At 67.4% G+C, this 51,426-nt stretch carries 54 protein-coding genes; 35 read left to right on the plus strand and 19 right to left on the minus strand.

Translation table 11 applies throughout. The annotated features are described in order from the left end of the window. Positions 1-229 precede the first annotated feature (229 nt). The 3 genes from AB0F41_RS23505 (at position 230) to AB0F41_RS23515 (ending at position 3,048) form a co-directional block, all read left to right on the plus strand. The gene (locus AB0F41_RS23505; RefSeq protein WP_357427192.1) at positions 230-1,462 is read left to right on the plus strand and encodes an acyl-CoA dehydrogenase family protein; all 1,233 of its coding nucleotides are present in this window, start codon (positions 230-232) and stop codon (positions 1,460-1,462) included. A 122-nt stretch (positions 1,463-1,584) separates the two neighbouring features. After that, a complete protein-coding gene (locus tag AB0F41_RS23510; RefSeq protein WP_357427194.1) occupies positions 1,585-2,367 on the plus strand; it encodes a hotdog domain-containing protein in 783 nt (260 codons plus the stop codon). A 3-nt stretch (positions 2,368-2,370) separates the two neighbouring features. Then, positions 2,371-3,048: a TetR/AcrR family transcriptional regulator gene (locus AB0F41_RS23515; RefSeq protein WP_357427196.1), complete on the plus strand. Its 678-nt coding sequence runs from the start codon at positions 2,371-2,373 to the stop codon at positions 3,046-3,048. A gap of 58 nt (positions 3,049-3,106) precedes the next feature. Here the strand turns inward: AB0F41_RS23515 and AB0F41_RS23520 are convergent, their stop codons facing one another. Next, on the minus strand, positions 3,107-3,991 hold the full coding sequence (locus AB0F41_RS23520) for an SDR family oxidoreductase (RefSeq protein ID WP_357427198.1): 885 nt from the start codon (positions 3,989-3,991) through the stop codon (positions 3,107-3,109). Between the two features lie 218 nt (positions 3,992-4,209). Then, positions 4,210-4,641: a hypothetical protein gene (locus AB0F41_RS23525; protein ID WP_357427200.1), complete on the minus strand. Its 432-nt coding sequence runs from the start codon at positions 4,639-4,641 to the stop codon at positions 4,210-4,212. Between the two features lie 434 nt (positions 4,642-5,075). On the opposite strand from AB0F41_RS23525, the gene AB0F41_RS23530 reads away from it, so the two are divergent. From AB0F41_RS23530 to AB0F41_RS23555, 6 genes are all read left to right on the plus strand, one after another. Next, positions 5,076-5,693, plus strand: coding sequence for a hypothetical protein (locus tag AB0F41_RS23530; protein ID WP_357427202.1), 618 nt, complete (start codon positions 5,076-5,078; stop codon positions 5,691-5,693). Further along, the gene (locus tag AB0F41_RS23535) at positions 5,690-6,415 is read left to right on the plus strand and encodes a hypothetical protein (RefSeq protein ID WP_357427204.1); all 726 of its coding nucleotides are present in this window, start codon (positions 5,690-5,692) and stop codon (positions 6,413-6,415) included. The genes AB0F41_RS23530 and AB0F41_RS23535 overlap by 4 nt, the downstream gene beginning before the upstream one ends. 100 nt (positions 6,416-6,515) lie before the next feature. Continuing rightward, on the plus strand, positions 6,516-8,168 hold the full coding sequence (locus AB0F41_RS23540; RefSeq protein WP_357427205.1) for an alkaline phosphatase D family protein: 1,653 nt from the start codon (positions 6,516-6,518) through the stop codon (positions 8,166-8,168). Positions 8,169-8,302: 134 nt separating this feature from the next. Beyond that, complete coding sequence (locus AB0F41_RS23545; RefSeq protein WP_357427207.1) at positions 8,303-10,111, plus strand: GMC family oxidoreductase; 1,809 nt, start codon at positions 8,303-8,305, stop codon at positions 10,109-10,111. A gap of 346 nt (positions 10,112-10,457) precedes the next feature. Beyond that, positions 10,458-11,735 carry an MFS transporter gene (locus tag AB0F41_RS23550; RefSeq protein WP_357427293.1) on the plus strand — a complete coding sequence of 426 codons (1,278 nt, stop codon included), beginning with the start codon at positions 10,458-10,460 and terminating at the stop codon, positions 11,733-11,735. Positions 11,736-11,759: 24 nt separating this feature from the next. Continuing rightward, positions 11,760-12,221, plus strand: a complete 462-nt coding sequence (locus AB0F41_RS23555) for a YiiD C-terminal domain-containing protein (protein ID WP_357427209.1) — start codon at positions 11,760-11,762, stop codon at positions 12,219-12,221. Between the two features lie 60 nt (positions 12,222-12,281). Here the strand turns inward: AB0F41_RS23555 and AB0F41_RS23560 are convergent, their stop codons facing one another. Next, positions 12,282-12,650: a hypothetical protein gene (locus AB0F41_RS23560; RefSeq protein ID WP_357427211.1), complete on the minus strand. Its 369-nt coding sequence runs from the start codon at positions 12,648-12,650 to the stop codon at positions 12,282-12,284. 277 nt (positions 12,651-12,927) lie between these two features. Here AB0F41_RS23560 and AB0F41_RS23565 point away from each other — a divergent pair, with 277 nt between their 5' ends. Then, positions 12,928-13,977 (plus strand): GTP-binding protein, encoded by a 1,050-nt coding sequence (locus AB0F41_RS23565; RefSeq protein ID WP_357427213.1) that lies wholly within the window; start codon positions 12,928-12,930, stop codon positions 13,975-13,977. A gap of 7 nt (positions 13,978-13,984) precedes the next feature. Here AB0F41_RS23565 and AB0F41_RS23570 read toward each other — a convergent pair whose 3' ends face one another. Genes AB0F41_RS23570 through glp form a run of 3 tightly spaced genes read right to left on the minus strand, consistent with a single transcriptional unit; the run spans position 13,985 to position 16,819 of the window. Continuing rightward, complete coding sequence (locus AB0F41_RS23570; protein ID WP_357427215.1) at positions 13,985-14,446, minus strand: molybdenum cofactor biosynthesis protein MoaE; 462 nt, start codon at positions 14,444-14,446, stop codon at positions 13,985-13,987. Then, complete coding sequence (moaCB, locus tag AB0F41_RS23575; protein ID WP_357427217.1) at positions 14,439-15,602, minus strand: bifunctional molybdenum cofactor biosynthesis protein MoaC/MoaB; 1,164 nt, start codon at positions 15,600-15,602, stop codon at positions 14,439-14,441. The genes AB0F41_RS23570 and moaCB overlap by 8 nt, the downstream gene beginning before the upstream one ends. Next, complete coding sequence (glp, locus tag AB0F41_RS23580; RefSeq protein WP_357427219.1) at positions 15,599-16,819, minus strand: gephyrin-like molybdotransferase Glp; 1,221 nt, start codon at positions 16,817-16,819, stop codon at positions 15,599-15,601. Before glp ends, moaCB begins: the two co-directional genes overlap by 4 nt. A gap of 159 nt (positions 16,820-16,978) precedes the next feature. On the opposite strand from glp, the gene moaA reads away from it, so the two are divergent. The 5 genes from moaA to AB0F41_RS23605 all read left to right on the plus strand — a co-directional run bounded on the left by moaA (position 16,979) and on the right by AB0F41_RS23605 (position 20,882). Continuing rightward, complete coding sequence (gene moaA / locus AB0F41_RS23585) at positions 16,979-18,037, plus strand: GTP 3',8-cyclase MoaA (protein WP_357427221.1); 1,059 nt, start codon at positions 16,979-16,981, stop codon at positions 18,035-18,037. Then, positions 18,030-18,272 (plus strand): MoaD/ThiS family protein, encoded by a 243-nt coding sequence (locus AB0F41_RS23590; RefSeq protein ID WP_357427223.1) that lies wholly within the window; start codon positions 18,030-18,032, stop codon positions 18,270-18,272. The genes moaA and AB0F41_RS23590 overlap by 8 nt, the downstream gene beginning before the upstream one ends. A gap of 136 nt (positions 18,273-18,408) precedes the next feature. Then, positions 18,409-19,122, plus strand: coding sequence for a YciI family protein (locus tag AB0F41_RS23595; RefSeq protein WP_357427225.1), 714 nt, complete (start codon positions 18,409-18,411; stop codon positions 19,120-19,122). After that, positions 19,119-20,396: a sigma-70 family RNA polymerase sigma factor gene (locus tag AB0F41_RS23600; RefSeq protein WP_357427227.1), complete on the plus strand. Its 1,278-nt coding sequence runs from the start codon at positions 19,119-19,121 to the stop codon at positions 20,394-20,396. The genes AB0F41_RS23595 and AB0F41_RS23600 overlap by 4 nt, the downstream gene beginning before the upstream one ends. Positions 20,397-20,513: 117 nt before the next feature. Beyond that, a complete protein-coding gene (locus tag AB0F41_RS23605) occupies positions 20,514-20,882 on the plus strand; it encodes a DUF1801 domain-containing protein (protein ID WP_357427229.1) in 369 nt (122 codons plus the stop codon). A 9-nt stretch (positions 20,883-20,891) separates the two neighbouring features. On the opposite strand, the gene nadE is transcribed toward AB0F41_RS23605, so the two are convergent. Both nadE and AB0F41_RS23615 read right to left on the minus strand, forming a co-directional pair. Beyond that, a complete protein-coding gene (gene nadE / locus AB0F41_RS23610; protein ID WP_357427231.1) occupies positions 20,892-21,716 on the minus strand; it encodes an ammonia-dependent NAD(+) synthetase in 825 nt (274 codons plus the stop codon). 11 nt (positions 21,717-21,727) lie between these two features. Next, positions 21,728-22,360 (minus strand): helix-turn-helix domain-containing protein, encoded by a 633-nt coding sequence (locus tag AB0F41_RS23615; RefSeq protein WP_357427295.1) that lies wholly within the window; start codon positions 22,358-22,360, stop codon positions 21,728-21,730. A 156-nt stretch (positions 22,361-22,516) separates the two neighbouring features. Here AB0F41_RS23615 and AB0F41_RS23620 point away from each other — a divergent pair, with 156 nt between their 5' ends. From AB0F41_RS23620 to AB0F41_RS23645, 6 genes are all read left to right on the plus strand, one after another. Continuing rightward, the gene (locus AB0F41_RS23620) at positions 22,517-23,086 is read left to right on the plus strand and encodes an NAD(P)H-dependent oxidoreductase (protein WP_357427233.1); all 570 of its coding nucleotides are present in this window, start codon (positions 22,517-22,519) and stop codon (positions 23,084-23,086) included. Between the two features lie 581 nt (positions 23,087-23,667). Beyond that, positions 23,668-23,898 (plus strand): glutaredoxin-like protein NrdH, encoded by a 231-nt coding sequence (nrdH, locus tag AB0F41_RS23625; RefSeq protein ID WP_357427235.1) that lies wholly within the window; start codon positions 23,668-23,670, stop codon positions 23,896-23,898. 118 nt (positions 23,899-24,016) lie between these two features. Further along, complete coding sequence (gene nrdI / locus AB0F41_RS23630) at positions 24,017-24,466, plus strand: class Ib ribonucleoside-diphosphate reductase assembly flavoprotein NrdI (RefSeq protein ID WP_357427237.1); 450 nt, start codon at positions 24,017-24,019, stop codon at positions 24,464-24,466. Continuing rightward, a complete protein-coding gene (gene nrdE, locus AB0F41_RS23635; RefSeq protein ID WP_357427239.1) occupies positions 24,463-26,622 on the plus strand; it encodes a class 1b ribonucleoside-diphosphate reductase subunit alpha in 2,160 nt (719 codons plus the stop codon). Before nrdI ends, nrdE begins: the two co-directional genes overlap by 4 nt. Positions 26,623-26,674: 52 nt before the next feature. Further along, positions 26,675-26,929 carry a type II toxin-antitoxin system prevent-host-death family antitoxin gene (locus tag AB0F41_RS23640; protein ID WP_357427241.1) on the plus strand — a complete coding sequence of 85 codons (255 nt, stop codon included), beginning with the start codon at positions 26,675-26,677 and terminating at the stop codon, positions 26,927-26,929. A gap of 58 nt (positions 26,930-26,987) precedes the next feature. Beyond that, positions 26,988-27,341 carry a type II toxin-antitoxin system VapC family toxin gene (locus AB0F41_RS23645; protein ID WP_357427243.1) on the plus strand — a complete coding sequence of 118 codons (354 nt, stop codon included), beginning with the start codon at positions 26,988-26,990 and terminating at the stop codon, positions 27,339-27,341. A 100-nt stretch (positions 27,342-27,441) separates the two neighbouring features. On the opposite strand, the gene AB0F41_RS23650 is transcribed toward AB0F41_RS23645, so the two are convergent. Beyond that, the gene (locus AB0F41_RS23650; RefSeq protein ID WP_357427245.1) at positions 27,442-28,437 is read right to left on the minus strand and encodes an LLM class F420-dependent oxidoreductase; all 996 of its coding nucleotides are present in this window, start codon (positions 28,435-28,437) and stop codon (positions 27,442-27,444) included. 127 nt (positions 28,438-28,564) lie between these two features. On the opposite strand from AB0F41_RS23650, the gene AB0F41_RS23655 reads away from it, so the two are divergent. The 4 genes from AB0F41_RS23655 (at position 28,565) to AB0F41_RS23670 (ending at position 33,975) form a co-directional block, all read left to right on the plus strand. Next, entirely contained in the window at positions 28,565-29,479 is a 915-nt protein-coding gene (locus AB0F41_RS23655; protein ID WP_357427247.1) for an NAD-dependent epimerase/dehydratase family protein, read from the plus strand. A gap of 363 nt (positions 29,480-29,842) precedes the next feature. Further along, positions 29,843-31,201, plus strand: coding sequence for a magnesium transporter (mgtE, locus tag AB0F41_RS23660; RefSeq protein WP_357427249.1), 1,359 nt, complete (start codon positions 29,843-29,845; stop codon positions 31,199-31,201). A gap of 58 nt (positions 31,202-31,259) precedes the next feature. After that, positions 31,260-32,378, plus strand: a complete 1,119-nt coding sequence (locus tag AB0F41_RS23665) for a Fic family protein (protein ID WP_357427251.1) — start codon at positions 31,260-31,262, stop codon at positions 32,376-32,378. Positions 32,379-32,769: 391 nt separating this feature from the next. Further along, a complete protein-coding gene (locus tag AB0F41_RS23670) occupies positions 32,770-33,975 on the plus strand; it encodes an alpha/beta fold hydrolase (protein ID WP_357427253.1) in 1,206 nt (401 codons plus the stop codon). A 132-nt stretch (positions 33,976-34,107) separates the two neighbouring features. On the opposite strand, the gene AB0F41_RS23675 is transcribed toward AB0F41_RS23670, so the two are convergent. After that, entirely contained in the window at positions 34,108-34,929 is an 822-nt protein-coding gene (locus AB0F41_RS23675; protein ID WP_357427255.1) for a mycofactocin-coupled SDR family oxidoreductase, read from the minus strand. Between the two features lie 319 nt (positions 34,930-35,248). On the opposite strand from AB0F41_RS23675, the gene AB0F41_RS23680 reads away from it, so the two are divergent. The 4 genes from AB0F41_RS23680 (at position 35,249) to AB0F41_RS23695 (ending at position 38,373) form a co-directional block, all read left to right on the plus strand. Continuing rightward, positions 35,249-35,797 (plus strand): DUF3558 domain-containing protein, encoded by a 549-nt coding sequence (locus AB0F41_RS23680; RefSeq protein WP_357427257.1) that lies wholly within the window; start codon positions 35,249-35,251, stop codon positions 35,795-35,797. Positions 35,798-35,836: 39 nt separating this feature from the next. Continuing rightward, positions 35,837-36,307, plus strand: a complete 471-nt coding sequence (locus AB0F41_RS23685; protein ID WP_357427259.1) for a hypothetical protein — start codon at positions 35,837-35,839, stop codon at positions 36,305-36,307. Beyond that, positions 36,304-37,476, plus strand: a complete 1,173-nt coding sequence (locus AB0F41_RS23690; protein WP_357427261.1) for a hypothetical protein — start codon at positions 36,304-36,306, stop codon at positions 37,474-37,476. Before AB0F41_RS23685 ends, AB0F41_RS23690 begins: the two co-directional genes overlap by 4 nt. A gap of 123 nt (positions 37,477-37,599) precedes the next feature. Then, complete coding sequence (locus AB0F41_RS23695) at positions 37,600-38,373, plus strand: ESX secretion-associated protein EspG (protein WP_357427263.1); 774 nt, start codon at positions 37,600-37,602, stop codon at positions 38,371-38,373. Positions 38,374-38,465: 92 nt separating this feature from the next. Here the strand turns inward: AB0F41_RS23695 and AB0F41_RS23700 are convergent, their stop codons facing one another. Together AB0F41_RS23700 and AB0F41_RS23705 are read right to left on the minus strand one after the other, a co-directional pair. Beyond that, entirely contained in the window at positions 38,466-39,056 is a 591-nt protein-coding gene (locus AB0F41_RS23700; RefSeq protein ID WP_357427265.1) for a hypothetical protein, read from the minus strand. Next, positions 39,053-39,208: a hypothetical protein gene (locus tag AB0F41_RS23705; protein WP_357427267.1), complete on the minus strand. Its 156-nt coding sequence runs from the start codon at positions 39,206-39,208 to the stop codon at positions 39,053-39,055. The genes AB0F41_RS23700 and AB0F41_RS23705 overlap by 4 nt, the downstream gene beginning before the upstream one ends. Positions 39,209-39,514: 306 nt before the next feature. On the opposite strand from AB0F41_RS23705, the gene AB0F41_RS23710 reads away from it, so the two are divergent. The 4 genes from AB0F41_RS23710 (at position 39,515) to AB0F41_RS23725 (ending at position 42,203) form a co-directional block, all read left to right on the plus strand. After that, positions 39,515-40,390, plus strand: a complete 876-nt coding sequence (locus AB0F41_RS23710) for a helix-turn-helix transcriptional regulator (protein ID WP_357427269.1) — start codon at positions 39,515-39,517, stop codon at positions 40,388-40,390. Beyond that, entirely contained in the window at positions 40,387-40,581 is a 195-nt protein-coding gene (locus AB0F41_RS23715) for a DUF397 domain-containing protein (RefSeq protein ID WP_357427271.1), read from the plus strand. The genes AB0F41_RS23710 and AB0F41_RS23715 overlap by 4 nt, the downstream gene beginning before the upstream one ends. A gap of 484 nt (positions 40,582-41,065) precedes the next feature. Next, positions 41,066-41,569, plus strand: coding sequence for a nuclear transport factor 2 family protein (locus AB0F41_RS23720; RefSeq protein ID WP_357427273.1), 504 nt, complete (start codon positions 41,066-41,068; stop codon positions 41,567-41,569). A 322-nt stretch (positions 41,570-41,891) separates the two neighbouring features. Continuing rightward, positions 41,892-42,203: a DUF3303 family protein gene (locus tag AB0F41_RS23725; protein WP_357427275.1), complete on the plus strand. Its 312-nt coding sequence runs from the start codon at positions 41,892-41,894 to the stop codon at positions 42,201-42,203. Between the two features lie 41 nt (positions 42,204-42,244). On the opposite strand, the gene AB0F41_RS23730 is transcribed toward AB0F41_RS23725, so the two are convergent. Genes AB0F41_RS23730 through AB0F41_RS23740 form a run of 3 tightly spaced genes read right to left on the minus strand, consistent with a single transcriptional unit; the run spans position 42,245 to position 44,216 of the window. Beyond that, the gene (locus tag AB0F41_RS23730; protein WP_357427277.1) at positions 42,245-42,622 is read right to left on the minus strand and encodes a thiocyanate hydrolase; all 378 of its coding nucleotides are present in this window, start codon (positions 42,620-42,622) and stop codon (positions 42,245-42,247) included. A gap of 19 nt (positions 42,623-42,641) precedes the next feature. After that, positions 42,642-43,364, minus strand: coding sequence for a thiocyanate hydrolase subunit gamma (gene scnC, locus AB0F41_RS23735; protein ID WP_357427279.1), 723 nt, complete (start codon positions 43,362-43,364; stop codon positions 42,642-42,644). A gap of 30 nt (positions 43,365-43,394) precedes the next feature. Beyond that, a complete protein-coding gene (locus tag AB0F41_RS23740) occupies positions 43,395-44,216 on the minus strand; it encodes an SH3-like domain-containing protein (protein ID WP_357427281.1) in 822 nt (273 codons plus the stop codon). A gap of 264 nt (positions 44,217-44,480) precedes the next feature. On the opposite strand from AB0F41_RS23740, the gene AB0F41_RS23745 reads away from it, so the two are divergent. Then, positions 44,481-45,413 (plus strand): hypothetical protein, encoded by a 933-nt coding sequence (locus AB0F41_RS23745; RefSeq protein ID WP_357427283.1) that lies wholly within the window; start codon positions 44,481-44,483, stop codon positions 45,411-45,413. An 84-nt stretch (positions 45,414-45,497) separates the two neighbouring features. Here AB0F41_RS23745 and nrdF read toward each other — a convergent pair whose 3' ends face one another. The 4 genes from nrdF to AB0F41_RS23765 all read right to left on the minus strand — a co-directional run bounded on the left by nrdF (position 45,498) and on the right by AB0F41_RS23765 (position 49,275). Beyond that, entirely contained in the window at positions 45,498-46,460 is a 963-nt protein-coding gene (nrdF, locus tag AB0F41_RS23750) for a class 1b ribonucleoside-diphosphate reductase subunit beta (RefSeq protein ID WP_357427285.1), read from the minus strand. Positions 46,461-46,617: 157 nt separating this feature from the next. Next, complete coding sequence (locus AB0F41_RS23755) at positions 46,618-46,872, minus strand: hypothetical protein (RefSeq protein WP_357427287.1); 255 nt, start codon at positions 46,870-46,872, stop codon at positions 46,618-46,620. Between the two features lie 115 nt (positions 46,873-46,987). Beyond that, the gene (locus AB0F41_RS23760) at positions 46,988-47,917 is read right to left on the minus strand and encodes a dioxygenase (protein WP_357427297.1); all 930 of its coding nucleotides are present in this window, start codon (positions 47,915-47,917) and stop codon (positions 46,988-46,990) included. Between the two features lie 266 nt (positions 47,918-48,183). Then, complete coding sequence (locus tag AB0F41_RS23765) at positions 48,184-49,275, minus strand: ABC transporter substrate-binding protein (protein WP_357427289.1); 1,092 nt, start codon at positions 49,273-49,275, stop codon at positions 48,184-48,186. A gap of 279 nt (positions 49,276-49,554) precedes the next feature. Between AB0F41_RS23765 and ctaD the strand changes: the two genes are divergently transcribed. Next, positions 49,555-51,294, plus strand: coding sequence for a cytochrome c oxidase subunit I (gene ctaD / locus AB0F41_RS23770; RefSeq protein WP_357427291.1), 1,740 nt, complete (start codon positions 49,555-49,557; stop codon positions 51,292-51,294). The last annotated feature ends 132 nt before the right edge of the window (positions 51,295-51,426 follow it).

The raw sequence follows: 51,426 nt of genomic DNA on the forward strand, positions 1-51,426 counted from the left end.
ATACCCCGCACCTCAAGGGGGGTGCCCCGACATGTGAGACCGCGAGCCCCGCGGGGCGCCGCAGGCGCGAGTCTCGAGAGCGGAACCACTGGACCAAGGGGGCCTCCCCCCGTGGCGCCGAAAGCGCCACCAAAATTATTGAATCCGGATTCAAGTTCGATTACGGTCGGGGAGCAGCGAACGGCCGCCCCCCGGCGCATCGAGCCGCGCCCCGAAGATCGGAGTTCTCGTGGAACTGTTCACCTCGACCGACCGTGCCCGCGAGTATCGGCAGCGCCTGCTCGCGTTCATGGACGAAAGCGTCTACCCGGCCGAGCCGGTGTACGCCGGGCAGATGGCCGAGGCCGGGGATCCGCACCACCATCCGCAGATCCTCGAAGATCTGAAGGCCGAGGCCAAGAGCCGTGGTCTGTGGAATCTGTTCCATCCGCATCCGGAGTGGGGGCCGGGGCTGAGCAATCTGGAGTACGCGCCGCTGGCCGAGATCATGGGCCGCAGCCCGGCGCTGGCACCGGAGGCCTGTAACTGTTCGGCCCCCGATACCGGGAACATGGAGGTCTTCACCCTCTTCGGTACCCAGGAGCACAAGGAACGCTGGCTCGAACCGTTGCTCGACGGGACCATCCGGTCGGCGTTCGCGATGACCGAGCCCGGGGTGGCCAGCTCGGATGCGACGAACGTCGAGATGCGGATGGAGCGCGACGGCGACCACTATGTCCTCAACGGCCGTAAATGGTTCGCCTCCAACGCCATGCACCGCAATTGCAAGGTGCTGATCGTGATGGGCAAAACCGATCCGGACGCGCCGAAGCACCGTCAGCAGTCGATGATGGTGGTGCCGATCGATGCCCCCGGTGTGCGGGTGGTGCGGAATCTGCCGGTGTTCGGTTATATCGACCGGGAGGGGCATGCCGAGATCGATTTCGCCGATGTCCGGGTGCCGGCGAGCGATGTGCTGAAGGGGGAGGGCGAGGGGTTCGCGATCAGCCAGGCGCGGCTCGGTCCGGGTCGTATCCATCACGCCATGCGGGCGATCGGGATGGCCGAGCGGGCGCTCGAACTCATGTGCGCGCGGGCGGAGTCCCGGACCACCTTCGGCCGTAAGGTCAGCGAACGGGCCAATATCCGGGACTGGATCGCGGAGGCCCGCATCGATATCGAACAGGCGCGGCTGCTCACCCTGAAAACGGCGTGGATGATGGACACCGTCGGCAACAAGGAGGCGCGGACGGAGATCGCGGCCATCAAGATCGCGGCGCCGGTGATGGCGTTGCGCATCGTGGACCGGGCCATTCAGGTCTACGGCGCGGCCGGGGTCACCGAGGATTTCCCGCTGGCGAGTATGTACGCGCATCTGCGGACGCTGCGTATCGCCGACGGCCCCGACGAGGTGCACAAACTCACCATCGCGCGGGCCGAACTGGGTAAGGCGCGGGCGGCCGCGGAGGCCGCCGCCGGCTGACCCGGGCGCGTATCGGCGGGAGGTGACCCGCACACCGGCGCCCACCGCCCGATACGTTGGATATGTCCGGTCGGCCCGGCGTGGGTCCGGTGCCGGTGCGGGCGGGCACGAGGAGGCTATCCATGACGGTCGAGACCGGAACCGAACCGAGCAGGCGGCGTCACATCCTGTTGGAGCTGGGCTTCGCGACCACGCTGCGCGGCGACGAACTGCACGGCGCGGCCACCATCACCCCGCAGATGCATGTGCCGGGCACCGGCCGGTTGCGGACCTCGGTACTCGCCACCTGGACCGATACCGTGACCGGGCTGCTGGCGGCCCTCACGCTGGGTCCGCGGGTGCCGGTCACCCTCGAACTCGACGTGCACCTGTACCGCCCGGCGCCCGGCTCCGGTGAGATCAGGGCGGTGGGACGCAAGATCAAGGCGGGCCGGTCGGTGTTCGTGGCCGAGGTCGAGTGGACCGTGGACGGGGAGCCGTTCGCGTTCGGCGGTGGTTCGTTCATGGTGTCGCCGAACGAGGAGTTGCGGCTGCCCGCGGAGCTCAGCCTCGATATGCCGATTTCGGAGCATCTGCTCGAGGTGCCGCTGGCCGAACGGGCGGGGTGTGAGCGCACGGCGCCCGGTACCGCGGTGCTGCCGCGCACCGATGACGGCCTGAACGCCTCGCGCACCGTCAACGGCGGGTTGATCGCTCTGGCCGCGGAGGAGGCGATACTGTCGCTGGCGCCCGGCGCCACCCTGAGCACCCTCGGATTGCGCTACCTGCAACCGGCCCGGGTGGGTCCGGTGGTCGCGGACGCGACCCTGCGGGCCGATGTCGGGCGGGCGACGCTGCGTGATTCCGGTAACGACGATCGCCTCACCACCTTGGCGACCGGCCGCCTCTTCCATGACAGCGAGTAACCGGTGAAAGCCCGGGAAGACAGTGGTTCTCCCGGGTCGGCGGCGGTCTCGGTGGCGATGTCGGGAAAGCCCGCGCGACCGGCCCCCAAGAGCCGCCGCGGGGTACGCACCCGCGGCGCCCTGGTGGACGCGGCCCGGCGGGTTTTCGAGGAGGACGGTTTCCTGGATGCCCGGATCAGCGATATCACCCGGACCGCCGGGGTGGCCGCCGGTTCCTTCTACACCTATTTCGACAGCAAGGAAGAGATCTTCGCCGAGGTCGTGGCCCAGGTCCGCGACGAGATGCTGCATCCGCATGTGCGGGTCCGCGGCGGCAGTGGCGATCCGCGGGACTGGATCTCCGCGGCCAACCGGGAATATCTGAAATCGTATCGGCGCAACGCTCGCATGATGGCGGTCCTCGAACAGGTTTCGCGGATCGACCCCCAGTTCGCGGCACTGCGCGCCGAACGCGCGTCGGCGTTCGTCGATCGCAATGCCGCCCTGATCCGGGATCTGCAGGAGCAGGGTGTGGCGGCCGCCCGGCTGGATCCGCGGGTCACCGCGCTGGCGCTGTCGAGCATGGTGAGCAAGATGGCGTATCTGGTGTTCGTGGAGGGCGAGAAGATCGACACCGCCACGTTGCTCGAAACGCTCGACTGGATCTGGTTCAACGCGTTGCAGTTGCCCGGGCCCGCGTGATCAGACCGGGCCCGGCGCCGTCGTGCGGCGGGGGACGAGGGTGCCGGGATGAGTACTGCTACTCGCCGCCGGCCGGGGTTTCCACGGGCTCACGGGTCGCGGCGAACCCCCGGAACCGCCGCAGATAGCCGACCACGCGGCGCAGCGGGACAGCGCGCGGCCAGTCCTCGGCGCGGAAGTAGGCATCCGTGCCACCGTCGACGAATATCACACTGCCGCAAAGGAATTCGGCCGACGGTGACAGCATCATGCAGACCCAGTCGGCGATGTGATCGGGTTTGCCGTAGCCGCCGGTGGGCACCGGGAACGCCTTGACGGCCTTGGCTTCCGCGGGGGAGGCGAGCTGGCGTTCCAGCAGCGGGGTCAGGATGGCGCCGGGGGCGATGACATTGAGCCGGATCCCGGTCCCCGCCCATTCCGGCCGCACCGCGTGGCGGCGGACCCAGTGGCTCACCGCGATCTTGGAGGCGGCGTAGACGAACGGCGCGGCCTGTTTTCCGAACAGGCGCACCGAGCGCACGGCCCGTTCGGTATCCCCAGCGAGGAAGGCCCGGACCGTCCGGCCCTGCACCACGGGCACCGTGGTCGAGGAATTGCTACCGAACGCGACCGCCCGCGCGGAACCGGTGGCGGCCAGCGCCGGGCGCCAGCCGTCGAGCAGCTCCACCACGCCGAGGTAGTTCACCGCCGCGATTACCGGCAGCCGGGTGGGATCGGGTACCGGACCCAGGCCGGCGGCGAGGACGGCGCCGTCGAGGCGGTTGTCGGCGGCGGCGAGCACACCGTCGATGGCGGCCCGGCGCCCTGCCGGGGTCGACAGATCGGCGACGATATCGGCTTCCTGGATATCCACACCGATCACCCGGTGGCCCTGCGCGATCAGTTTCTCGGCGACCGCCCTGCCCATCCCCGAGGCCGACCCCGTGACCGCGTAGACACCCATCCGCTATCCCTCCGTCCGGCCCGGGCGCAACCCGCGCGCGATTTTCGTCGGAGTCTGTCAGAACTGCGGAAGGTGTCAAGCGCACTGGAAGGGGCCCCGGCGCGGGGCGCGGCGCTCGCGCCGGTGGCAGAACGACACTCGCGCCGGTGGCAGAACGACACTCGCGCCGGTGGCAGAACGACACTCGCGCCGGTGCCGGACCCGCGCTCGCGCCGGTGTCAGAACGGCAGGTCCAATGTCTCGGGCAGCGTGAGGCAGACCAGCCCGAAATCGTGGCCGACCTCGACATTGACCACCGTGGACGCGCCTTCGCGGAACCGGTCCGGGCCCGCGGAGACCAGATGGCGGCCGATCACCGTGGGGCGCCAATCCGCGGTGTAGATCCCGGGTTCGTCCTCGGTGACGGGGCCGAAGGTTCCGCCGCCGGGGGTGTCGTTCACCCAGTCCTGCAGCGTGACCCCGGCGCCGGGATCACCGGCGACGACAACGGTGTAGGTGCACCCGACGCCGTACTGGATGAAGCCCAGGCCGAACCCGCCGGTGACCCGGACGGCGGTGACGTCCGCCGCGGCGGTGGGCGCGAAACCGGCTGCCGCTGCCGTGATCGCCAGTGTGGTCAGTCCGATACGGAAGCTCGCTGCGGTGGTCATGGCGCGTCTCCGGTCCTCGGCGGTGCCTGCGGGTGGAAACCTCCTGTGTGTAGTGCAGCACGGCCGGGACCGCGGGGCACAGTCCCGCCGGGTCACGAAGTGGGCGCGGAATTGCCGGTGGTTGTAACACGCAGGCGCCTACGCGTGAATAACGGTGCATAAACGTTATCGACCCCGGCGGATTGCCAGAGGAATGCTGACGGGCCGGTTTCCGGCCCCTCGCCGGATATCGCATCGGCCTATAACCATTGCACCGGGGGAGTTTCGGGGAATTACTGCCCGGCAGTCCGGTTATTGGACAGCAATTTAAAGGATTAATTCTCCTGTTAATTGTGGATATGCGCGGTAAGTCGGAATCTCGGTATGGTCCTGTGCGCGAAGTGAAATCGCAGCCGCCCGCTCCCGGACGGTCCACGTGAGAAGGATTGAACGTAATGAAGTTCGGCACTTTCGCCGCCACCACACTTCTGGCCGTCGCCGCTGTAGGAATTTCCGCCGCGACGGTGAATGCCGAACCGGCGGCACCGGCGGCACCGGCTCCCGAGATCAAGAGCGAGGGCGTCGACCAGGGCGTCGCCTACGAGACCAGCGTCGATCAGAAGACGCAGACGATCACCACCGCGGTGCGTGACGGGCTGTTCGAGCTGACGCCCGACGGCGCCAAGGCCGTCCTGAAAGCCGTCAGCGGCGCCGTTGTGGCCGAGGTGCCACTGAAATACGACGTCTCCGGCAGCGAGGTGGAGGTCGCCCACGAGATCAGCGCCGACGGCAGCACTCTCGAACTGACCCCGACCGTGACGGCCGAGAACATCGGCGAGATGCGGCCCGTCAGCTCCATGGCCCGGCTGACCGACGAACTGAACAAGAACGTCGCCGGTGTCGCCGTGGGCGCGGTGGTCGGCGGTCTGCTCGGCGCGCTCGTCGGACTGGGCTTCCTGAGCATCATCACCGGCCCGATCGGCCTGGTCGTCGGCGCTGTGGCCGGCGGCTACATCATGGGCGGGCAGCCGTTCGGTGACGCCGTGACGGCGGTACTGCGCGGGGAGCCGTGACCCAGCCGGACCAGGAGGACGGCGGTCGCCCGCCGCTCTCGCAGCAGGACAAACGAGCCCGCGTCGGGGCGACCGCGGCCGCGATTGCCATCGCGGCCGTGGTCACCTCGATCGTGCTGGGGATCGGCGTGGCCGCGCTGCTGGCCACCGCCGGCGGCGGCGAGGAGCCCACGGCGGACCTCGCGGCGCCGACTCCCGCGGTCACCACCGGTCCGGTTGCCTCCACCCAGGTGCCGGGCGTTCCCGCCGCGCCTTCGTCGGTGGCGTCGTCCGCCCCGGCCGCCCCCACCACCACGCCGCCGGCGTCGGGGATCGCGGGGGAGATGAACAAAGAGGCGAAGGAAGCGCCGCCGAAGGTCGAGGTGGCCGCCGGTGAATGTCTCAGCGGTTTCGGTGAGAAGGACGTCACCAAGGCGGCCTGCGGCAGTGCGGAATCCCGGTACAAGGTGACCAGCGCGGGCCCGCCGGGCACCACCTGCCCGGCCGACGCGGATGCCGGCCACACCGTCGCCGAGACGACCCTGTGCCTCGATATCGACTGGGTCGTCGGTAGTTGTGTCGATGTCTCGGGTGATCAGCCGCAGCGCGTCGAATGCGGACCCGGCGGGATGCAGGTCGTCAGCATTCTGCCGGAGACCAACAATGTGAACGCGTGCCCGTCGGCCGATAACGGATTCGTCTACGACGAACGTCGATTCGTGGTCTGCTTCACCGATCTCTAGGGCTGTGCCCGACCGGCCGGATCCGTCGGGTCCGCGGCCGGTCGGGCAGCCCGGCGGTGCGGCGCCAGGCGCTTTGTCCGGTTCGCGCGATAATGGGGCCATGGTCCTGACCCGTCGCCGGCTGTTACAGACCGGCACGGCCGCAACGGCCGCCGTACTGGCCGGGGCCGGTCTGGCGAGCAGTGCGCCGTTTCGCGCTCCGCGCCTGCTCGGTGATCCGTTCACGCTGGGCGTGGCCTCCGGTGACCCGCTACCCGATGGGGTGGTGCTGTGGACCCGGCTGGCGCCCGATCCTTTTGCCCCGGACGGTCTCGCGTCCACGGCCCGCGCACCGGTCACGGTCGACTACGAGGTCGCCGAGGACGAGCATTTCCGCCGCGTCGCGGCGCGCGGCAGTGCGGTGGCGACCCGGGAACTGGCGCACAGTGTGCATCCCGAGGTGCGGGGGCTGGCCCCGGATCGCTGGTACTTCTACCGCTTCCGGGCAGGTTCGGCGATCTCACCGGTGGGTCGCACCCGGACCGCGCCGGCGCCCGGTGCCCGGGTCGATCGGCTGCGGTTCGCCGTCGCCTCCTGTCAGCACTGGAGCTCGGGTCACTACACGGCCTATCGGCATCTGTGCGATGAGGACCTCGATCTGGTGGTCCATCTCGGGGACTACATCTACGAGATGGAGTGGGCGCGTGGCCGCGCAGGCGTCGAGATCCCCTCGGCCCTGCGGGAGGAATCCACCGACCTCACCGGGTACCGGTTGCGGTACGCGTACTACAAGGCCGAACCCGAACTGCGGGCCGCGCATGCCGCGTTCCCGTGGGTCTGTACCTTCGACGATCACGAGATCGACAACAACTGGGCGGGTTTCGATCCGGGGGCGGGTATCGATATCCATCTGCTGCCCGCGTTGTTCCGGCGCCGGAGAGCGGCGGCGTTCCAGGCGATGTACGAGCATCTGCCGCTGCGGATCGGCCAGTTGCCGTCGGGACCCCATACGCGGATGCATCGCCGCTACTCCTTCGGCTCGCTGGCCGATCTCACCATGCTCGACACCCGCCAGCACCGCTCGTCACTGGTCTGCGGGGACGGCGCGAATCTGGTGGTGGACTGCCCCGATCGTTTCGCCGCCGACCGTACGATTCTCGGTGCCGGCCAACGGGAGTGGCTGATCGACGGACTCACCCGGTCCACCGCGCGCTGGCAGATCCTGGGCAACCAGGTGGCGATGGCCCAATCCGATCACGACCCCGGACCCGCCGTGGTCGTCGGCACCGACGCCTGGGACGGCTATGTGGCCGACCGCGACGCCGTTCTCGCCGCGGCCGCGGCGCGGGGGCGCGGTGATCTGGTCGTGCTGACCGGTGACCGGCACGAGAACTATGTGGCCGATATCCGCGGCGATTACCGCGACCCGGGTTCGCCGGTGGTGGCGACCGAATTCACCGGCACCTCGATCACCACCGGCCGCGACGGCGCCGATTCCACCCCGCGCGGCCGGATGCTGCTGGCCGCCAATCCCGATATGAAATTCTTCAACAGCCAGCGGGGTTACCTGCGAGTGGAAGTGGACGAACGGCAGTGGCGCACCGATTTCCGGGTGGTGCCCTATATCCGGGAACCCGGCGCGCCGGTGAGCACCCGGGCGTCCTATGTGGTGGAGCACGGCACACCGGGGGCGCACGCGGCCTGGGATCCGAGTGCGCCGGCCGGTGCGGACGGCGGCGGGCCGCAGCAGCCGGTGGCCGGGGCGGGCGGATGAGTCGCGAGCCGGGGCCCGGACGTACGGGTCGGTCCCGGCCCGGGTATCGCGGACTGTCCGGTTTGGCCGGAAATGCCGATTTTGTGTCCGTGGGTGTGTTTCCTCCGGGGTGACCCAGGCCATAGTCTCGAACGATGTCCAGTTCCGCATCCAGCCCCGGCACCGGCGCCGGGCACGGCCAGGCCTTCGATACCGCCGGGCAGGCCTTCGACTACGACGTACTCGTCATCGGCTCCGGATTCGGCGGCAGTGTGAGCGCCCTGAGACTGACCGAGAAGGGTTACCGGGTCGGCGTCGTCGAAGCCGGGCGCCGGTTCGCCGACGACGAATTCGCGGCCACCTCGTGGCGCGCCAAGCAGTATCTGTGGGCGCCGTTTCTCGGGTGCTTCGGTATCCAGCGACTCACGCTGCTGAAGGACACCCTGATCATGGCCGGCGCCGGAGTGGGCGGTGGTTCGCTGGTCTACGCGAACACACTGTACGAACCGCCGGAGAAATTCTTCCGGGACCGCCAGTGGGCGCATATCACCGACTGGAAAGACGAGCTCGACCCGTACTACGACCAGGCCAAACGCATGCTGGGCGTGGCCACTAACCCGGCGACCACCGCCCCGGACCGGGTGCTCAGCGAAATCGCCGCCGAACTCGGCGTCGCCGATTCCTACCAGCGCACGCCGGTGGGGGTGTTCTTCGGCGGACCCGGCGCCCGGCCCGGTGAGGATGTCGCCGATCCGTATTTCGGTGGCGCCGGTCCGGCCCGGCGCACCTGCACGCACTGCGGCGAATGTATGACCGGATGCCGCCACAATGCCAAGAACACCCTGGTCAAGAACTATCTCTATCTGGCCGAACAGGCTGGTGCCACGGTGCATCCGCTGCGGACCGTCACCGATGTGAAACCCCTGCCGGGCGGCGGCTACGCGGTGAAAACCGCGACCACCGGGCGCTGGGTCCGTAAGAAGCGCACCACCTACACCGCCGAACAGGTGATCTTCTCCGCGGCCGCGCTGGGTACCCAGCGACTGCTGCACAAGTTGCGTGATTCCGGGTCGCTGCCGAATATCTCCGGACGCCTCGGGTTCCTGTCCCGGACCAACTCCGAGGAACTGCTCGCGATCCGCAGCCGGGACAAGAACAACGATTTCACCAAGGGGGTGGCCATCACCTCCTCGATCCACCCCGACGCCGACACCCATATCGAGCCCGTGCGCTACGGCAAGGGCAGCAATGTGATCTCGCTGATGGGCAGTGTGATGGTGGACGAGGAACCCGGGGTGTCCAAACGCCGTCTGTGGTTCCGTGAGATGTGGCGCCACCGCCGGGACCTGCCGCATCTTCACAACCCGCGGGGCTGGTCGGAGCAGATGATCGGCCTGCTGGTGATGCAGTCACTGGACAACTCGATCACCACCTACACCAAACGTGGGTTGTTCGGCCGGAAGATGACCACCCGGCAGGGTGAGGGCGCCCCCAACCCGACCTGGATCCCGGCGGGTCACGAGGTGGGCCGCCGGGTCGCGGACAAGATCGACGGCATTCCCGGCGGCGCCAGCAGCAGCGTGTTCAATATTCCGATGACCGGCCATTTCATCGGCGGCTGCGTGATCGGCGAGAGCCCCGAGACCGGGGTGGTGGATCCCTACCACCGCCTGTACGGGCATCCGGGAATCCATGTGATCGACGGTTCGACCATTTCGGCCAACCTGGGGGTGAACCCGTCGCTGACCATCACCGCGCAGTCCGAACGCGCCGTGGCCCTGTGGCCGAACAAGGGCGAGGCCGACCCGCGGCCACCGCTCGGGGAGCCCTACCGGCGGATCGCGCCGGTGGCCCCGGTGGCGCCGGCGGTGCCCGAAATGGCCCCGGCGGCGCTGCGGCTGCCGCTGATCGTGGTGAATCATCGCGAACATCCCGGGGTGGTCGCCGGCGAGCGGAACTCCTGATCGGACCCGACTTCCGAATCGGATATACCGGACATCGGGTCGTCGGCGGACGCGCGCCGGCGACCCGGGTCACGGCATCTGTGAGGCCCTTCACATAAGCTGGGAAATAGCTGATCGGAGCCGGTCGGCCATGCCTGTTCGGCAAGCGTTGCGTTTACCCGGGGCATATGCCGGGTAACGGTTTGGAGTCGATACTCGCCGGAACCCGGTCGCCGGCGAGCGCGACGTCATGGGTCGGCCGGGCCGACGCGGATGCGTACGCCGGAGAGGACTGACCGTGACGGACCAGCAGCCGGAAGCAGCACAGGAAGCACCACAGCTCAGAAAATCGGTAGCGGCCTCGGCCATGGGCAACGCCACCGAATGGTTCGACTACGGCGTCTACGCCGCCACGGCCACCTACCTGACCGACGCCTTCTTCCCGGGCGAACTCGGCACGCTGGGCACCATGCTCGGCTTCGCCATCTCGTTCCTGCTCCGCCCGCTCGGCGGCATGGTGTGGGGCCCCCTCGGCGACCGGGTCGGCCGCAAGGTGGTCCTGGCCACCACCATTCTGATGATGGCCGCGGCCACCGGTTTGATCGGCGTCCTGCCGACGCACGGCCAGGTCGGGGTGCTCGCGCCCATCCTGCTGATCCTGCTGCGAGTGGTCCAGGGCTTCTCCACCGGCGGTGAGTACGGTGGTGCGGCCACCTATCTGGCGGAATGCGCCTCGGACAAGAAACGTGGGTTCTTCGGCAGCTTCCTGGAATTCGGCACTCTCGGCGGCTTCGTCGGCGGCTCGGCGGTCGTCCTGCTCTGCCAGCTGATTCTCGGGTCGGACGCCATGCACGACTGGGGCTGGCGGATCCCGTTCCTGATCGCGATCCCGCTCGGTGCCATCGGCTGGTACCTGCGGACCAAGCTCGACGAGTCGCCGGTTTTCACCGAGGTCAACAAGAAAGAGCATCCCGAAGGCGGGCTCCGGGTGCTGCTCACCGACTACCGCCGCGAACTGCTGACCCTCGGCGGATTGGTCATCGCGCTGAACGTGGCCAACTACACGCTGCTCACCTACCAGCCGACCTATCTGCAGAACACCATCGGGCTGGGTGAGTCCACGACCACGGCCATGATGCTCATCGGGCAGCTGATCATGATGGCATGTGTGCCGTTCTTCGGCCGGCTGTCCGACCGGGTGGGACGTCGCCCGATGTGGCTGACCTCGCTGGTCGGTCTCGCGGTGCTGGCGGTGCCCATGTACTGGCTGATGGGCGTGGGTACCGGCTGGGCCATCGTCGGCTTCGTGGTGCTGGGCCTGCTGTACGTACCGCAGTTGTCGACCATCTCCGCGACCTTCCCCGCGATCTTCCCGACCCATGTCCGGTACGCGGGCTTCGCGCTGGCCTACAACGTGTCCACCGCCGCTTTCGGCGGCACGGCTCCGCTGGTGAACGAGGCGGTGATCGAGGGCACGGGCTGGAGCCTGTTCCCCGCCCTCTATATGGTCGCTGCCTCGTTGATCGGCCTGGTGGCATGGTTCTTCCTGCGGGAGACCGCGGGTACGTCACTGCGCGGCACCGAGGTACCCGATGCCGCGACCGATACCGAACCCCCGGCGCCGGAGAAGCAATCCGTCGTCTGAGCCCTCGAAAGGGTCGGCCCCGATATGAGCGATACCCGTAATCCTCCCATCGCCGAAGTGGTGAACTCGGCACTGGAACAGACAATTCCGGTGGCCCACCGGATGGGCGTGCATGCCGAGGAGGTCCGGCGCGGCTATGCCGCGGCGACGGTGCCGGCCGAGGGCAACGGCAACCATTTCGGCGTCATGTACGCCGGCGTGCTGTTCACCGTGGGTGAGATTCTGGGTGGTGCGATCGCGGTGGCGAGCTTCGACACCGCGAAGTACTACCCGCTGGTGAAAGATCTGCGGATCGTGTTCCGCAGGCCCGCCACCACGGCGGTCCGGGCGCAGGCCACGCTGTCCGATACCGAGATCGAGCGGATCTCCGAGACCGCGGCGGCCGAGGGTAAGGCCGATTTCACGTTGCGCGCGGTGCTCACCGATATCGACGGTGTGGTGGTCGCGGAGACCGAGGGGCTGTACCAGTTGCGCGCCCATCGCTGATTGCCGTGACGGGCCCGGCCGGGAACGGGTTGGATCCGCACCCGGCCGGGCCGGAGTCGGTCAGAATCCGGCCGACCCCGAAGGTGCGGGCGGCACCATACGCCACGATCCGCAGTTCCGGGTGGTGAAACCGGCGTCGGTCGGCTTCACCGTCACCCGGATCGGGCCCAGCTTCGTGTAGTTGTTCTCGATGATGTATTTCATATTCGTGTTGTCGCCCTCGAGCTGCCAGAGCCGCCGCCAATCACAGGCCTTGGTGGGATCGGTGGGTCCGGGCGATTCGTAGACTCCGGGCCGGATATCGACGCCGACCCGATAGACGCCGTCCTGCGGTATATGGTCGGCCGGATCGGCCGCCGCGATACCGCTGCCCAGCACGGTCGCCGCCGACAGCGCCGCTGTGGCGATCAGGAACGTGCCTGCACGCATTGGTTACTCCTCGGTAATTCTATTTCCTACAGCAGAGATCCCCCGCGATCTCCCCGGGACGTTTACCAGAGTCTCGGAATGGATTTCGGGGAATCGGCACAATTTCGTATATTCCGGTAGGAATTGCGTGGAATTCCGCGTCCGGCCGTGAATTTGAAACAGAAGCAATTCTGTCGAAAATGCGATCCGCGTTGCCGCGACGGCCGCGGTGACAACCGCACCACGCCCATGTTCCGCCGGGCCCGGGGCCGCGCGGAGCGCTCAGTAAGGTGGACGGGTGGCTGAGCGTATACCCGTGGTGATCGTGGCCGGATTCCTCGGCGCGGGGAAGACGACCCTGCTCAACGATCTGCTGCGCAACAACCGCGGCACCCGGATCGGTGTGGTGGTCAACGACTTCGGCGCCGTGAACATCGACGCGATGCTGGTGGCCGGGCAGGTGGACGCCATGGTCTCGCTCGGCAACGGCTGCGTGTGCTGTGCGGTGGATGTCGGCGAACTCGACGAACTGTTCACCCGGCTCACCGAACCGCGCGCGGGCATCGATGTGATCGTGGTGGAGGCCAGCGGACTGGCCGAACCGCGGAACCTGGTGCGGATGGTGGTGGGCAGCGAGAACACCCGGATCCGCTACGGCGGACTGCTCGAGGTGGTGGACGCCGCGGAGTTCGCCACCGGGCGGGAACGGCATCCGGAACTCGCGAGTCATCTGCGGCTCGCGGATCTGGTGGTCGTGAACAAGGCCGACCGGCTCGAGGCCGGCGCGCTGGACCGGTTGCGAGCCGAGATCACCGACCTCACCGGTGGCGCACCCGTCTACGCCACCAGCTACGGGCGCATCGACCCGGGACTGCTGTTCGACCCACGCCGCCCGCTCGCGCCCCGGGCCGGCGACCAGCTGAGCTTCGACGAACTACTGCTCGACGACGAACCCGGCTGCCAGGACGGCCACGGGGACGGCGCGCATCGGCACCTGCACGACGAATACACCAGCCTCGTCTTCACCGCCGCCGCCCCGCTGCACCCGAGACGCCTGCTCGATTTCCTGGAGAACCCGCCCGCCGGTCTCTTCCGCGCCAAGGGTTTCGTGAATTTCCCGGTCGCGGGTCACGAAAGCTATATCGTGCATCTGGTCGGCCGTGCGATAACCCTGGAACCCGCGGGCCGCGCCGGACGCGAGAAAACCGACCTGGTACTCATCGGCACCGGCCTGGACACCGCGGCGATACCGGCGCTGCTGCGCGATACCGAACACCACGGCGACCCGCTGGACGACCAGGCGATGCTGCCCGTCTTCCGCTACATCCCGCAGACCGCTCCGGCCTGACCGGGCCTCACCCGCAGGCGTTCACCCACTCGGAGAGACCGTCGGCGAACATCTGGCGTTTCCAGATCGGCACGTCGTGTTTGATCCGGTCCACCAGGGTCGCGCAGGCCGCGAAGGCCTCGGCGCGATGCGGTGCCGCGACCGCCGTCACGATCGCCGGATCGCCGACCCGCAGATTTCCGATCCGGTGCACGGCGGCGACGGGCAGGCCGGTGGATTCGGCGACGGCGGCACAACATTCGCGCAGGAAGCGGACCGCTTCCGGATGCGCCGAGTATTCCAGTGCCGAAACGGGCTGCCCGCCGTCGTGATCGCGGACCACCCCGGTGAAGACCACCACGGCCCCGTGCCGGGGACCGCGGACGGCGGCGTCGACGACCAGCGGGTCCAGCGGTGCTTCGCTGATCTCGGCGAGCCGGACCCCGCCGCCCGGGTCGTGTTCGGTTGTTCCGGACGATAGTTCAGGCATGTGCGCTCTCGTTTCCCCATCTCGTACCCGGTGCCGCGGCGGCACTTCCCTCGTCGTGCGCGCCGCCGCCCGCCACCTGCGCGAGCAGATGTTCCAGCAGCGGTTCCAGCACCGCGATACCGTCTTTCACCCCGCCGGGTGACCCGGGCAGGTTCACCACCACCGTCCGTCCGGCCAGCCCCGCGATACCCCGGCTGAGCGCCGCCAGCGGGAATTTCGCCGTACCGCGCTGCCGGATGGACTCGGCCACCCCGGGCAGTTCGCGATCCAGCACCGCCGCCGTCGCCTCCGGGGTCCGATCGGTGGGGGAGGCGCCGGTGCCGCCGGTGGTCACCACCAGGGCGGGGTTGGTCCGCAAGGCCTCGGTCAGCCCGGCGGCGATCTCGGCATCCGGGTAGATCAGCGGACCGCGCACGGTGTAGCCGAGATCGTTCAGCCATGACACCAGCCGGGGTCCGGTGGTATCGGTACGCGTCCCCGCCGCGGCGCCGGTCGAGGCCACGAGCACCGCCGCGGTACCGGGAACCGCCGCCGGGACGGCCGGCCGCGCGGCGGTTTCGGTGCCGGGTGCCGCCGGACCGTCGGCGCCGGGCCCGGTGGCCGGCTCGGCCGATCCGGTTTCCCGACGGCCGGTGTGGCCGGCGCTTTCGGGCGCGGAAGTATCGCCGGTCGGGGCCGGGCCGTCGGCCGGGCGGGTCCACTGCCCCCGCTTCCCGCCCTCCTTGGTGAGCAGCCGGATATCGCCCAGCACCGCCGCGGGGTCGACCGCTTTCACCATGTCGTGCAGGGTGAGCCCGGCGACCGCCACCGCGGTCAGCGCTTCCATCTCCACTCCGGTGGGCCCGGTGGTCTTCGCGGCGGCCTCGATGGTGATGGACGTCGCGGTGAAACCGAAGTCGACCTTCACCGAGGACAGCGCGAGCTGATGGCACAGCGGAATCAGTTCCGAGGTCTTCTTGGCTCCCGCGATACCGGCGAGCCGGGCGGTCGCCAGCACATCGGCCTTCGGCATATCGTCGGCGCGCACCAGCGCGATCACCTCGGGGGTGGTCCGCAGTTCCCCGGCCGCCACGGCGACCCGGGCGGTATCGGCCTTGGCACTCACGTCCACCATGCGGGCCCGGCCCGTCGAATCCACATGCGACAACTCGCTCATAACGTCCACACTCGCACAGCCGTCCCGGGCGGCATCTCGGTTTCCTCGGCCGGGATATCTATCAGCACATCCGCCGCCGCCATACTCGCCACCAGATGTGATCCGGGCCCGGAGACCACCTCCACCGCATGCGGTCGCGCGCCCTTCCACACCAGTTTGCCGCGCAGGAACTGACGGCGCCCGGCCGGCGAGCTGCGTACCGCGCCCAGCAGTGGCAGTTCGTATTCGGGAACGGGACCCAGGCCGGACAGCCGCCGCAGGATGGGCCGGGCGAGGACCTCGAACGACACCACCGCGCTCACCGGGTTCCCCGGGAAGCTGAGCACCGGCACCCCGTCGACTACCGTCAGGCCCTGGGGACCGCCCGGCTGCATCGCGACCGAGCCGAATTCACCGCCCAACGGGATCAGCACCTCGCGCACGACCTCGAAGTCCCCCTTGGACACACCGCCGGTGGTGATCACCAGATCGGCGTCCGCGGCGGCGGCACGCAGCAGCCGCCGGAACTGGCCGGGGTCGTCGGAACTGTGCTCCACCCCGGTCACCCGCACCCCGTTGGCTTCGAGGGCGGCCGCCAGCGCGATGCCGTTGGAGTTGTAGATCTGGCCCGGCCGCAGGCGCCCGCCGGGCGATACGAGTTCGTTCCCGGTGCCGATCAGCGCGGCCCGGATAGGGGCGAACACCGGGATCGAGGCGAGCCCGACCGCCGCGAGTGCCGCGATATGCCGGGGCGCGAGCAGGGTTCCGGCCGAGACCAATTCCGCGCCGGCGCGCACATCGCTGCCCGGTTCGCGCACGAATTCGCCGCGGGCCCGGCCGCGGGTGATGTGCACGGTGCCGCCCTCGGCGGTCGTATCCTCCACCGGAACCACGCACTGCGCGCCGTCGGGCAGCGGGGCGCCGGTCATCACCTTGCGCGCGGTGCCCGGAGCGAGCGGCTCGCCGGTGTCCCCCGCGGCCACCACTCCGGTCACCGGCAGGCGCACCGGGGTGATCGCCACATCCCCGGCCCACACCGCGTAACCGTCCATCGCCGAATTCCGGAAAACGGGGAGATCGATGGGCGCCCGCATATCCTCGGCCAGCAACCGGCCGACCGCCTCGGCGATCGGCACGGATTCGACCGGGCGGGCGGCCAGCGGGCGCAACAGCTGCTCGATGGTGTCGCGGTAGTCGTCCGCCGACCGGACCTGGGGGCGGGCGGGCCGAGAAATCATGGATTCAGCCTAGTGCGATCCGGGCCCGCCGCCGTACCGGTGTTCCGGCATTCCGGGCGGGCTCCGGCGGCGGGCGTGTCGGCGCCCGGACCGGGCACGATGCGGCCGATCGCGCGGACGGCCGGTCCGGGCGGGCACCGGGCGTTCATAATGGGGGATGTGACACTGGTCGACATGGGGATACCCACAGTGCGGTCCGGGCGCCCCTCGCTCGACGGACGTCCGGATACCCCCCTGCTGGTGGACCGTTTCGGTCGCACCGCGCGGGATCTCCGGGTTTCCATCACCGAGAAGTGCTCGCTGCGCTGTACCTACTGCATGCCCGAGGAAGGGCTGCCCGCGATACCGCCGGACGAGCTGCTCAGCGCGGCAGAGATCGTGCGCCTGGTCTCATTGGCGGTCCACCAACTCGGCATCCGCGAGGTGCGGTTCACCGGCGGCGAGCCGCTCATGCGGCGCGATCTGGAAGAGATCGTGGCCGGATGCCATGCCGCTGTCCCGGGGATTCCGCTGTCCATGACGTCGAACGGTATCGGTCTGCGCCATCGCGCGGCGGGGCTGGCGGCGGCCGGGCTGGGCCGGGTCAATATCTCGCTGGATACCGTCGACCGCGACGGTTTCGCCCGCCTGACCCGCCGCGACCGCCTGGATTCGGTGCTGTCCGGGATCCGCGCCGCCGGTGCTGCCGGGCTGGCGCCGGTGAAGGTGAACGCGGTCCTCATGCGCCAGACCCTCGCCGGTGCCGCCGACCTGCTGGGCTGGTGCCTGGCCGAGGGCTGCGAGCTGCGGTTCATCGAGGAGATGCCGCTGGACGCCGACCACGAATGGGCCCGCGAGAACATGGTGACCGCCGCGGAACTGCTCGACGTCCTCGGCGCCCGCTACACGCTCACCGCGGTCGGCCGCAGCGACCCGTCGGCCCCCGCCGAGACCTGGCTGGTGGACGGCGGGCCCGGCACCGTCGGGATCATCGCCTCGGTGACCCGCACATTCTGCGACAGCTGTGACCGCACCCGGCTCACCGCCGACGGTATGCTGCGGTCCTGCCTGTTCAGCGATCAGGAATTCGATCTGCGCGCGACCCTGCGCTCCGGTGCCGACGATGCGGAACTGGCGCGGCTGTGGCGCGGTGCCATGTGGCAGAAATGGGCGGGTCACGGTATCGATGCCGCGGACTTCGTCCCACCGGAACGCACGATGGGAGCCATAGGTGGTTGAGGTCCGCTATTTCGCCGCGATCGCCGACGCCGTCGGCAAGAACGCGGAAACGCTGGACCTGCCGCCCGGCGCCACCGTCGCCGATCTCCGGTCCCGGCTGGCCGCGACCTACGGCCCGGATCTGGACAAGATGCTGGGCGTCTGCGCCTACCTGATGGGCGACGAACTGACCCGCGATACCGGCGCGGCACTGACCCCGCGGGTCGATGTCATGCCGCCCTTCGCCGGCGGCTGAGCCCCGGACCGCGTCTCCGGCACCATGTCGCACCGCCCTCCCGGAATTTCCGGCGGGTTGTCGAGAAACCGCGTCTCCGCACGTCGTTGTGGTGAGAGGGGTATCGGACTCCTCGCCGACGAGGAAGGATGACGTCATGTACTACCTGGCTCTGCTCACCGGCCGCGAGGGCGATGCCGTCGCACAACCGGGAACACCCGAGTTCGACGCCGAAGTGGCCCGGTACGCGGCGTTCGACGCCCGGGTGGCCGAGGTCATCGCCGGTGGTGCCGCGCTGTATCCGTCGGATTCGGCCGTCACGCTCCGCCGCGACGGCGCTACCACGCTGGTCACCGACGGGCCGTTCGCCGAACACGCCGAGGTGGTCGGCGGGTTCTACGTCTTCGATGTGGCCGATCTGGACGAGGCACTCGAACTCGCCCGGCAGCTGCCGGCCGTCGAAACAGGGGCGGTCGAACTGCGGCCGATGGCGCAATGGATGCCGCACGGCGAACCCGGCCCGGACTGGTGGATGGCGCTGCTGTGGGAACAGGCGGACGCGATGGTCTCCCCGGGTACACCCGAATGGGATTCCGCCGCGGCCGAGCACGAGCGGTTCGGCGCGGAAGCGGGCCCGGTGATTCGCGGCGGTGGCGCGCTGAGTCCGGCCACCACGGCCACCACGGTCCGGGGGTCGCGGGAGAAACCGCTCATCACCGACGGCCCCTTCACCGAGACCGCGGAGGTGGTCGGCGGGCTGTATCTGTTCACCGCCCCGGACCGGCGGGCCGCCACGGAGATCGCGGCCGAGATCCCGGTCGGCCCGAAGGGCGGTACGGAGGTGCGGCGGGTGGTCGATCTCGGCGAGTGAGCGATCCGACGACGACCGGACTCGACGGCGTGTACCGCGCCGAGTTCGGTCGTGCCGTCGCCACCGTCGCCCGGCTCACCGGTGATATCGGGACAGCCGAGGACGCCGTACAGGAGGCGTTCGCCGCCGCGGTGCGGACCTGGCGGCGTGACGGGGTCCCGGCCAATCCGGGCGCGTGGATCACCACCGCCGCGCGACGCCGCGCGCTGGACGGGTTGCGCCGCGAATCGGCGCGCGGCGGCAAGGAACGCGAGGCTCTGCGGGCGACGCCGGCGCCCGCGGAACCCGATGATCCCGGTCTGCCCGACGACCGGCTGCGGATGATCTTCACCTGCTGCCATCCCGCGCTCGCGCCGCCGGCCCGGGTGGCGCTGACCCTGCGGTTCGTCTGCGGTCTGCGCACCACGGAGATCGCGCGGGCCTTCCTCCAATCGGAGGCGACGATGGCGCAGCGGATCACCCGGGCCAAGGCCAAGATCCGCCAGGCCCGGATACCGCTGCGGGTACCGCCCGCCGCGCTGCTTCCGGAGCGGACGCCGACCGTGCTCGCGGTGATCTACCTGATGTTCACCGAGGGCTATTTCGCGACCTCGGGGCCGCGCGCGGTCCGCGACGAACTGTGCGATGAGGCGATCCGGGTGGGTCGCCTGCTCTGCGACCTGCTACCCGTCGAGGAGCATGCGGTGCGGTCCGAGGCGTACGCGCTGCTCGCGCTGATGCTGCTGACCGACAGCCGCCGGTCCACCCGGCGCACGACCGGGGGTGAGCTCGTACCCCTGGACGAGCAGGATCGCGCAGCCTGGGATCGCGCGGGCATCCGGGCCGGTCTGGACTGTCTGCTGATCGCGGCCGAGGGTGGCGGACCGTATCTGGCCCAGGCCCGGATCGCCGCCGCCCACGCCGTCGCACCGGAGTGGGCCGCGACCGATTGGCGGGCGATCGTGGCGGCCTACGACGAGCTGATGAGTTACGCGCCGTCACCGGCTGTCGCGGTCAATCGCGCCATCGCGGTGGGGATGCGAGACGGCCCGGAGCGGGGACTGGCGGTTCTGGACGAAATCGCCGACGACCATCCGCGGGCGGCCGGGCATCCGGTGGCGGCCGCGCGTGCCGACCTGTTCCGCCGGGCGGGCAGACCGTCCGACGCGGTACCGGAATACCGCGCCGCGATCGCCGCGGCCGGTAACGACGCCGCCCGCGGCTACCTGCGGCGAAGGCTGGCGGAGGCCGAGGGCGCGGCACGAACGCACCCGAGTCCGGCGGCCGGTTCATAGCGCGCGGGCCGGCTCCGCCCTTCCACTGCGCCGGCGAACCGGGAGGGGGACCGCACGTATCGGATCGACCCGTATCGGTCGCCCGGTCGCGGCGGCCTGCGGCGGTAGAGTGTGCCCGTGGTGAAGAGCACGGCTCCCGATGTCGATGCCTACCTGGCCGAGCTCCCGGCGGAGCGCCGGCCCGCGGCCACCGCGGTCCGCGCACTGTGCCGGACGGAACTGAACGGCTACACCGAGACGATGGCCTACGGGATGCCGGTCTACCGGTACGACGGGCGGGACGAGGTCGCGTTCGCGGTACAGCGCGACTACTTCTCGTTCTATCTCCTGCGCGAGGATATCCGCGCGGAGTTCGCGCAGCGGCTGGCCGGCCGGGATATGGGCAAGGGCTGTCTGCGTTTCCGGCACGCGGCGGGCCCGGATCTCGACCTGCTCACCGAGCTGGTGCGGGCCGTGGCCGGCACCCCGGGCGGTCCGGTGTGCTGACCGGGCGGGTCAGCGCCACCAGTCGTCGAGCGGGGTGACCGGGACGGTGCGCTTGTGCCGGGTGCTCCGGTAGATCGTCTCGATCCGCCGGGCCACCTCGTCGGTGACGTCCTTGCCCTCCAGGTAGTCGTCGATCTCGCTGTAGCGCAGGCCCAGGGCTTCCTCGTCGGGCAGGGCCGGGCGATCGTCCTCGAGATCGGCGGTCGGCACCTTGGACCACAGCCGCGAGGGTGCGCCGAGTTCCTGCAGCAGCGCCGCGCCCTGGCGTTTGGTCAGGCCGGTGAGCGGGGTCAGATCCACGCCGCCGTCGCCGTATTTGGTGAAGAACCCGGTGACCGCCTCGGCCGCGTGATCGGTGCCCACGACCAGCAGATTCTCCTGACCGGCGAGGGCGTACTGGATGACCATGCGCTCGCGGGCCTTGATATTGCCGCGGACGAAATCCCGCAGTTTGCCGACCGACAGCGCGGAGGCGACCTCGGCGGCGACCGCGTTGGCGCCCGGCCGGACGTTGACCACCACCGATTCGTCGGGTGCCACGAAGGTCATGGAGACCCGGGCGTCGGCCTCGTCCGCCTGCACACCGTAGGGGAGGCGCACGGCGATGAACCGCGCCGCACCACCTTCGGCGCGCACCTCCTCGACCGCCAGCTGGCAGAGCCTGCCGGTGAGCGCGCTGTCCTGGCCGCCGCTGATTCCCAGCACGAAACCTTGTGCGGGCGTGGCGCGCAGATAGTCCTTCAGGAAATCGACCCGGCGCCGTACCTCGTCCTTGGGTTCGACACTCGGCAGCACACCCAGCTCGGCGATGATCTGATCACGCACGTTTCCCATGCCGGACAACTCTACTGCGCATGCCTTCCGGCGACCCGGCGAACCAGCGCTTCCCAGTTGTCCCCGATCTGTTCCCGGGTGTGCCCGAGGGTGCGGATCTGGTGCAGGACCAGCCCGGCCCCGAGGGTGGCCAGTAGCGCGTCGGCCAGCAGTCCGGTGTCACCGGGAGTCTGCGCGCCCCGGAGCAGCATCGCCACATGGGTTTTCAGCACGCGATACGGTTCGCTCCGGTAGTGCCGTTCGGAGCCGAGTTCGGCGGCCCGGTGCAGTTCGCCCTCCACTTCGATATCCAGCAGCCGGGCCCGCCCGAAGGCCACGAGCCGTTCGATCGGTGGTGCGCCCGGGCCCAGCGGCGGCGGGCCGAAGATGAACGCCTCCTGGGCCTGGGTCTCGGAATGGTCCAGGAGTGCGTACATCAGGCCGGTGCGGTTGCCGAACCGGCGGAAGACGGTGCCCTTGCCGACTCCGGCCCGTTTGGCGAGCGCGTCCATGGTGAGGGCGTCCACGCCGTGCGCGCGGACGAGTTCCTGGGCGGCGTCGAGCAGACGTCGCCGGTTGCGCGCGGCGTCGGCGCGTTCGGCCGGTTCGCCGGTGCCGGGTAGCGCGGGGCCGATCCGTTCCGGCCGATGCACCTGTGATGGCATGGCGGGGGTGAGGGGATCGCCCGGGCGCCAGGGATCCGGCTGGCGTGGTGTGTCGTAGTTCACGGTGCTGCGCCGGCCTCCGGGGAATGTAGCGGACCGTGGTCCGGTTGATCTGGGCGGTGGGATCGTCACACAACTAGTACCGCAGGAGTGAATATGAGCCAGACCCGTATCGTCGTACTCGTCGGAAGCCTTCGTCAGGCTTCGATCAGCCGGCGGCTTGCCGAGGCGGCGGCCGCCACCGTGCCCGCCGGTACCGAAGCCACCCTCTACGAGGGTATCGGTGAGATTCCGTTCTACAACGAGGATATCGACGTCGAGGGTTCGGTTCCCGCCGCGGCGCAGGCGCTGCGCGACGCGGTCGCGGCGAGCGACGGCCTGCTCGTGGTCACCCCGGAATACAACGGGACGCTGCCGGCCGTGCTGAAGAACGCCATCGATTGGCTGTCCCGGCCCTACGGTGCCGGTGCGATCAGCGCCAAGCCGGTGGCTGTCGTGAGTGGTTCCATCAGCCCCAATGCCGCCAAGTGGGCGCACGCCGACACGGTGAAGTCCGTCGGTATCGCGGGCGGCCGGATCGTCGAAGAGGCGCATCTGCACTACGCGGCCTGGGGCGAGCGTTTCGTCGCGAGTCATCCGAGCGAGGACTCGGAGGCGCTGGGCGAACTGACCGGCGCGCTGAAGGTTCTGGCCGACGCGGCCAGTGGGGAGCTCGTCGACGCCTGATCGCCGATCCCACGCCGGGGCCGCCTCGTCCATGGACGAGGCGGCCCCGGCGTTTTCGTGCGACTCCGCGCCGCGTGGGGTTCCGGGCGCGTCGCGGGCCCGTCTCGTACCCTGTTCCGGGCGGTGCCCGCGGGCCTGCTGGGACGTCGGCGACTGGTGTGACAGACGTGTCTCCTGGGTTTGCTGAAAAAGAGCTGGGCCGGACGATTTGTGATCTGGGCCACCGTGAATACGGCGTGTCGAGTTGCTGTCCTGCGGCTTACACGTATGGAATCACACCGTTGTGACTCGCAACATCTCGTGTTGTTTCGGAATGTCGGCCACTAGGTGTAGTGTCATCGGTACCCGAAGGCGGTAGGGCGAGGAGCCCGCCGGCGATGGGTGGAACCGGCCCGGACGTGGGGTTTCAGGGCTGGTCTTCGGAGTTTGCGCAGGATCATCCGATCGTGCCGGCGCCGCGCTGTACACACCGAAACCGCCGGCCGGGATCGGTATGCGCGGTGACGTCGGCTCGCAGGCGGCGGTCCGTCACCACAGAGGGCCGCAAACACCGCACATTGGCACAGGAGAGAGGGACTCGAATGATCACCGTCTACACCAAGCCCGCTTGCGTCCAGTGCAATGCCACCTACAAGGCTCTCGACAAGGCCGAGGTGGAATACCGTGTCGTCGATATCTCCGAGGACGCCGAAGCCCGCGACTACGTGATGGCGCTCGGCTACCTGCAGGCCCCCGTCGTCGTCAACGGCGACGAGCACTGGTCCGGTTTCCGCCCGGATCGCATCAAGGCACTGGCCACCGTCGCCGCCTGAGCGCGTCGGGCCCGGAGCCGGCAGCGAAGTGCAACCACGAAGGGCCCGCGCTCCGGCGCAATAGATACGGCCCGACCCGGCGCCGCGCCCGACCCGGTCGGGAACGAGGGGAGGTGAGATGTCCGAATCGCATACGCTGGTCTACTTCTCCAGCGCTTCGGAGAACACACACCGTTTCGTCGAGAAGCTGGATATCCCGGCTCTCCGGATCCCCCTGCACACCACCGGCTCGCTGCGCGTCGACGAACCGTACGTGCTGATCGTCCCCACCTACGGGGGCGGTCGGCACGTCCTGGGTTCCACGCGCCCGGACAAGGAATTCGTACCGCGTCAGGTCGCCAAGTTCCTCAACGATCCGCACAACCGCGCACTGCTGCGCGGTGTGATCGCCGCCGGGAACACGAATTTCGGTGACACCTTCTGCTTCGCAGGTGATGTGATCTCGCGTAAATGCGGGGTGCCCTACCTGTACCGCTTCGAACTCATGGGAACCGCTGAGGACGTCGCCCGCGTCCGAGAGGGATTGGGATTGTTTTGGCAGCAACAACGACAGCATCAGCAGGTATGACGGCCCGTCTGGAGCAGCCCGCGCAGCGCGCCGGCGACGCCGGTGAGGTCTTGGACTACCACGCCCTCAACGCCATGCTGAACCTGTACGGACCGGACGGTGAGATCCAGTTCGACAAGGATCGCGAAGCCGCCAATCAGTACTTCCTGCAGCACGTCAATCAGAACACCGTCTTCTTCCACAACCTCGACGAGAAGCTCGACTACCTCGTCGAGGAGAACTACTACGAACCCGAGGTGCTCGAGCAGTACAGCCGGGCCTTCGTGAAGAAGCTGTTCCAGCAGGCCTACGCCAAGAAATTCCGGTTCCCCACCTTCCTCGGCGCGTTCAAGTACTACACCTCCTACACCCTCAAGACCTTCGACGGGAAGCGCTACCTGGAGCGCTTCGAGGACCGGGTCTGCATGGTCGCGCTGACGCTCGCCGCCGGTGACGAGGTGCTCGCGGGCAAACTCGTCGAGGAGATCATCGACGGCCGCTTCCAGCCGGCCACCCCGACCTTCCTCAATTCGGGCAAGAAGCAGCGCGGTGAGCCGGTGAGTTGTTTCCTTCTCCGCATAGAGGACAACATGGAGTCCATCGGGCGCTCCATCAACTCCGCGCTGCAACTGTCCAAGCGTGGCGGCGGGGTCGCGCTGCTGCTCAGCAATATCCGTGAGCACGGGGCGCCGATCAAGAAGATCGAGAACCAGTCCTCCGGCGTCATCCCCATCATGAAACTGCTCGAGGATTCGTTCTCCTACGCCAACCAGCTCGGCGCGCGGCAGGGTGCGGGCGCGGTGTACCTGCACGCCCACCACCCCGATATCTACCGCTTCCTCGACACCAAGCGGGAGAACGCGGACGAGAAGATCCGCATCAAAACCCTCTCGCTGGGTGTGGTGATCCCGGACATCACCTTCGAACTGGCGAAGAAGAACGAGGACATGTACCTGTTCTCGCCGTACGACGTGGAACGCATCTACGGCAAGCCGTTCGCCGATGTCGACGTCACCGAGAAGTACTACGAGATGGTCGACGACAAGCGGATCCGCAAGTCCAAGATCAAGGCGCGCGAGTTCTTCCAGACCATCGCCGAGCTGCAGTTCGAATCCGGCTACCCCTACATCATGTTCGAGGACACGGTGAACCGGGCGAATCCGATCGCCGGCAAGATCACCCATTCGAATCTGTGCTCGGAGATCCTGCAGGTCTCCACCCCGTCGATCTACAACGACGATCTCACCTACGCCAAGGTCGGCAAGGACATCTCCTGCAACCTGGGGTCGCTGAACATCGCCAAGGCGATGGACTCCCCGGATTTCGCGCGCACCATCGAGGTCGCGATCCGGGCGCTGACCGCCGTCTCCGATCAGACCCATATCAACTCGGTGCCCTCGATCGAACAGGGCAACAATTCCTCGCACGCCATCGGGCTCGGCCAGATGAATCTGCACGGCTACCTGGCGCGTGAGCACATCCACTACGGATCCGAAGAGGGCCTGGACTTCACGAACATCTACTTCTACACCGTCGTCTTCCATGCCCTGCGGGCGTCGAACGCGCTGGCGCGGGAACGCGGCAGCTGGTTCGGCGGATTCCCGGAGTCGAAGTACGCCAGCGGTGAATACTTCGACAAGTACACCGATCAGGTGTGGGAACCGAAAACCGAACGGGTCGCGCGGCTGTTCGCCGACGCCGGTATCCATATCCCCACCCAGGACGACTGGCGGGGGCTGAAGGCCGCGGTCATGGAATACGGCCTCTACAACCAGAACCTGCAGGCCGTCCCGCCGACCGGGTCGATCTCCTACATCAACCACTCCACCAGTTCCATCCACCCGGTGGCGTCGAAGATCGAGATCCGCAAGGAAGGCAAGATCGGCCGCGTCTACTATCCGGCCCCGTACATGACCAACGAGAACCTGGACTACTACCAGGACGCGTACGAGATCGGCTACGAGAAGATCATCGACACCTACGCCGCGGCCACCCAGCACGTGGACCAAGGCCTGTCGCTGACGCTGTTCTTCAAGGACACCGCCACCACCCGCGACCTGAACCGGGCCCAGATCTACGCCTGGCGCAAGGGCATCAAAACCCTCTACTACATCCGCCTGCGGCAGATGGCGCTGGAGGGCACCGAGGTCGAGGGCTGCGTCAGCTGCATGCTGTAAGTCCGGGAACGCATCTATAGCATCTGATAGCGACGGTCGCTATATTGGAGCTATGACCAGGACGATCAGCCAAGCCGAACTGCGCAATGGGAGCGCAGGTGTGATGGATGCGCTGGAGGCGGGTGAGGATTTCGTGATCACCCGCAACGGCCGTCCTGTCGGCGAACTGCGTCCAATCACCCCGCGGCATAGCCTGACGACCACCGAGCTGAAAAAGCGACTCGCCAGGTTCGCCGGCAGTGCGAACGCCACGGACGAGCGTGCGGAAATCGACATCGCATTCGGAGCGGACAGGCTCGATGACTGAACCGGGGACGCAATTCCGCTACCCCCTCGGCCTGTTGGATACCTGTGTACTCATCGATATGGCCACGATCGACGTGGCGGACCTGCCGATTCAGCCGAAAATCAGCACGGTGACACTCGCGGAACTGGGCTTGGGCGTGGCTTTGGCGACCGGTGCGGAAACGCTCGCTCTTCGCACCGAACGCCTGCTGGAGATCGAGCACGCCTTCGATGCGCTGCCCTTCTCCTCCACGGCGGCGAGACGATTCACCTCGATGGCAAAGTTGGTGGTCGCGTCCGGGCGAAGTCCCAAGCCGCGCAAGATGGATCTGATGATCGCCGCGATAGCGTCGGCAAATGATCTGCCGCTGTTCACTCGCAACGCGGATGACTTCAAAGGTCTGGATCCGTTGCTGACGGTGATCGCGCTCTGACCGACGACCGAAGCCGACGGGACGCACCCCCGAAGTCTCCCGGCGGTTGCTCTCCGGGCTGTTCTGCGCCCGTGGTGTCCGACCGCCGGGACGTCGCCGGTCAGGACAGTGCGGGGATGACCTCGCGTTCGAAGAGTTCGATACCGCTGGTGTCGTAGGCGGCTTCCGGGAAGTTGAGGATGGTGTAGCCCAGCCCGCGGTCCCGGACGGCGGACAGCTTCTCGACGATCTGCTCGGGGGTGCCGACCGCCGCGCCGCCGTTGTTCAGGTTGTCGACGAAGGCGCGAGCTTTCTCCGCGCCCAGGACGGGAGCGAGACGGGCGGCGTGCTCGGACTTGCGCTGTTCGACCTCGGCCTCGGTGGCGCCGATGGCGACATTGAAGTTGGCGCTGCGCACGATGGCGTCGAAATCGGTGCCCACCTCGGCGCAGTGCTCGCGCAGGATCTCCGATTTACGGGTGAACTCGTCGAGATCGTTACCGGCGAAGTTGGTGTAGTTCGCGTATTTCGCCGCGATGCGCAGGGTTTTCTTCTCGCCGCCGCCGGCGATCCACAGCGGCAGACCACCCTGCTGCGCCGGTAGCGGGCGCACGATCGCGCCGTCCACCTGGTAGTAGCGGCCGTCGAGGGTGGCGACCCCGTCGCGCCAGGCCTGGCGGAAGATCTGCACACCCTCGTCGAGCCGCCCCAGCCGTTCGCCCGCGGTGGGGAAGCCGTAACCGTAGGCGCGCCACTCGTGTTCGTACCAGCCGCCGCCGATCCCCATCTCGGTGCGTCCGCCGGAGATCAGGTCCACCGTCGCCGCGACCTTCGCCAGATAGGCGGGGTTGCGGTAACTGATCGCGGTACACATCTGGCCCAGCCGCACCCGCGAGGTGGTGGCGGCGAACGCCGACATCAGCGTCCACGCCTCATGGGTGGCCTCCTCGGTCGGTTCCGGAACGGTGTGGAAATGGTCGTACACCCATAGCGACTCCCACACCGGATTCGCGTCGGTGCGCTTCGCGAGACTTCGCATCACGTCCCACTGGGCGCCGGGCTCGATTCCGACCAGGTCCAGGCGCCACCCCTGCGGGACGAAGATTCCGAAGCGCACAGCATTCTCCTCAGATGTCGGGCCCGGGGGCCGGAACAGATGTCTCCGCCTCCACTCTGTCGGCCCCGCGCCGACCCGGCAACGGTTGCGCGCTTCCCGCGCCGAATTCCCGGCGTAGGTTGGCATCATGCGCGTGTTCGTCACCGGCGGAACCGGTGCTCTCGGCGTCCATACCGTCCCGGCGCTGGTCGGGGTGGGGCATTCGGTCACGGCGCTGGCCCGGTCCGATGAGAAGGCCGCCGAATTGGTGGCCGCCGGTGCCACGCCCGCCCGGATCTCGCTGTTCGATCGTGACGCCCTGACCTCGGCGCTGGACGGTTACGACGCGGTCGTGAATCTGGCGACCGCGATTCCGCCGATGAGCAAATTCGCGAGCAGGCGCGCGATGCGCGCCAACGAGTATGTCCGGACCGAGGGCTCGGCCGCCGTGGTGGATGCCGCTCTCGCCGCGGGCGTCGGCCGGGTGGTGCAGGAATCGGTCGTGATGTTCTATACCGATCAGGGCGCCGAGTGGATTACCGAATCTTCTCCGGTGGATCGCTTTCCACTGGCCCGGAGCAATTTCGCCGCCGAGGCGAATGCCGCACGGTTCGGCGACGGCGGGGGAGCCGCGGTGGTGCTGCGGTTCGGCGTGTTCTACGGGCCCGGTGCCCGGCACAGCGAGCAGATGCTCGCCCTGGCGCGGCGGGGTATCGGGATGACGCTCGGGCGCCCGGACAGCTACATGTCCTCGATCCACGTCGCCGACGCCGGCCGCGCCGTCGCCGCGGCACTGGAGGTCGCGCCCGGCACCTACAACGTCGTCGACGACGAACCACTCACCACCCGCGACTACTCCGACGCGCTCGCCCGCGCCGCCGGCCGCGGGCTGTGGATACGCGGTCCCGGCCGCGCCGCCGGTCTGCTCGGCGACCGGCTCACCTCGCTCACCCGTTCACTGCGGGTATCGAACACCCGCTTCCGCGACGCCACCGAATGGGTGCCACGGCATCCCAGCGCCCGGGAAGGCTGGCTCGCCACCGCCGAGATCCTGCCCGGGTGATCCGGGTACGCCGCCCTCGGGTCGTCGGCTTCCTCGGCGTCTCGGACACGCCCGGGAATGTGAAACGCCGTGTGACGAACGTTCCGATGCGGACTTTCCGTGGTCAGGATGTATTCTGGCCACGGATGCGTTCGCATTCATAGATTGTTTTCCCGGATCGGGCGTGTATCCACGCGCACGGGCGGCGACCGAATGAGGAGGTGGTGTTGCAATGCGCAGCGAACCTCCCAGTCGAAGGCCGCGCGGCGCCGTCCGCCCGCGTATCCGCTAGCAGTTCCTGCCGGCGGAGCGGTCCGGCTCGGTGCCTCGCGGTGTGACTTCCTTCGAATCACTCGCTACTCACTGCTGTGCCGAGGACTTCTCATGTCGCAGATCATCGAAGCGCCGACGACGCTGTCGGAATCCCTCCAGGACGTTGTCGAACGCCATCGCGTCGACGCCGCGCTGCACTGGCTGGACACCCACCCGCCACATGTCATCGCCGACGAACTCGCCCGTATGGACGCGGTCGAGGCCGGGGTGGCGTTCCGCCTGCTGGACAAAGATCTGGCGCTGGCGGTGTTCGAGGAACTCGAACCCGTCGACCAGCAGCAGATCCTGCAGGGCTTGCGGGACCAGAACTTCCGTGAACTCGTCGAGCGGATGGCGCCCGACGATCGCGCCCGCATGCTGCGCGAAGCCCCCGCCAAGGTCGCGAAGAAGGCGCTGGCCGGGCTGAGCCCCCGCGAGCGGCGGATGACCGCCGCGCTGCTGGGCTACCCGGAAGGGTCGGTCGGCCGGTTCATGACGCCGGAAGTGGTCGCGATCCCGGGCACGCTGACCGTCGCCGAAGCTCTGCGCACCGTACGGATCAAGGGCGGTAACGCCGAAACCGTGTACACACTGCCCGTGGTGGATGTGGGCCGCCGGTTGCGGGGCATCGTCGACCTGCGTGAGCTGGTGCTCAGCGGTCCGGACACGATGGTCGCGGATCTGGTGGTCACCGAACCCGCCTTCGTGCGGGCCACCGATTCGGCGGAGAAGGCCGCGCGGCTGATGCGGGAGACCAACGACATCAATATGCCGGTGGTCGACAGCGAGGACCGGCTGGTGGGGTTGCTCACCATCGACGACGCCGTCGAGGTGATCGAGGCGGCCGACAGTGAGGACGTCGCCAAACAGGCCGGTTCGGCCCCGTGGGAGGGCCACTATATGGCCGCCGGGGTGTTCCAGCTGGCCCGCTATCGCGCACTGTGGCTGATGCTGCTGCTGGTGGCCGCCACCCTCACCGTGAGTGTGACAGGGTTCTTCGAGGCGACCCTCGAGCAGGCGGCGCAGCTGGCGTTGTTCATCCCGTTGCTCATCGGTGCGGGCGGTAACGCGGGGGCCCAGGCCGCGACGGCCTGTGTGCGCGCGGTCGCGGTCGGCGAGGTTCGCGGCGGCGATCTGTTCAAGGTGATCTGGCGGGAGTGCCGGGTGGGGCTGGTGCTGGGCACCATGCTCGCCGTCGTCGGCGTCGGGATCGGCGGGCTGTTCGTCGGGCCGCGGGTCGCGGTGGTCGTCGGGATCACGCTGGTCCTGATCTGCGCGTGGGCCGCGACCATCGGCGGCACCATGCCGCTGCTGGCCAAGCGCCTGCGCATCGACCCGGCGGTGGTGTCGGCGCCGATGGTCACCACCCTGGTGGACGCCACCGGCCTCATCATCTACTTCACCACCGCGAAACTGGTCCTCGGGATCTGAGCGGGCGACGCCCCTATTCACCGCAGAATTTGCGGTGAATAGGGGTTATTATCACCGCATGGCGGGCGAATACCGCAAGTACATCTGGCAGCATGCCGACTGGCCGGCGTTCGGATACGACGCCGCCCGATTGGCGGCGCCGCTCGCCGAAGTGGCACACCGGCAGGGGCGTCTGATCGGCCGCCTCACCGAGGCGGCCGACGCCGTCCAGGACGAAACGAGCCTGACGGTGCTGACCCAGGACGTGGTCAAAACCAGTCAGATCGAGGGCGAACTACTCGATGCCGACTCCGTTCGTTCCTCCCTGGCACGTCATCTCGGCGTAGACATCGGCGCACTCGCACCGGCCGACCGGCACGTGGAGGGTGTCGTCGAGATGGTTCTCGATGCGACCGTGCACCACGATCGGCCCGTCACCGCCGAGCGTCTGTTCGGCTGGCATGCCGCGCTGTTTCCGACCGGGTACTCCGGCCGCACCCGAATCGATATCGGTTCCTGGCGCACCGACGAATCCGGGCCCATGCAGGTCGTCTCCGGTGGCTACGGTAAGGAACGGGTGCATTTCGAGGCACCACCCGCCGTGCGGCTGGACGCCGAGATGGCCGAGTTCCTGGATTGGGTCAACCGCCCCACCACCGAACCCTCGATCGTCAAAGCGGGCCTGGCGCATCTGTGGTTCGTCACCGTGCATCCTTTCGATGACGGAAACGGGCGCATCGCGCGCGCCCTCGGTGACCTGTGGCTGGCGCGCGCCGACCACAGTTCCCGGCGGTTCTACAGTCTTTCGGCGCAGATCCAGCGAGACCGCGCGGCGTACTACCGGATGCTGGAGCAGACGCAGAAGGGAACACTCGATGTGACGGAGTGGCTCGTCTGGTTCCTCGAGGCGCTGCGCCGGGCGATCGTGCACGCCGATGACACTGTCGACACGGTTCTGCGGAAGGCCCGGTTCTGGCGGGACCGCTCTCCGCTCCGGATGAACAACCGCCAGATAGCCATGGTGAACCGGCTGTTCGACGGATTCAACGGCAAGCTCACCACTCGGAAGTGGGCGACGATCACCAAATGCTCGCAGGACACGGCACTACGAGATATCACCGAATTGGTCGACCTCGGTGTTCTCGAGCGGTCGAATGCGGGCGGCCGCAGCACCTCCTATGACCTTGCGGATCGGTGACCGGGCCCCGCGCGGGATCGGCCGGCCCCGATAATTCCGGGCGCGACCGGCTGTAACGCCCGGCTCGTCCGCCGCGAAGGCGGCGCGGCGGCGCCCGGAACCGTCGCGAACGCGGGTGCGCCGTCTCACCTGTGCCGCTCCACGGAACCTTCTGTGTGTGGAAGGGATTCGGCACGTCCCGGATCGTGAACGCTCACGAAGAATTCTCGAAACGCCCGCAAAAAGCCTTTTATGGCGATTCTTCAATTGCTCGACGCCTTTTCGTGAGTTTCCCGGACCATTGCCGCCCCCGGCTCGATTGCGGTCGATCGGCTCTAGCGTCATCGCAGATTCCCGGCGTTTGTGTCACTGCCCGGAGTCGGTCCGTATTTGTTGTGCAGAAAGGCATCTGATGAGGCGTACGACGATCCGCCGATCGCTTCGCGGCGCCGCCGTGACAGCCGCGGCGGTCCTGGCGATCGCACTACCGGGGGCGGGGGTGCATGCCGAGCCCGCCCAGGTGCCGGCCGAGCAGCAACTGGCCGACACCATCGCGGACGGCCTGAAAGACCCCGCGGCGCGTCCGATCGTCGACAGCGGCAGTGCTTCCGGTTCCGCCTGCAACTCGGGTAGCGGTACGGGATCGGGCAACGGCTCCGGCGACTGTTACGGCGGCTCGGGCTCCAGTTCCGGGTTACGCGGCGGGCATGCCACGGACACCGTCGGTTTCGGCCCGCCGTCGACATCGTTTCTGGGTGCCTTCGGCCACGGTTTGCTGAACCCGGATGTGGCACCCCCGGGCAGTAACGACTGGAACTGCACACCGACCGCCGAACATCCCGAACCGCTGGTGCTGATCCACGGGACGTGGGAGAACGCCTACAACAATTTCGCGTTCATCTCCCAGCCGCTGCACGACGCCGGACACTGCGTTTTCACGTTCAACTACGGTAGGTCCGGCCTGATCCAGGGTGGCGGCGTCGGCACAGCCCTCCCCGGCGCGAACGGCACCGGCTATATCGAGGATTCGGCGAAACAGATCGCGGTGTTCGTGGACCGGGTACTGGCGGCGACCGGCGCCGGCAAGGTGAATATCGTGGGCCACTCCCAGGGCGGGGTGTCGTCGCGGCAGTACATCCAGTTCGAGGGCGGCGCGGACAAGGTCCATCACCTGATGACCTTCGGCGCCACCCATCACGGCACCACCCTGGTCGGGATCGGCGCGCTGGGCCGGGCGATCAACAATCTCGGTATCGATGTGCTGGGCCTGGTGGAGATCTTCGTGGGCCACTCCGGTATCCAGCAGACCGTCGGATCGAATTTCATCAACAACCTCAACGCCGCCGGCGATACCGTGCCCGGGGTGGACTACACAGTGGTCGGTAGCCGCTACGACGAGATCACCACCCCCTTCGATTCGACCTTCCTGACGGCCGGGCCGGGCGCGACCGTCCGCAACATCACCCTGCAGGATGGGTGTGAACAGGACCTTTCCGACCATCTGACACTGATGTATTCGCCGCGCGTGCTGTCGATCATCCAGAACACCCTGGATCCGGCGCAGCCGCTGCAGTGCACGTTCAACCCGTGGCTGATCGGCGGGGGCGGCAAACTCTGACCCCAGGCCGTCCGACGGCAACGCACCGAACCCGCCGCGCGATCTCCCGGTCGCCCGGCGGGTTCGCGTGCTACCGGGTCGGCCGCGCAATGATGGACGCACACCGGCTCCAGTGGCGACCGGCCGCCGGGCTCAGATGGTGTTCGCGCTCATCCCGCCGGAAATGGTGATCGCCTCGCCGTTGTAGCGGCGTCCGGATTCGGAGACCAAGACGAGGATCATCTCCGATACCTCGGCGGGCTGGATCAACCCGCCGCCGGCCTCGAACATCGCCATCGCGTCCGCGCGGGTGGGGTTCTCGATATCGGGCATCAGTTCGCGGTAGGTGGCCGGGTTCATGATCATATCGGTCTGCACGCCCGCGGGGAGTACGGCGTTCACGGTGATGCCGTGTTCGGCGACCTCCAGCGCCAGCGATTTCACCAGCCCGACGACTCCCCATTTCGCGGCCGTGTAGTGCCCCGACTTCCGGGCCCCCATCCGCGCGACGATGGAGGAGGTGGCCACGATCCGGCCCCGGCCCCGCTCGACCATATGCGGCACCACCGCGTGGAAACTGTGGAAAACACCGGTGAGATTGATATCGATCATGTCCCGCCAGGTCTGTTCGGGCATGTCGGCGATCAGCGCGCTGGAGGCGATCCCCGCGTTGGCGAGCAGGATATCGATCCGGCCGAAATCGGCGACCGTCTGAGCGGCGACGCTGTCCATCTGCTCCCGGCTGCGCACATCGGCGGTGATCGGGAGGCAGCGGCGGCCGGTGGCGCGGACCAGTTCCACGGTCTCGGCGAGATCCTGTTCCGACCCCAGCGGGTAGGCGACACTCGCGACCTGCGCGGTGATATCGCACAGCACGATATCGGCGCCCTCGGCTGCCAGCGCCATCGCATGCGCCCGCCCCTGCCCCCGCGCGCCGCCGGTGATGACGGCCACCTGTCCGTCCAGCTTGCCCATTGGTCCTCCCTCGCCTGGCCCTCGGTCGCGCACATCGTCGCACCCGCCTCCGACATCCGGGGCGCGCATCGGTTCGCCGTGTCGGGGTGGGGACACCGGTGCAGCGTGCTCGGGTGCCGGTCGCGGTTGTCGAATGGACGCAGTTCAGCGGGTTTTCATCGGGTACTGGCGAATTTCGGCGGGCGGTTCGACGGGCCCGGTTCGGCGGTTGCGACCTATAGTTCGCGCCGGTAACGTCTGGGCGAACCGGCAGCAGGGGGCGGAGACGCCGGTCCTCCCCAGGGTCGGACGACTAGTGGTACCGGCAGTGGAGGTCGGGATGGTTGCCGCGGGGAAGCGTAAGGCGTTGATCGCGCTGGTTGGCGGGGCGGTGCTGGCGTTGACTGGGTGTGGATCGTCTACCGAGGGGTCGGCCCCGGAGACGCCGAGCGTCGCGGCGGAGGTGCCCACCGGGTTCGAACCGTGCACCGATATCCCGCAGGAGGCCTTGGAGTCGGAGGGGCTGCGAGATCCGATGCCGGATGATGCAAGTGCCAACGGGATCAAATGGGACGGGTGCATGTGGGTACAGACCGATGGATATTCGGCTGCCATACGCACGACCAATATGACCCTTGAAATGATCAAAGGCCAGGGGTTTCCTGGAACTCTGGAATTCGAGACCGGTGGACGGTCGGCCATCGTCTCGCAGCAGGGTAAGACTCAGGTCGAGGCTTCGTGCAACGTCAACGTTGAACTGGCCGGGGGAAGTCTTGAATTCTTGCTCACCAATCCGCCCTCGCGCAGTAAGACCGGGCATCTCGATACTTGCGAACTCGCACGAAACCTGGTCGGCAAAGTTGCGCCGAGCATCCCGGCCGACGCATGAGTAGGCCGGTTCTCGGAATCACGTTGCGGAGGGACGGAAATGGTTGACGAGCCCGCGCCGCGGCCGATGGCCAACATGCTCAGCGCGGCAACCAGCGGTCAGACGTCGGTGCAGATGACACCGGAAGATTTCATCTACCTCGAGCGCGACTGTCAGTACTTCAAAGATCAGATTGTGCGTATCCAAGGTAGCGCGGAGGAGATTTCTCAGCAGGATCACTGGGGTCTGGGGGAAGCCAACGACGACTTGACGTCCGCCCGGGCAATGGTGGGTCGCTACAAGGTGAAGGCGAAAGGCGCCCCGGACGGTAACGGCGTCTGGGAGATCATGGAGCAACATTACAAGATCGTCGACGATATTCAGAACGTCTTTCGAATCATGCGGGATCGGATGATGCAGGCGGATAGCGAGTTCGCGGCGGCTATTAATTCTCTCAGCGAGACCCTGCCGGAACGGCCGCCTGCAGGGCCCGTCGTCGACCCGAACGCCTTCCTTGGCGGTCCGGCATGACCGACACGCCGGGGTATGAAAATGCGACCATCCCGGGGGGTGGAGAGTACACACCCAACTGGAATCATCCCAAGATCAGCGGCGCGTTCAGCCCACTCGATGTGAACGATGCGAACGGTCAAGCAGGGAAGTATCTGCTGATGAAACTGATGTGGGAGCAGGGTTTCGAGACGTTCCTGCGATCCACTCAGGCGTCCCTTGCGCAGGCATGGTCCGGGCCGGCTGCCGAGCAGTCCAAGCGGGCGATCCAGGACTATATCGACAAGTGTGCGCGTCCCGTGACTCCCGCGTTGGACGCGCTCGCCAACGGTATCAAGGGCGCGGCCCAGGCGATTGTGGATACCAAGACCAGGGTGGGGGAACCGCTTGTCGCCGATGGTGCATTCCTTTCTGGGGACGGATTCAAAGGATTTTTCAATACTTTGATCAGTGACGACGAGATTTCGCGGCGAACGCAGGTGGCTCAGGCGGCGATGAAAACCTATTACGTCGACAGATTCGTGGAACTCGATACCCAGATCCCGGTGATTCCCGTTCCCGCGGGCCCCACCTCCACCACCGATATCCCCGCGCCTCCACCCGGCGGATACAACACCGACACCGGGAAACCGAGTGCTACTAGCCCAGGCACCCCCGCAGGTACGACGGGGGAGACGCCTACGGGCGAGACACCGGGGACTCCGGAAGGCGAGACGCCGGGCGAGACACCCGGCGAGACCACCCAGCCGACCACCACCGACCCGGGAGACACCGCGACCGCCCCCGCGTCGACGGAGACGCCGACCGGCACCACGCCCACTGTCCCGGCGAGCACCACACCGGCCGGTGTGACAACCGGACCCGGTTCTCCGGGCGGTACGCCGTCGGGAACTCCCGGTTCTCCGGGTACTCCGGAGTCGCAGACTCCGGGGCGCACAGTCCAGGGCGCCCCGAATACCGCCGCGGGTGCTCCGGCAGGTGTCGCCGCCGGCGCGGCGAACGCCGCGGGAAACCGCGGGATGGGTGGTATGCCGATGGGTGGCGCCGGGGCGGGACGTGGCGGCGGGCAGGACGACGAATCGAAACGTTCGGTGCCCGATTACCTGATCAATCAGGAGAACGCCGACGAACTGCTGGGCGATATCCCTCCCACCATCGACGGTGGCGTGATCGGATCCAATCCCGGCTAGGGCCGGTGGGTTTCGCCGCGGATGCGGCCCGGCTCGACAGCCGGGCCGATTCTGTCGCGGAACCGTCTCGTTACCGAAGGATCGCGGGAAATGCTGTCCCGCAAAGAAAAAGAGGAATGGCCGATGTCCGAGTGGACGTGGGAGCCGGATGATTTCGCGGCCCTGTGGTACAGCGACGCCTACGACCGGTTCCCCAGCCCGCTGCGCTACACGAGCCGGTTCGCCTTCAACGATGAAGCCCGGGCACATCGGATAGCGGTGCGGGAGCGGTATTCGCCGGAAGAACGCGCGGTAATCCAGGTGGCGCTGGATACGCTGGGCACCTCGGGTTTGCAGATCGCGATCTTCGGTGGCACCGCGGCTCACAAACGCAGTACCGGGCGTGGTGATATCCGCAATTACCGGGTCGTGGGTGCCCGCACCGAGAATCACGCGGTGACGATGAGTCAGGCGGGTAGCGCCGCGGATTTCGGTTCGATCCAGGTGCGTCTGTTCCGTCCGGAGCAGTTGGCGGCCCGCCTGGTGGCTGCATTGCCCGGCTGCGCGCCCGGCGCCGCCGAACCGGCGACCTTCCATCCTGCCGATATCGAATCCCGGAAGGAGCAGTTCGAGGATCCGCAGCGCGCCCGCGCCCGGGACCGGTACCGGAAGCTGCTCCGGCGGGAAGCCGACGGTGGTGGTTGCGCGGTGCTGCGGATCGGGCGGTTCGACGCGGAGACAGAACCGGTCCGCGGGCTGGAATGGCACGACATCACCGGCGACGGCCGCTACACCGAACAGCGCGGCACCCATGTGACAGTGCGCCCCGCCACTCCCGCCGAGTTCACCCGCCATTTCAGCAGTTGGCTGGACCTTGCCTGGCAGCGGTGGGAGGAGCAGCGCGCCGAAGCCTGGTGAGGGTGGTGCAGGTGGGGCGGCGCTGCGATCGGCGAACTGCCTGAACCTAACGGATCGGCGCCGGAATCGCGGTCCGATGCACGGAAGGGTGGTCATCGAGCCCGCTGCCGTTCGGCCGGGTGTGGGGTTCGTAGCCGCAGCAGGTGTGGGTGGTTCGTAACGTCGAGTGCGAGGGCTGCGGTCCACAGGGAGGCGTGGAGAGATTCGGGTAGCCGCCAGTCCTGGGGCGCGACGGCGGGGAATCTCAGCAGTATGGGGGCGAATCCGGGCAGGTGCCGGGGGAGCACGGCCCACCACTGGCGGCCGGCGGCGTCGATGGTCGCTGCCGCGATGAGATCCGACGGAGCGGCGAGTCGCGCGGCGGCGGTGTGGACGGGGGCCGGGATATGGCTGTTGTCGGCGCGGGAATCGAGTTGGTCGGCGAAAACGGGGAAGACGAAACCGAATCCGAACATTCCGTCACCGAGGACGGTGCGGATCCGGGCCGCCGCCGCATGAATGGGGTTCGGTTCCCGCGGGCCACGGTCACCGCTCAGATAGACCTCGGCGCATTCGGAGTGGATCGTCTCGCCGTCGAAGCGGAAGCCCAAGAGCACCGGGAGCGAGTCGGCGGGAAGGGCGGGCAGAAAATGCATGGTGATCTCGGCGACGGATTCGTCGTCGGGGTAGCTGATGGCCGTCATCCGGCGAACCCCGGCGTGACGGTGTGTGTCCAGAACTCCCGGCGGATCGCATCCCACAACGGGGTGTGCTCGGGGAACCTTTCCCGCATATCCGCGAGGTCGGCGCAGGTGCGGCCGGGCAGCTCGACGGACGTGCCGACGGTGTCTCGCACCTCCAGGATCCGGATCGTCCCGCGGTCGAGCCGCCAGGCAGCGCGCCGCCCGTCGCATTCGGTATGACGAGTCGGTACGTGCGTAGTGGCGGCACCGTGCGATGGCGGGAAAGCGTCTTTGCGACAACGGCTTCCGTATCTCTCGGACATGCGGCTATGTTGCTGCAGGTCACAGACTCGGCGTAGGGCGGCGAGAAGCCGTCACGGGATCGACCGGAAGCAGCAGCACGTTTCTCGATACCTGCCTACGATTGTTCTCGCACTGAGAAACGCCGAGGCGATTCGTTGAGAAACAGGGGAGGCACGATGCCGAGCAAGGCGGATCTCAGCGGCACCACACTGCCGCGGCGGCAACTGGGTAGGGCGTTGCGCGACGCCCGCCACGCACGTGGGTCGACGTTGGAACAGGTGGCGCGGGACACCGAGTTCAGCCGGGCGACGCTGAGCCGGATCGAATTGGGACAGTACGAGCGGATCAAAGTCCGCGAGGTCGAATATCTCTGCCGTTACTTCGACCTGCCGGATGATCGCACCCAGTATCTGATGGCGCTAGCAGCGGAATCGAATTCGAAGGTCTGGTGGCAGAGCTATCGGCACTTTCTGCATGAGGGGTTCAGTTCGTATCTCGAGCTGGAGTCCTATGCGACCGAATTCAGGTTCTTTCAACCCCTCGTAATTCCCGGCCTGCTTCAGACAGCAGACTATGCCAAAGCTATCTACCGTGCTTACGCGCCCGACGACCCCGAGCAGCAGATTGGCAGTCGGGTCGAGATGCGGATGCGGCGCCAGCGGCGACTTGCGCAGCGGCGTTGGAAAGCTCGGATGGAATACGTATTGCATGAGAATGTGCTGCACACCGTGGTCGGTTCGAAGCGGATCATGGCGACGCAGTGCCGGGCCATTGCCGACACGAGTACCCACGAAAACATCACTCTCAGGGTGCTGCCCTTCACCGCTGGGCTACCGACCGGTGATGTCGTCCAACCGTTCATCGTCCTCGACTTCCCGGATAGCGAACCGACCGTGGTCCACTCCGAGGGCGCAATCGGTTCCATGACTTTCGAGGACGCCGACGATGTGGCGCGGTTCCGCTCGCTGTACGACACGCTTCGGTCCTCGACGCTCGATGAGGTGACCTCGCGGGATCGAATACGAAGAATTGCAAGGAGATACGACCAGTGATGGGCGAACTATCCGATGCGCAGTGGTTCAAGTCGTCGTATAGCGGTGGAGGTGGCGACTGCGTCGAAGTCGCCTGGCTCGGTGCGGGGCGGGTCGGTGTCCGGGATTCCAAGAACCCGGCCGGCCCCGCGCTGAACTTCGCGACGGAGGAGTGGGACGCATTCCTCGCACGGGTGGGTCCGGGGGACTGATATCCGGGAGGCCGATAAGGGTTCTCCGGGGCTGTCGGGACGCCGGGAACCGGGCCGGTGGTGGTCGCGGGCGCGTTCGACCTGCGTGTGATCCGGACCGAAGACCGTGACCGTTGGGACGAGATCGCACGTGACGGCCGGTCCGGCGACGAAGGTGTAGCCGATATGGTCGTCGGCTGCGGGTATACAGGTGACGAAGAGCTCCCGCTCGCTCGCGGTGGGTGGTTTCGCCGCGGGGGATCTCGCTCTCGTGCTGGTAACCGTAGTTGATCACGCGGGATTTTTCCGGGCTGAGCAGCGCTTTTCGGAGAGGTCATCCGTCGCCTTGGCCGCCTCGCCGGCGGAGAGCGTACTGGCGTTGTGGGCGCGGACGCAGCGGTCGATATAGGTGCGGGAGACCTCTGGCGGGCGCGCCGGATATACATTGCACAGTGACCCACCCGCCGGCCCGATCAGCCGGTACGAACGTTCGCGAGGAGAACATATGCCGCCCGCACAGCCACCGCGGTCCAGCGAAGCCGATCTGGCGCGGCGGTTGGCGCGGCTGGAGGCGGTCGAGGAGATCAAGGCGCTCAAGCACCGCTACCTGCGCGCGTGTGACGCGAAGGACCCGAAGGTGTTCCGGGAGTGCTTCGTCGACGCGGGTGCGGCGGTCGACTACGGAGTGCTGGGGTCGTTCGACGCCGACGGGATGGCGGCGGTGTTCGAGAAGATCGCACTGCAGAAGGTCGACGGTAAGAACGTCATCCTCGATATGCACCATGGTCTGCACCCCGATATCACCGTCCACGACGACGAGCACGCTTCCGGCCGCTGGACGCTGAAATTCCGTCAGGTGAACCTCGTGGAGAACACCGAGACGGTGATGACCGGTGAGTACGACGACGAATACCTCGTCGAGGGCGGGCGCTGGAAGATCGCCGCCTGCCGGTTCACGCAGAATTGGTCGATCACCCGCCCGGTCGACGAGAGCTGCCGTATCCACTGACCATAGCTTCTTGCTATGATAATTCCGGTGTTGGTCGGCTTCGAGGCCCAGCGCGTTGTGAGACGCCGACCGGATATCGGCCCTCTGCTTCCGCGCGAACGCACGGATCCGAGCCTTTGCGAGTGACGATCGGATTCTTCGCTGACATTCGTTCGAATACCGGTGCGATATCCGGGCCCGCACAGTCCATACCGCCGGAGAGCGGAACCGGCGGCCCGCGAACTCATGCCTGTCCCGAGCGTCCCTGTCGCGCAGGGAATTCGCGATCTGCGCTGTTTGCGTGCTGCATGATCCGCTGCTCCGGGGATCCCTGGGAGGACAGATGAAATACGTGATTTCCTGGACATACCGGTGGAACGGCTCGGCAGCCGAGAACGAGCAGAGCATCCGGCGCGCGCTGAGTGTGTTCGCCAACTGGAAACCGGTCGACGGCGTGACCTACCACCAGCTCGTCGGACGGCTCGACGGCAGTGGCGGGTTCGCGGTGGTCGAAACCGACAACCCGATGAACCTGACCGACGCCCCCAATAAATTCGGCTTCTTCGCCGATTACCAGATCTTCCCCGTCGGCGAACTCGCCGAAGTCGCGCAGTCGATCGAAGAGGGCGCGAGCTTCCGGGAGTCCATCGGCTGAATCATCCGGTCTCGGACGCGTTGTCACGACGGACCGAGCGGTCAGGAGCCGGGACGGTCGGCGTCGGCGGCCTCGAGCCGGGCCCGGACCTGCTCGAGCCGCCGGGCCAGATCGTCCTCGTCGATGATCTTCCTGGCGATCAGTGAATGCGCCAGCGCGACGAGCTGGTTCTCGGGGAAGGGCAGCCCCGCGTACGTCTCCCCGGTGAGCCGATCCTCCTCGTCGCGCCGGGTGAGCAGCGGTAGGGCGGTACCTTCGCGGTCGAGGGCGTCGCAGATTCCGTCCAAACTCGATTTCCACGGTGGGCTGGGATTCTCGACACCGTATTTCTCGGCCATCCGCGGCCACACCTGCCCGCGGTCGATCAGCTGCTCCAGCAGCGGAACCCTGATTCCCGTGACATCCCGGTCCATCGGCATCTGTTGTCCCTTCGGTCGGTCAGTGGTTTTCGGCCGGATGGACCGCGGCATGGACCGGGCGTTGCACATCCGCGGTACGTCCGGGTTTGGGGAGAGCGACGCCGATGAGGCAGTCGCGGGTCACGATCTGCGCGAGCTGTTCTTCGCTCCACCCTTCCGTACCGTCGGGCCGCACCGGAAGCACCATGAACCGGTGCTTGGAATTGGAGTCCTCGACCCGGATCTGGACATCCTCGGTGAGGTAGAGGCCGAACTCGGCGAGTACCTGGCGGGGCCAGCGAACGAGCCGGCGGCGGTAGTTGGGCGTCCGGTACCACTCCGGGGAATTCCCCAGCAGCGGCCGGGGATAGCAGGAGCACAGGCTGCAACAGACCACGTGATGCAGCGTCGGTGTGTCCTCGAGGAGGTGCAGCGCGGTGAAATCGCTGGGCGTCCCGAAGCCGGTCGGTTTCAGCCAATCGATCCCGATTTCGTGACATGCGGCGATGGCGTCGTCCAGGGCGAGTTGCCGGAAATCGGGGTCGGACCAGATCTTGGCGACGAACCGGGAACCCGGCGCCGGGCCGAGCTGCTCGAAATATTCGGTGTAGCTGCGGTGATCCTCGGCGGTGAACAAGCCCTTCTCGATCGCCAGCTCGCGTAGCGCGATTTCGAGTACCTCGAAATCGGTGACCTCTTCGACCATCGGTGCCGCGTGCCGGACCGACTCGTCGTCCTCGTGCTCGTGGGGTTTTCCGCTCATCGTGTTCCTCTCATCGAGGTGCGACCGGGTCTATGAGCTCGCTCGGAGCCAGGGCTCCGAAATTTCCGCCTGTAGCGTGTCCTCGGGACATCCCTGATAGGGGTCCCACAGATCCTTCATCTCGAAGCGCACGATGTAGAACCATTCGGGCCGCCGGTCCTCGCGGTCGAACGCTTCGTCCTCCGGGATCGGGCTTTCGTAGGTCACCTTGACGACCGTTCCCGGTTTACCCCGCAGATACTCCTGGGTGCGGGTGTAGAAGATGGTCGGAAGGTCACGCACCAGCACCCGGTCGCCGACCGCGAATCGGGGCGTATCCGCCTGCCCGGCGAAGCATTGGGGATCGCCGTGACCGACCGCGTCCCGGTGATGAATATTGCGGACGACGTCGCTGCCGTCCCCGGTGCCGCGGGGTGCGGGTTCCAGCGGACCCGGCCGGCCCGCGCACCGCGCCCGGACCTCTTCGCTGCGTTCGAGCAGTTCACGCAGCGTGATATGCCGTTTATCGATGAGGCAGCGGGCGATGGCCAGCACCCAGCGACCGTAATAGGGGAAACCGAGATACTGCGTACGCCCGAGATCCACGTTGCCCAGCCTGCGGCGTTCCTCGGATGTCCAGATGCCCCGCCAGCCGAGTACCTCGCAGGTGATGAACGTATTGAGCTCCCAGATCTCCTCTTGTTTCTCCTCGAAAACAGCCGGTGCATCGGGTTCCCCACCCACGTCGTGCGGGGTTTTCATGAATGCCCGAAACATCTCGTGGTCGATCTGATCGGGGTAGGGCCAATCGCTGAACCGATGAAACGCGACGCGTAGCTGACTGCCAAAGTCGTCCATGACCGAATTTGCCATGTTCACCATCTCCCTGGAGTGGGCGGTTCGTCACCCACTCTAAGGGGGTTCGGCTCGAATTCATGGTTTCGAATTCGACAAGTTTGCCGGTCGACTACGCGGCGCCGGGGGCCGATTGTCTCCGTCGCGGATATGGCCCGTGCGCATCACGGGACACAACCGCCGGGTACCGGTGGTACCCGCGGACACGCCGACAGCCCGGACACGCCGCGTCCCGAAGGACTTTCTAGCGTACGAAACCTGTTGTCGCATAACGTCGCCCGCATGGTCGGCTCCGCGCACGAGGCTATGCACCGCCTCTTCCAACACGACCCGGGTGTCTTCGCCCGGGCATTCCGGGCGCTTGAACTCCCCTTCGACGACCCGGCCGAGGTAGCGGTATTCACCAATGATCTGACCGAAATCCGTCCGCTGGAACGCCGTGTCGACACCTTGCTGCGGATCACCACAGTGCGCGACGGTCCGTTTCTGCTCCTGGTGGAAGCGCAGGGCCGTCAGGACCAGGACAAGCCCAGCGCGTGGGCGTACTACCTGGCGCACCTGCATGCCAAATACCGGTTGCCCGTCGTGCTGCTCGTCGTGTGTCAAGACGTGGCGACCGCCGAATGGGCTGCCGAGCCGATCAACATCGGGCTGTCTCAATGGTGCAGTCTCACCGCGCGTCCGCTCGTCCTCGGACCGCACAACGTTCCGGTGGTAACCGATCCGGATCTGGCCGCCGCTGATATCCCACTGGCTACGTTGTCGGCGATCACTCATGCCAAAGACCCGGACATCGGTGCGATACTGAAAACACTTGCCGATGCCCTGCACGAACTCGACAATGAAGAAGATTTCCACGTCTTCGCCGAACTCACCGAACTCGGTCTCGGCAGTACCCGAGCCGCGAAAACCTGGAGCAAACTGATGAGCGTGGACCTGTCGTTCTACCGTTCCAAGACTTCCCAGCGCCTGCGCGCCGAGGGGCGCGCCGAAGGGCGCGCCGAAGGGCGTGTGGAAGGACGAGTCGAAGGCAGGGTAGAGGGCCGGCTGGAAGAAATTGCCGACAAGACCCTGCGATTGCTGGAGGCGCGGGGTATCGACGTTGCCGCGGCCGACGAAGAACATATCCGGAGTTGCGTCGATCCGGAGGTTCTCGACCGCTGGTTCGACCGGGCCATCACCGCCACGGACGTTTCGGATCTCTTCGCCGAATAGCGGGCTGCGACCGGTCCGCCACCGGGCCGAATCGGCTTGCCTTGTGGTGTCCCGGGCCGTGGTCCACCACGGCCCGGGGCGGGATCAGAAGTCCCAGTCGTCGTCTTCGGTGTTGACCGCCTTGCCGATGACGTAGCTGGAGCCCGACCCCGAGAAGAAGTCGTGGTTCTCGTCGGCGTTGGGGGACAGGGCCGAGAGGATGGCCGGGTTGACTTCGGTCTCGTCCTTGGGGAACAGGCCCTCGTAGCCCAGGTTCATCAGCGCCTTGTTGGCGTTGTAGCGGAGGAACTTCTTGACGTCCTCGGTGAGACCGACCTCGTCGTAGAGGTCCTGGGTGTAGTCGACCTCGTTGTCGTAGAGCTCGAACAGCAACTCGAAGGTGTAGTTCTTCAGCTCGTCGCGTTCGGCCTGGGTGATCTGCTCGAGGCCGCGCTGGTACTTGTAGCCGATGTAGTAGCCGTGCACGGCCTCGTCCCGGATGATCAGGCGGATCATATCGGCGGTGTTGGTGAGCTTGGCGCGCGAGGACCAGTGCATCGGCAGGTAGAAGCCGGAGTAGAACAGGAAGCTCTCCAGCAGGGTGGAGGCCACCTTGCGCTTGAGGGGGTCGTCGCCGCGGTAGTACTCCAGCACGATCTCGGCCTTGCGCTGGAGGTTGCGGTTCTCCTCCGACCAGCGGAAGGCGTCGTCGATCTCGCGGGTGGAGCACAGGGTGGAGAAGATGGAGCTGTAGCTCTTGGCGTGTACCGACTCCATGAAGGCGATATTGGTGAGCACCGCCTCTTCGTGCGGGGTGAGCGCATCCGGGATCAGGCTGACCGCGCCGACGGTGCCCTGGATGGTGTCGAGCAGGGTGAGGCCGGTGAACACCCGCATGGTGAGTTGCTTCTCGTCGGGGGTCAGCGTCGCCCAGGACGGGATGTCGTTGGATACCGGGACCTTCTCCGGGAGCCAGAAGTTACCGGTGAGCCGGTCCCAGACCTCGGCGTCCTTTTCGTCGGGCACCCGATTCCAGTTGATGGCCGATACCCGATCGATGAGCTTCATCCTGCCTCCACACCCTTCCCGACGACTCCGATGGACTCGTAACACTACCCCTTGGGGGTGAGATCATCGAGCAGTCCCACAGGTTGTGTTCGCGCGCGTCGAACCCAGTGCGAAAAGTGGGTTTTCGGCGGGCGGGACCGCAGGCGCCGAGCGTACTTCAGTCGTCGTGCGGGGGTGTGCGGTGGTGCCGGGATTCCTCGTCTCGGCGGGGACGCCGGTATCCGTAGTCGCCGGCGGGGGACGGCGACATGGCCAGACCGAAAGCCAGGCCGAATCCGATACCGAGGCCGACGCCCACGGCGAGATTGCTCAGGACCACCAGGCCGAGCGGGATCCCGATCGCCAATCCGATGGCGATCCCGATACCCAGCCGGTAACCGAGTGAGCGATCACCCTCGACTTTGTCGCCCATACCCTCGACGGTACTCGCGAAATAGGCTTCTACCTGGGGTTATAGGTCTCGGAATGGTTGACTTCCGGTTTCGGGACGGTAGTCCCGGCAGGGTGCCGCCCGGGAACCTCCCGGATCAGTTGCCGGTCGGGGGCATACCCCCGGACGGTCCGCCCGGGGGCATACCGTCCGGCGGCGGACCGGGAGAGGTGCCGCCGGGGCCGCCGGGAGGCGTTCCGCCGGGGCCTCCAGGAGGTCCGCCGCCGGGACCGCCTTCCGACTGGTTCGCGGACTTCTCGGCGACGCCTATGGTCAGCGAGATATCCATACCGGATTGGGCGCTGCCGGTGACGGTGGCCATTTCGGCGTCCCAGCCGTCGCCGAAGACATTGTCGGAGGCCAGCGTGACCTCGGACAGGTTGGTGAGACTGCGCGCGTAGCCGGAATCGGCGTTGTAGACCTGTTCGCAGACGTCCTGGGGGAGTGCGATCTGTGAGGTGAGGCGGGCGTTCTCCCCGGCGACCGCGGTTTCGAGGCTGTCGTAGACCTCGAAATGGATATGCGGCCAGCGACCGGAATAGCAGGCCGGGAAGATCGAGGTGAAGCTCACCTGACCGGAATCGTCGGCGACCTGCACCCCGCGCAGATAATTCTGCTCGGTGATGTCCTTGCCGTACAGCGAGTACTCCCCGTCACGATCGCAATGCCACAGATAGAGCGCCATTCCCGTACCGGCGGCGCCCCCGCGGGCCAGGTCCTGCAGGGTGAGCCGGATCGTCGCCGGCGCCCCCTCGGCCGTGCCGGAGTACGGGCCGAAACTACTGGTGATGTCGGAGCGCACGACACCGGATTCGATGAGCACATTGGGGCCGTTGGAGCCGTCGCCGGGATAGGGTCCGGCGGTCTCCTGCGGGGCCGCGCCCACGGTCTGCACCGTGCTCGAGGCCGCCGAGGCGGAAGTCGAACCGCCGGAGTCGCCGCCGGTCGAACAGGCCGCGGCCACCGACGCGGTACCCGCGGCACCCAGCAGCCACAGCGCCCGGCGGCGGGAGAACAGCACCGACATATCGTGGGCGAGCCCGAGATCGTGTTCGTGCCGTTCCTCCGGCCGCTGTGATCGACGTTTCCGCACGTTGTGCACCTCTCTCGACGATGGTGACCTCGACGGTAGAAACGCTGCCTGGCCTCCGCCTGGATCCGGGCTGTGAGTCCGCTGTGGGCGCACAGCTCCGGAAAAGCGGCGGTGCCGGGTGGCAGCAGGCCGCCATCGTAGGGCGAGGTGGGCGTGACGCTGTGGAAACCGGGCCGTGCCGGCGGTGTCGGGGGCCGGTCTCAGTCCATGACGTAGGCGTTGAGGGTGTCCCGGATATCGCCGAGCGCGGTGCGCGCGGAGGTCAGGCCCGTGGTGTGCCAGAGGGCGTCGTCGAGCACGAACATCCGGTTGTCGGTGACGGCGCCGAGTTTTTCCCACGGCTCCGAGCGCATCACCGATTCGCCGTGCTCCTGGCCCTCGGGTCCGGCGAACATGACGTAGATCAGATCGCCCTCGGCCGCGACCGGATCGGATTCGTCCACCGGCCCGGACGTCTCACGCTGGGCGGTCGGCCGGCCCGCGCCGGTATCGGCCAGCACCTGCGCCGCGAAGGTCTCGCTGCCCAGGAAATCGGTGCCGTCGGCGGTGAAACGCACAATCGACGCCTGGCTCAGCGGGGCGTTGATGGTGTGCCCGGTCTCGGCGGCCTCGGTGTCGTAGGCGCGCAGGGCGGTCACGCCGGCCCCGGCCCGGCCCAGCGCCCCCGCGAACGCGGTGAACTGATCCCGCCAGTCGCGGCCCGCGCCGACCATGACCGTCGGCGCGATCTCGCTGAGCGCCTCGTAACCGGCCCGCCCGGCCGGTGCCTCGCCGATGATGAGGTCGGGGTCCAGTTGCGCGATGAGCGCCGGATCGGGATCGGCCGCGGGGCCGACACCCGGGATCTCGAGGACGCCGTAGCCCAGGTAGCCGGGCTGCGGGGTGGGTCCGGCGACGGTGGTCGCGCCGACGACGCGTTCCCACAACCCGACCGCGCAGGTGGCGTCCAGCGCGGAGGTACCCAGCACCACGATCCGCTGCGGATCGGCGGGTACCCGGGACTCCCCGGACTCGTGCCGTACGGTGCGAGCCGGGCCCTCGGCGGGATCCGGCGCGGTGGGCAGTGCGCACGCCTGCGTGGTGTCGCGTTCGATCCCGACCACGCCGGCGCCGGCGATATTGGTGGTGGTGCGGATGATCGACGCCGAATCGTCGGGATGGCTCGCGCAGGCGGAGACCACCAGGGCGCAGCAGCCGAGCGCGACCGCAGTCCACCGGCGGGCGCGACCGCCGCGCGCGGCGATCCGGGAAGTACGCGCGGCTGGGGTATGGACAGCGGGGCTCACCGGCATGCCGGGAAGGGTACATGCCCACCGTGATTCGCCGCTCATCACCGGTAACCGCCGGACGGACCGGAGGTCGCGGTGGTGGTGTGGGGTCCGGATGGCGGGGGTCGCGCGGACCACGACGCGCGGCAGTACGACACAGAGTAGGACCCGTTCGCCCCGCTCCGGAGGGAAGGTTTACGATTCGAGAAGCGCACAGCTAACCGTTGGCCGTCTCGTGCACCGGGGCGGCGGGCAAATAGTGGAGCCTGCGGAGCGACCCTAAAGGCACCTTCAGGAGGATCAGTGACTGCCGTAGAGCCCAAGCCAGTCCCTCGGGGGCTGGAAGCGACTCGGCCATTTCCGGCGCGAACGGGGCCGAAGGGGTCGTTCATATTCAAGATGGTGACCACCACGGACCCCAAGGTCCTGGGCGTCATGTACTTGACCACCTCGATGGCGTTCTTCCTCATCGGTGGCCTGATGGCCCTGATGATGCGCGGTGAGCTCGCGCGCCCGGGTCTGCAGTTCCTCTCGCCCGAGCAGTTCAATCAGCTGTTCACCATGCACGGCACGATCATGCTGCTGTTCTATGCGACCGCGATCGTGTTCGGTTTCGCCAACATCATCCTGCCGCTGCAGATCGGCGCCCCCGACGTCGCCTTCCCGCGCCTGAACGCCTTCAGCTACTGGCTGTACGCGTTCGGCGCCACCATGGCGACCGCCGGCTTCATCACCCCGGGCGGCGCCGCGGACTTCGGCTGGACGGCGTACGTGCCGCTCACCGATATCCTGCATTCGCCCGGTGTGGGCACCGACCTGTGGATCATGGGCCTGGCCGTCTCCGGTCTGGGCACCATCCTCGGCGGTGTGAACATGCTGACGACCGTGGTCTGCCTGCGCGCTCCGGGTATGACCATGTTCCGGATGCCGATCTTCACCTGGAACATCGCCGTCACCAGCGTGCTCGTGCTGCTCGCCTTCCCGCTGCTGACCGCCGCCCTGATGGGTCTGGCCTACGACCGCCACCTCGGTGGCCACATCTACGATCCGGGCACCGGCGGCATCCTGCTCTACCAGCACCTGTTCTGGTTCTTCGGACATCCCGAGGTCTACATCATCGCGTTGCCGTTCTTCGGCATCGTCTCCGAAGTCTTCCCGGTGTTCAGCCGGAAGCCGATCTTCGGCTACACCACTCTGGTCTACGCGACCCTCGGTATCGCCGCCCTGTCCATCGCGGTCTGGGCGCACCATATGTACGCCACCGGCGCGGTGCTGCTGCCGTACTTCTCGTTCATGACCTTCCTGATCGCGGTCCCGACCGGTGTGAAGTTCTTCAACTGGATCGGCACCATGTGGAAGGGGCAATTGACCTTCGAATCACCGATGTTGTTCTCGGTGGGCTTCCTCGTGACATTCCTCTTCGGTGGTCTGTCCGGTGTCATCCTGGCCAGCCCGCCGCTGGACTTCCACGTCACCGACTCCTACTTCGTGGTCGCGCACTTCCACTACGTGCTCTTCGGCACCATCGTGTTCGCCACCTACGCCGGGATCTACTTCTGGTTCCCGAAGATGACCGGCCGCATGCTCGACGAACGTCTCGCCAAGTGGCACTTCTGGACCACGTTCCTCGGCTTCCACCTCACCTTCCTGGTGCAGCACTGGCTGGGCGCGGAGGGTATGCCCCGCCGCTACGCCGACTACCAGGCCGGTGACGGTTTCACCACGCTGAACACCATCTCCACGATCGGCGCCTTCGTCCTCGGCGCGTCGATGCTGCCGTTCCTGTGGAACGTCTTCAAGAGCTACCGCTACGGCGAAGTGGTGACGGTGGACGACCCGTGGGGTTACGGCAACTCGCTGGAATGGGCCACCACCTGCCCGCCGCCGCGGCACAACTTCTACGAACTGCCGCGGATCCGCTCCGAGCGTCCCGCCTTCGAACTGCACTACCCGCATATGGTCGACCGGATGCGCAAGGAAGCGCATGTGGGCTTCAGCGGTGGAGCCCGGCACCATGCTGACGAAGCACTGGTGAAGAAGTAATTTTGAAGGGGCCCGTCCGCTGGAGGGTTCGGCTGTAATTTTGGAGCGGCTCCGCCGCTCGAGGTTCGGCCCTCCTGAGCGTCGGCTGTCCGGCCTCGAGACTCGTGGCTTCGCCACATGCGCTTCGAGGCC

The sequence above is a fragment of the Nocardia sp. NPDC024068 genome, assembly GCF_040638875.1.
Classification (GTDB): Bacteria; Actinomycetota; Actinomycetes; order Mycobacteriales; family Mycobacteriaceae; genus Nocardia.

Excerpts from the sequence above, each read along its gene's own strand:
- AB0F41_RS23510 (WP_357427194.1), top strand. The coding sequence starts at position 1,585 with ATGACGGTCGAGACCGGAACCGAACCGAGCAGGCGGCGTCACATCCTG.
- AB0F41_RS23520 (WP_357427198.1), bottom strand. The coding sequence starts at position 3,991 with ATGGGTGTCTACGCGGTCACGGGGTCGGCCTCGGGGATGGGCAGGGCG.
- AB0F41_RS23525 (WP_357427200.1), bottom strand. The coding sequence starts at position 4,641 with ATGACCACCGCAGCGAGCTTCCGTATCGGACTGACCACACTGGCGATC.
- AB0F41_RS23530 (WP_357427202.1), top strand. The coding sequence starts at position 5,076 with ATGAAGTTCGGCACTTTCGCCGCCACCACACTTCTGGCCGTCGCCGCT.
- AB0F41_RS23540 (WP_357427205.1), top strand. The coding sequence starts at position 6,516 with ATGGTCCTGACCCGTCGCCGGCTGTTACAGACCGGCACGGCCGCAACG.
- AB0F41_RS23545 (WP_357427207.1), top strand. The coding sequence starts at position 8,303 with ATGTCCAGTTCCGCATCCAGCCCCGGCACCGGCGCCGGGCACGGCCAG.
- AB0F41_RS23550 (WP_357427293.1), top strand. The coding sequence starts at position 10,458 with ATGGGCAACGCCACCGAATGGTTCGACTACGGCGTCTACGCCGCCACG.
- AB0F41_RS23555 (WP_357427209.1), top strand. The coding sequence starts at position 11,760 with ATGAGCGATACCCGTAATCCTCCCATCGCCGAAGTGGTGAACTCGGCA.
- AB0F41_RS23560 (WP_357427211.1), bottom strand. The coding sequence starts at position 12,650 with ATGCGTGCAGGCACGTTCCTGATCGCCACAGCGGCGCTGTCGGCGGCG.
- AB0F41_RS23570 (WP_357427215.1), bottom strand. The coding sequence starts at position 14,446 with ATGCCTGAACTATCGTCCGGAACAACCGAACACGACCCGGGCGGCGGG.
- moaCB (WP_357427217.1), bottom strand. The coding sequence starts at position 15,602 with ATGAGCGAGTTGTCGCATGTGGATTCGACGGGCCGGGCCCGCATGGTG.
- glp (WP_357427219.1), bottom strand. The coding sequence starts at position 16,819 with ATGATTTCTCGGCCCGCCCGCCCCCAGGTCCGGTCGGCGGACGACTAC.
- AB0F41_RS23595 (WP_357427225.1), top strand. The coding sequence starts at position 18,409 with ATGTACTACCTGGCTCTGCTCACCGGCCGCGAGGGCGATGCCGTCGCA.
- nadE (WP_357427231.1), bottom strand. The coding sequence starts at position 21,716 with ATGGGAAACGTGCGTGATCAGATCATCGCCGAGCTGGGTGTGCTGCCG.
- AB0F41_RS23615 (WP_357427295.1), bottom strand. The coding sequence starts at position 22,360 with ATGCCATCACAGGTGCATCGGCCGGAACGGATCGGCCCCGCGCTACCC.
- AB0F41_RS23620 (WP_357427233.1), top strand. The coding sequence starts at position 22,517 with ATGAGCCAGACCCGTATCGTCGTACTCGTCGGAAGCCTTCGTCAGGCT.
- nrdH (WP_357427235.1), top strand. The coding sequence starts at position 23,668 with ATGATCACCGTCTACACCAAGCCCGCTTGCGTCCAGTGCAATGCCACC.
- nrdI (WP_357427237.1), top strand. The coding sequence starts at position 24,017 with ATGTCCGAATCGCATACGCTGGTCTACTTCTCCAGCGCTTCGGAGAAC.
- nrdE (WP_357427239.1), top strand. The coding sequence starts at position 24,463 with ATGACGGCCCGTCTGGAGCAGCCCGCGCAGCGCGCCGGCGACGCCGGT.
- AB0F41_RS23640 (WP_357427241.1), top strand. The coding sequence starts at position 26,675 with ATGACCAGGACGATCAGCCAAGCCGAACTGCGCAATGGGAGCGCAGGT.
- AB0F41_RS23645 (WP_357427243.1), top strand. The coding sequence starts at position 26,988 with ATGGCCACGATCGACGTGGCGGACCTGCCGATTCAGCCGAAAATCAGC.
- AB0F41_RS23655 (WP_357427247.1), top strand. The coding sequence starts at position 28,565 with ATGCGCGTGTTCGTCACCGGCGGAACCGGTGCTCTCGGCGTCCATACC.
- mgtE (WP_357427249.1), top strand. The coding sequence starts at position 29,843 with ATGTCGCAGATCATCGAAGCGCCGACGACGCTGTCGGAATCCCTCCAG.
- AB0F41_RS23665 (WP_357427251.1), top strand. The coding sequence starts at position 31,260 with ATGGCGGGCGAATACCGCAAGTACATCTGGCAGCATGCCGACTGGCCG.
- AB0F41_RS23670 (WP_357427253.1), top strand. The coding sequence starts at position 32,770 with ATGAGGCGTACGACGATCCGCCGATCGCTTCGCGGCGCCGCCGTGACA.
- AB0F41_RS23675 (WP_357427255.1), bottom strand. The coding sequence starts at position 34,929 with ATGGGCAAGCTGGACGGACAGGTGGCCGTCATCACCGGCGGCGCGCGG.
- AB0F41_RS23680 (WP_357427257.1), top strand. The coding sequence starts at position 35,249 with ATGGTTGCCGCGGGGAAGCGTAAGGCGTTGATCGCGCTGGTTGGCGGG.
- AB0F41_RS23685 (WP_357427259.1), top strand. The coding sequence starts at position 35,837 with ATGGTTGACGAGCCCGCGCCGCGGCCGATGGCCAACATGCTCAGCGCG.
- AB0F41_RS23690 (WP_357427261.1), top strand. The coding sequence starts at position 36,304 with ATGACCGACACGCCGGGGTATGAAAATGCGACCATCCCGGGGGGTGGA.
- AB0F41_RS23695 (WP_357427263.1), top strand. The coding sequence starts at position 37,600 with ATGTCCGAGTGGACGTGGGAGCCGGATGATTTCGCGGCCCTGTGGTAC.
- AB0F41_RS23700 (WP_357427265.1), bottom strand. The coding sequence starts at position 39,056 with ATGACGGCCATCAGCTACCCCGACGACGAATCCGTCGCCGAGATCACC.
- AB0F41_RS23710 (WP_357427269.1), top strand. The coding sequence starts at position 39,515 with ATGCCGAGCAAGGCGGATCTCAGCGGCACCACACTGCCGCGGCGGCAA.
- AB0F41_RS23720 (WP_357427273.1), top strand. The coding sequence starts at position 41,066 with ATGCCGCCCGCACAGCCACCGCGGTCCAGCGAAGCCGATCTGGCGCGG.
- AB0F41_RS23725 (WP_357427275.1), top strand. The coding sequence starts at position 41,892 with ATGAAATACGTGATTTCCTGGACATACCGGTGGAACGGCTCGGCAGCC.
- AB0F41_RS23730 (WP_357427277.1), bottom strand. The coding sequence starts at position 42,622 with ATGCCGATGGACCGGGATGTCACGGGAATCAGGGTTCCGCTGCTGGAG.
- scnC (WP_357427279.1), bottom strand. The coding sequence starts at position 43,364 with ATGAGCGGAAAACCCCACGAGCACGAGGACGACGAGTCGGTCCGGCAC.
- AB0F41_RS23740 (WP_357427281.1), bottom strand. The coding sequence starts at position 44,216 with ATGGCAAATTCGGTCATGGACGACTTTGGCAGTCAGCTACGCGTCGCG.
- AB0F41_RS23745 (WP_357427283.1), top strand. The coding sequence starts at position 44,481 with ATGGTCGGCTCCGCGCACGAGGCTATGCACCGCCTCTTCCAACACGAC.
- nrdF (WP_357427285.1), bottom strand. The coding sequence starts at position 46,460 with ATGAAGCTCATCGATCGGGTATCGGCCATCAACTGGAATCGGGTGCCC.
- AB0F41_RS23755 (WP_357427287.1), bottom strand. The coding sequence starts at position 46,872 with ATGGGCGACAAAGTCGAGGGTGATCGCTCACTCGGTTACCGGCTGGGT.
- AB0F41_RS23760 (WP_357427297.1), bottom strand. The coding sequence starts at position 47,917 with ATGTCGGTGCTGTTCTCCCGCCGCCGGGCGCTGTGGCTGCTGGGTGCC.
- AB0F41_RS23765 (WP_357427289.1), bottom strand. The coding sequence starts at position 49,275 with ATGCCGGTGAGCCCCGCTGTCCATACCCCAGCCGCGCGTACTTCCCGG.